The sequence below is a fragment of the Acinetobacter sp. TY2 genome, from assembly GCF_046269225.1.
Lineage (GTDB): Bacteria > Pseudomonadota > Gammaproteobacteria > Pseudomonadales > Moraxellaceae > Acinetobacter.
The window spans coordinates 1-54,648 of the sequence record NZ_JBJZOR010000022.1 but is presented as its reverse complement, the minus strand read 5'-3'; the positions used below and the strand labels follow the sequence as shown (position 1 = coordinate 54,648).

Sequence of the window (54,648 nt, the reverse complement as noted above, 5' to 3'; positions counted from 1 at the left end):
AATGGCCGAAGACTTTTATAAGTTGGCTGCCTAGAATCTCCCAAGGGAAAGTCTCCTGATAATTCAGCGTATATCAAAGTGAATGGTTCACTTTTTATGATGTAATTGAATTTATAATTCAAAATAAAACAGGAACTACATTTTTCGGTAATATAACAGCCTACAGTCAAAGTAATTTAATTCATGCAATAAATAATGCTTTAGAAGCAGAAAACTCTGCATACAGAGTAATAGAACAACAAATTACAGAAATCACTTCCGAACAAGAAATCCAATCCATCGAAAATGCTTTAGCAAATACGAGTCCTTATTCAGGTGTTCAACAACATTTAAATCAATCATTAAAATTGATGTCAGACCGACAAAATCCTGACTATCGAAATTCAATTAAAGAGTCTATTTCAGCCATAGAGGGTATTTGCAAAATTATCGCAAATAAAGAAAATGCTGGATTTCAAGAAACCCTAGCTATTATTCAAAATAAATATGATTTGCATAAAAGCTTAAAAGAAGGGTTTGTCAAATTTTACGGCTATACCTCAAATGGAGATGGTATCCGCCATGCAATGCTCGAAGAGTCCGATTTAAGTTATATAGATGCAAAATTCATGCTTGTTGCTTGTACCAATTTCATCAATTACTTGATTGAAAAGACTAAATAATAATTTAAAGGAGTAATAAAATTTGCTCCTTTTTTAGTTAAAATCTCTAATCCCCTCTGCCAACTTAGCCAACTCTCCATCATCCGCACGTTTAAAATCATGCGAGGAAATATAACCTTCATATTGGTCAAAATACTTATCGACATTTGAACTGACTTGCTTCCAATTTTCATGCATTTGCTTGGTTCCGTGCATTGGAAATAATTTCGCATGAATATGATCCACACCGAACCCCTCAAATACCATCGCTGTACGACCAACATCCTCAAAAAAATAATCTAACTTTTTAGCAATTTGTTTGGTATAAAGCATCAAACCAGTTAAAACATCATCTTCAAGATCAAAGGCATAACTTGGATAATGCTTTTTCGGCATCACAACCGTTGCACCCAAAGTATTCGGAAAAATTGTTAAAAAAGCCATAAAATCTTCGTTTTCATCAACCAAATGGCACGGCATTTCATTTTTAATTATTTTACAAAAAATACATGAATCACTCATTATCATTATCCCTATTCATTCATTTTTATAACTTCAAATCTTCTACTAGACTACATTCTATTTCAATCAACTCAATACTTTATTTTCGCCCTTACACCTTTGCTTTAAACAAAAACTTAATTTGGAAATATCAAACAAAATATGCCTATATTGATCATTAATAAGATTAAAGTAATCAATATTTAAAAAACATATCCGTCTAACGTAATAAAACCCGAGTTCAATTAAAAATTTTATTGAAACTCAGGTTTGGTATTCAAAAATAACTTATCTAATTTATGCCTTAGAAACGAGTTCTTAAAGACAAGGTGACATTACGTGGCTCACCCCAATACACACCATTATAGAAACCCACTTGCTGATAATACTTTTCATCAAACAAATTATTTACTTGTAAGTTTGCACTGAAGTAATCACTAAATGTATATCCAACATTTGCACTTGCTAAGAAGTACGCATCTTGTCGAACATAACCATCGGAATTCTTAGGTGCACTGCTAGATTTACTTTCAACATCACTTTGCCAATTCACACCAAAGCCGACATTCACTTTATTGGCACCTGTCCACAACGTCTCAGGCAATTTAAAATTTGTATACACTTTAACTAGGTTCTGAGGAATTGTTGTTGAAGCCTTAACCTGTTCCGAACTAACACTATTAACATACGTATAGCCTGCTGTGATATTCCAGTCTGGCGTAATACGACCAATCGCTTCAATTTCAAAGCCTTCTATTTTAAGACCTTCACCTGAAGCCTTCATTGGATCACCACCATCATCGGTTTTAATCCCTTCAGCAATTGCCTGTTCATCTCGAACAGCTACATTGGTTTTCTTTGTCCAAAACATAGCAGCTGTTGCCAACAGTTGATCATCTAACAAACTCGCTTTTAAACCCGCCTCGTAGCTTTCACCTGTTTCTGGATCTAAGAAACTATTATTACGATCTTTACTACTGCTCGGATTAAACATATCTGTGTAGCTTGCATATGCTGTTACAATATCATTAATATCATATGTCGCCCCAAAATACGGCGTAAAAGCATCGGTCTCAACATCACTTTTAGTACCATTCGTTGCAGAATAGTCACTATAACGACCACCTAAAATAAGTTTTAATGCTTCCGTCATATTTAACTTTAACGTTGTATAAACGCCGTAATTTCGCTGTTCTGCATCTTTAGTACTCGGTATTACCGTATAACTAGGCTTTGTTGTTGCATTGCCATCCCAAGTACGCCAATCATTAATTACACATGTATCTCCAAGATTATTTGATGGAACTTTCACACCATTAACTGTTTTAGTACATGTAAGCTGATCACTTGCAATACCGTTTATAGTACCCGAAGGGCTATCTGTTGAACGGTCGAAACCATTACCTCCAATTACTAACTCATGCTCACGGTTAAACAGTTTGAACGGACCACTTGCATACAGCTCTAAACTTGTTTTCTTTGATTCTGAAGTAGGATAGGTTGTAGACCAAACTCCTACACCTGTACCATCTTGATTCGGAAAACCAGAACCGCCGTAGGACATCAACCAAAAACTCTTAGATAATGAATATGAGCCTGCAGCTTTTATGATCCAATTATTATCAAATTTATAGGTTAAATCTGCAAAAGCAGTTTTGTCACTTTGGCTAATTGTATTCCAGCGATTCGCCAAACTAAAATTACGAGGTAAGTTTGCTAAAGAACCATCCTGATACCAATATGGGACTGTTCCCCAAGTCGATCCTCTTGGCTGATTATCTTGATATTGGAAGCCAATACTTCCTGTTAAATTTGATGAAAAGTCAGCTTCGACCATCGCCATTGCAGCTGTTGACTCCAATGAATAATAATCCATGTAAGACTCGCCATCTCGATGTGCTGCCATTACACGACTCCGAACACTTCCATCTTTTGTTAATGGAATAGAAACATCCGCTTCTGTTCGAATCGTATCCCATCGACTAAACGATGTAGCTGCAGAACCCGACAACTCTTTTGTTGGTCGCTTTCTAATCATATTAATAGTCGCTGATGGGTTTCCTGTTGCTCCAGTTAAACCTGCTGCTCCTTTAATCACTTCAATTCTATCGAAGAAAAAACTGTCTACTCGTGGGCTATTTTCTCCAATAGGCATTCCATCAATTTGACGATTTGTAATTCCATAGCCTCTAGCCGAGTAGTTAGATCGTTCACTATCATTTTTCGTCACAGTTACGCCAGGAGTAGCGGCAAGGACATCATCAATAATATTGAGATTTCGCTGTTCAATTTGCTCTCGCGTAATCACACTCACCGATTGAGGCGTATCTTTTAAGGAGAGTTTTAATTTAGACGATGTCCTAGATGACTCAGCTTTATAACTTTTACTGCCTTCTGTTACATCCTTATCTGAATTAGCAACAATTGTAATTGTAGGTAAGGAATAATTTTCGGCTTCATTGTCTTGCTCTTGCGCAAAAACACTTTGTGATAAAACACAGCTGATCAAAACTGATTTTATAGCAATATTTAAAGCAGTTTGTTTAAGCTTAATTTCCATAATACTTAAATCTAAATATAAATAAGAATCATTATTATTACTATTTAATAAAGAAAAACAAACAATTTCTACATACTATTTCTATAATTCAAAGGCAGCCAATAAAGCACACCCGTACAAACCATTGATATATATCTATTTTTATAAATATTAAATATAATTAGACAATGAGTCGATTCCGCCCACCTGCCTTGGCTTTAAATAATGATTGATCTGCTTTCATAAACAGAGCTTGCCAACTCTCAGCACCACTCGCAATACCTATACTCACAGATATTTTTAGTTTTTCATTTGATTCAACTTTACTTGGTAAATCAAACTCTAATGCGGAAACATCTGCCAAAATACTTTCTGCAATTTGTATAATCCAATCCGTATGAGTTTTTTCTAATAAAATCAAAAACTCATCACCACCAAAACGAATAATAAGGTCAGAATGTGCAACATTATTTTTTAAACAAGAAGAGATTGCAACGATCACTTCATCACCAAAAAAATGTCCGTAACAATCGTTCACTGCTTTGAAATTATCAATATCAACGACAATTAAATTTAAAGTTTGAAAGCGTTGTGGTTGCATTTCCATGTCTTTCAAATAAGCATCCAAAGCTGTTCTATTAGAAACACCCGTTAAGCGATCCGTATTTGCCATATTTTTGAGTTGTTCTTCAAATGCATCTCTTTGAATCAACATATTTTTTAAACTTTCAATCGCCTCAGATAAACTTTCTTTGCCATCATGCCGAGCTAAATTATTTAACTCTTGACCTAAATCGGCCTGAGAAGATAATGCAACAATACTATTTCGTGCCTGAATTAAGGGTTCAAATAAATTTTTTCGCGTATAAATCATGATAAAAATCGCAACACCCAAAGAGAGTATTGAAATAAATAAAGTTAAAAAGAATTTACGCTGAGCAATATGAATATTATGTCGAGCATTAAGTGCATGTGCTTCTAAAAGATAAGTTTGTAAATCAACCACGCTTGAAAAACGACTTACCATATATTCTGTCAATTGATTTGGCGTTAAAAAATAAGTTTGATTGTGCTGACTTTCTGAAATTAAACGATTTACAGCTGACAATCCCTGCCCCAAAAAATTTGCTTCAACATTTTTATGCAATTCAAGATATTGGGGTGTTTTTAATTGCTCAGGTTGCATTGAATCCATTAGACGCCACAAATATTTTGCTTGCTCTTGTGCCAATAGTGAACTCAGGTGATTTTCTTCAGGAATTTTCTGTTGCGCGCTTAAGGGAGCCATTATAGTTGATGCAACTCGCCCTGCTTGATCACGCAAATCTGCTAATAATAAAACAATCGATGCAAAGTCATTTACAGACGTATTATTTTTCTTAGCCGCTGCAATTAATTGCTGAAAAATATTTCGACAACTATCCCATGCACCAAACATTGAAAAAATTGCTGCATTCATTTGTGTTGTTGTTCTTTGATCAGCATGTATATAACGATCTACTTGATGGCGTGCACTTTGTAAATCTGACCGTAACTCAACATCGACTTGTTGCGCTAACTGATAAAATCCTGATTTTTCAAGCATCGTAACAGTCAAATCCATTTGCTGATCGACTTCAATACGATATTTTTGCAATGCGTTCAAGTTAATCGCTAAGTTACTAATATCACTCGACATTGCTTTATTTGCAGGCGCACGTTCACGTGAAATTTTATTAGATAATTCTGCAAATACTCTTAAATTTTGAATATCAACTAAGGTTTGTTGTGATTGTTGATAATAGCGTTTACTTTCTAAAATTTGAGGTAATGCAATAAAAATAATAGATAAAATAACGACAAGCATCAGAATTAACAATCGGGCTTTTATTTGCTCTGAATGTAATTCGTTCGTCATAATATCTATCCTACTCAAAGCTTTTTTGACATTTACGAATTTTCAATATCAATGAATGATGCTGATTTACTCTATATAGTCATCATCTCTTGAGGACAGCACTACATAAAGCCTAAACAAACGAATGTTTGAATTTTAGCCACATCTATTGCTACACATTCTATTTAAAAAAAGCGAGATGTCTACTTTTATCATTCCCGCTTAAAAAAGTGACAATTATCGTAAGTAAAAAAATATGCCTAACTTATCTAAAACATCTAAAGTCAGTTGCTTACGCTCTGTTGCATCATCCCCTTCTTTCATTTCCATGTTTAAAGTAAAAGCTGTGATTTTGCCATTCGGTTGCTCCACCCAACCTGTATACCAACCGACTTGTGGACTCACATCCGAAGCCCAACCACTTTTAGCATATAATTTGGCATCACCTCGTCTTTCTATATACAGCATCTCTTTCACTTGTTGTTGAACAGCAGTATCAAAAGGCAAAGATTGGGTTGCTAATTGATAAGCAAATTTAGCTTCTTGCTCAGGTGTCACTTTCAAAGGTCCAACAAGCCAAAAATTATCGACTTGATGACCGATGTCAGCATTACCAAAACCAACACGTTTTACTTCGCTACGCATTAAATCTAAACCAATACGACGTGCCAACTCCTGATAAACAGGAACTGCTGAAGCCTGCATTGCTTCAGTTAAAGTCATATCTTTTTCCCAAGCTTTGAAAGATCGCTTTTCGCCCTGCCATTTAAACACTTCATTTGGATCAATCTTATTATGTTGCAAACCAATCAACGCATTTAGCATTTTAAACGTCGACGCTGGTACATAAGCCCTTTGTGCACGTGTTAAATCATTACCATAGCTTTTCAGCTGAATGCCATCATAAGTGACAAAAACCGCTTGAGTTTGCGCTTCATTGAATAATAGTGGAATTTCTTGTACACGAGATGTTTGAGTGGAATACATCATATTTGCCTTAATATCTAAATGATGATTCATCGATACATTTGAACTACATGCGCCAAGCAGAGCCGAAACCATAATTAATATAAAATGACGATACATTGCAAAATTCTCACTTTCTCTTTCAGTCTGAATTTTAATCTATTGTTTTCCGCTAACACTATAAATTTTATTAAAAAATTATTTTTTTTATTCAACTCAGGAAAAATAATATTTACACATGCTACATCATAGTGCATAATGCACCGCATTAGGGCAGTAATAGATATTTCCTCAGCAGGATGTTTATTTCTCCCTCAGATTTTGGCGAGAAAATCCGAATTTTAACGAATTCGGATTTTTTTTATGCTAAATATTACATTTTGAAATAAATCACACCTAATAGCTCACTTATTTGCGCACCATATTGATGCACTTATTTTGTGCATTCTTTACTTATCAAAACTTTATTTTTTAACTAATCTCAAATTTTAGACAAAAAAAAAGCCCAACCTTGGGGAAAGCTGGGCATATAAAAACAAATATGGAGAACATTTATAGAAAATAAATCTATATTTGATATAAATATTATGTGAAAAAAGCATGATTATGTAAAGTTGATTAATTTGATCAGAATTAAATTACTTATCATAATATTCGATTAACATTGATATTGTCACAGTTCAATTGCAAAATTGATTGCGAATAAACATAATCTATTTTTTATGTATTTTAAGATCGTAAATTTTAAAAATTAATGATGTTTATCTTCATTTAATGATCATAATTAACGATTAATAATCGAAATTAAATTTATTTTTACAATAAAAATTATGGTTAAAATAAAATCAACCCTTCATCTTTCAATCTATTTTTTAAGCTTTAGCTTCTTGTTCTTATTTAAGTTTTATGTTCGTTGACAAATCAAATTTTATTTGAACACTTTTTATGCAATACCATAATTAAAGCCAATTACCAAATGTTAAATATTGTTAAACATCATTGATATAATATTTTGTAACAATACAATGGCTCACGTTTAACCCATTTCAACCTTTGGAAATGATCATGAAAAAACTCGGTTTAGCCACTGCTCTATTATTAGCCATGACCGGCGCTCAAGCGTATCAATTTGAAGTACAAGGTCAATCTGAGTACACAGATACAACTGTAAATGACAAAGATTTCACTGGTGGTCTTCAAGGGACTTACTACTTCAAAAATGTTGACGCAACTAAAGGTCCACTTGCTGAAGCTGCTTTTGTAAACCAAGCATCAAATGTATCTTTGGCTTACAACTATGGTGAAATCGGTACTCAAGGTATTGATATTACTGCGCACAACTATGGTGCTAAAGCTGAAGCTTATGTTCCAACTAAATTCGTTCCTGCTTATGCAAGCGCGTCTTATAGCCACACAATCTTAGATAGCAAGAATGACAATGCTAAAGATGATAGTGGCGACCGTTATGCATTAGAACTTGGTGTACTTCCTACTCAGAACTTTTTGGTTGCTGTAGGTTACACAAGTGCTGCAAACCAAGCTGCTGTTGATGCATTCAATGTTATGGGTAACGGCGTAGCGAAAGCTGCTGCTGAAGCTGTAACGATTGGTGATGATCAAGATGCCGTTACTGCTCGTGCTAAATACGTTGGCGGTATTGATAATACAAATATGTCTATCGGCTTTGAATCTGCAATCATTTATGGTGATGACACTGCTTACCAATTCAAAACTGACCTATTCTTAACGCCTAAGTTAAGCGTTGGCGCTTCTTATGCAGAATCAAGCTACGAAGGTACACCTGACTCAGCTTGGGGTGCAAATGTAAATTACTTCATCACTCCTGCTATTGCAGTTGGTGCAAGCTACGTAAATGCAAACTACGAAGCAGCTAAAGGTCAAACTGTTGCTTATGCTGGTGACACTCAATCTGTTGGCGTAAATGCTAAATTCCGTTTCTAATTTTTAAACTTTAGATACTGAAATAAAAAAGGACTCTAATTTAGAGTCCTTTTTTATGCTTTGTGCTACTTAATAAAAATATTAATTCCGAACTACATTTAAGAAATGTAAATGACGCTCATACTGATCAATAATATCTTGCAATAAATCATCTTGCGTCCAATCCATCACATTATAATTTTGACCGCCTTCTCGTAAAAACACTTCAGCTTGATAAAAATTATCCGTTTCTTGATGTTGTTCATTCATCATAAAACTTGGTGCAACTGTTGGGCGTGCAATCACTTTATAAATAAAGTTAAATTCATCATGATGATCTACACTCAGTTGAAGACCATCTTCAACCTCTTTCACTACAACATTTAAATGTCGACGTTTAAATTCGTAACGTACACTTTCAAATGCTTTAATCACCTCTTGATTAATATAACTTTGAACTTCTACATGATGATGAGGATGATGCATAATCAGTCCTAATCGTTGTTGCCAACTCCGAGGATTTTGCACAGCACGTGGCGTAATTCTTGCCACTTGTAAAGCCTGCGTTTTAGTGACATCTAGACGCAATGATTTCAACAATCCCCAACACAGCAACAACATGATGATAGTAAATGGTAAAGCACTCAACATGGTCGCCGATTGTAAAGCACCTAAACCACCAACAACCAACAAAATAATGGATAAAATTGCCATTAATGCTGTCCAAAATAGACGTTGCCAGATTGGAGAGTTTTCAGTTTTTGCAGTTAAATAATCTGTCACTAATGCACCTGAATCTGCCGAAGTCACAAAAAATAAAATAACCAAAACCGTAGCGACTAAACTAGAAATACTCGCAAATGGAAGATAGGTGAGAAACTCAAATAGCGCCACTGAAGAATCCTGTTGTACTGCTGAAATCAGTCCAACGTGCCCTTGCTCCAAAATGCTAAATAAAGCCGCATTACCCATAAAGCCCATCCAAATCAGGGTAAAACCTGTAGGAATAAGCAATACACCGACAATAAATTCACGAATCGTACGTCCTTTGGATACCCTTGCAATGAACATCCCTACAAATGGCGACCATGAAATCCACCACGCCCAATACATGATTGTCCAGCCACCAATCCAATCACCTGGTTGATAAGCATATAAATTAAAGGTCATGCTAAACAAATTGGAAAAATACTGTCCAGCATTTTGAATCGTGCCTTGTAAAATATAGACACTTGAACTTGCGAAAAAAACAAAACCAAGCAATAGCAAGGCTAAGAGCAAATTCAACTCAGATAAACGTTTAATCCCTTTATCTAAGCCTAAAAATACAGATAATGAAGCCAAACTACTGACAAAAATAATCAGTATGATTTGCATGCTAATCGTGCTTTCCCAACCCAACAAATAACTTAAACCTGAGCTAATTTGGGTTACACCAAAACCTAAAGTTGTCGCAACACCAAAAACTGTACCAATAGTTGCAAAAGTATCGACAGCATCACCAATAGGACCATAAATTTTTTGTCCTATCAGTGGGTATAAGCCCGAGCGTACTTTAAGGGGTAGGTTATAACGAAATGCAAAATACGCTAGTGTCAGTCCAACGATGGCATAGATTGCCCATGCATGAAAACCCCAATGGAAAAAGGTAATTCTCATGGCTTGTTGTGCAGATTGAATTGTTTGTGGATCGCCTGTCGGTGGATTGACATAGTGCATCACAGGTTCAGCAATACCAAAGAACATCAGTCCAATACCCATGCCTGCAGTAAATAACATCGCAAACCATGAACCATTGCTGTATTCAGGTTGACTATGATCTGGACCCAATTTAATTTTGCCCATTTCAGACATGGCAATAAAAATGAGTACTATTAAAAAAATCGCAACAGATAATACATAGAACCAACTAAATGAATCTGTGATCCATTGTTTCATTTGCTGTGTAATGAGTTCAAATGCATTTGGTGCAAAGATGACAACCATCAGAAAAATAAAAATAATTCCAACGGTACTTAAGAAAACATTTGGATTGACGTTATCAAACCAAGTTGTTTTTTTGGAAGGCATATTTCCCCCAGGTTTTTATATTTAAAGGACAGACTTTTAAAGTCAAAAAGGCATTCACAGATGTGAAAAAAGACGAACTCTGTAGAAAATCGTTCGAGTTCGGTAAGAATTGTAATTTAAATTGTTGCTTTTAGCAGTTTAGCAAATGTAACCATTTACCATTATTCACTCGAATCTCTTTTATGTACTACATAATGTAGTGATATTAATCTCGATACAATTAATGCCAAATACATCACACCACAAAGCATCTGAATCATGGCAATGACACGAGCGGCAGGTAATATTGGCATTAAATCGGATAGTCCAGTTGCCGATTGAAGACTAAAACTCAAAAAAAGTAAGTCTAACCAACGCTGATAATCCCCTGCGAAATTTGGATTTTGAAAACTTCCTGGAATCAATAACTGACAAATACTATAGAGAAATGCAAAGCCCCAAGCGATAAGAGTAAAAACGGCTCCTGCCGCAAACAATTCATCTTTGGTTAAATACTTGTCTTCAAACATATAACGAATTAAACCATACGCCGCACAAAAATAAGCCGATGCTTCAAAAGCATGTGCAATTACTTGTAAATAATTATTGTTTATTCCAAATAACATCAGCGATGAAAAAATGAATGCTCCTCCAACAAAAATCAGCCCCATCATTGTAAAAGTCGGCGTATTTCGAATCACTTTGGCAATAATCAATAAAGCAAGTACACCCATTGCCCAACTTAAAATCTGGTAAGTTCGGCTTTCTATAGTAAAAATAGACAGAATGAGAATTAACAACTGTACTAATAACAGCCAAGCAGAAGGAAGTAATTTTAAGTCTTGCCAAAAGTGATTGATTATTTTCATCTTTGATCAGATTTTGTTTTATTTGAATGATTTCAACTTAACATATTTAAAATCTCAACGAAAAGAGAAAAATGTATGGTTAAGCAGTTTAAAACCTTTCAATTTTAGACATAAAAAAACACCTCAAATGAGGTGTTTTTTTAGTGAGTCAGATTAGTGATCGGATGCACCTGAGATACCAATACCTGTTTGTGAGCGTACAAACTGTGCATCAAATGCTTTACGTTCAGCTTGTGCACGTGGCGAGTTATCGGTTACAGAGAACAACCAGCAGCAGAAGAACGCTAATGGCATTGCAAAGATTGCAGGACCATTGAATGGGTTTACTGGTGTATCAGAGATCCCCAATGTATCAACCCAAACCGCTTTAGATAGAACAATCAGTGTTACTGCTAGTCCTAGCCCTACAACACCACCAACAACAGCACCACGAGTCGTTAAACCTTTCCAGAACATTGAAAGTACAAGTACTGGGAAGTTTGCACATGCTGCTACAGAGAATGCTAAACCAACCATGAATGCAACGTTTTGCTTCTCGAAGATAATACCAAGAATCATGGCAAAAATCGCAAGACCTAAAGTTGCAATTTTAGACATACGTAGTTCAGATTCAGGCGTTGTTTGACCTTTCTTAAATACGTTTGCATATAAGTCATGAGAAATTGCAGATGCACCAGACAGCGTCAGACCTGCTACAACCGCAAGGATTGTTGCAAATGCTACAGCTGAAATAAAGCCCATGAACAAGTCACCGCCAACCGCATCAGACAAGTGAACCGCAGCCATGTTATTACCACCAACAAGCTCAAGCTTGCCAGTCACAGCCATTTTCGCTACATCAATAAATTGTGGGTTGTTTGATACAAAAAGAATCGCACCGAAACCAATAATGAAAGTTAAAAGATAGAAGTAACCAATGAAACCTGTTGCTACAACCACAGATTTACGTGCTTCTTTTGCATCTTTAACTGTAAAGAAACGCATTAAAATGTGTGGAAGACCTGCTGTACCAAACATTAATGCCAAACCTAAAGACAATGCATCTAGTGGATTAGCCGCAAGTTTACCAGGTCCCATAATGTTAGATGCTTCTGCAACCGTCATATTATGTACTTTCGCAAATACATCAATAGATTGACGGAACATTTCAGAAAAGCTATATCCAACAGAATGCATCACCATAAATGCCATGAACGTTGCACCAGACAGCAACATTACTGCTTTAATGATTTGTACCCAAGTCGTTGCTAACATACCACCAAACATTACATAAGCCATCATTAGAAGACCAACGATAACAACAGCAATATTATAGTTCAAACCAAATAATAGTTTGATCAACTGACCTGCACCAACCATCTGCGCAATTAAGTAAAATGCAACAACAACCAGCGAGCTAATTGCAGCCAAAGTACGAACTGGTTTTTCTTCCAAACGGAATGACACTACATCAGATAAGTTAAATTTACCTAAGTTACGTAAACGTTCAGCGATTAAGAACAATACGATTGGCCAACCCACCATGAAGCCTAAAGAATACAATAGACCGTCAAAACCTGAGCTGAATACAAGTGCAGAAATACCCAAGAACGATGCTGCTGACATATAGTCACCTGCAATCGCCAAGCCATTTTGAAAACCTGAAATACCACCACCAGCGGTATAGAAATCCGCAGTACTTGTCGTTTGTTTTGCAGCCCACTTGGTAATGAATAGTGTAAAACCAACAAAAATAGCAAACATGACAATCGCATGCCAGTTGGTTGCTTGTTGTTGTGCTTCACCTAAATCAGGACCTGCCTGAGCAACGGTAGACAACAATGCAGTTGATGCGAGTGCCGCACACGTTTTAATTGAATTCCATTTCATCTTAATGCTGTCCTTTTTCATGTGCGATCGCTTCCACTTCCTTCATCGCATCTTCATTGAGTTGATCAAGTGTGTTATTAGCGATATATGAATACACGCCGCACAGTACAAAAGACAAAACAATAATACTCAGACCTAATGGCATACCAATAGTCGTTACACCACCACTGACAGAGGTCATTAAAAATTCTTTGTTGTAGCCGACTAAAAGCATAAATCCAACATAAACAACTAGCATAATTGCCGTAAGTGTCCAGCTTAGATTTCTTTTTTTAGCAACCATTTCCTTAAACTTTGGATTTTGAAGAATCGCTTCTACTTGTTTCTCATCCATAACGCTGCTCCTTGATAAGCCATCAGTCCACTGATTGCTTTTTTATTCATCTTTTTTACTGCGCTAAAATTAACAATGTTATAGGGGGGACGTAACTTAGACTTTGGTCGTTAAATTTTTCTCAAAATCAATGTCAATGCTGTCCAATGCGGTATCATTATGACCATCCTTTATACTGTAAAACCTTATGAACAGTTGGTTGATTATTGGGGTTCTAGCCCTTTACATCCTCATTTTATTTGTCTGTGCATTCTTTGGTGAGAAGCATGCAAGCCGATTAAGCACACGTGGACGAATGCTTCTCTTTAGTCTAACACTGGGGGTGTATTGCTCATCTTGGACCTTTTATGGTGCAACAGGAGCAGCTGTTCGTGAGGGGATTATTTTTCTACCCATTTATCTTGGACCTCTCATTTTTGTCGGTTTGGGCTATGACATTTGGCGTAGATTAGGTCGTGTCAGACAGCATCATGCCATCTCATCGATTGCCGATTTTGTCGCAGCACGTTACGGTAAAAGTGGGACGTTAGCATCTTTAGTCACCATTTTGGCTGTAGTTGCCATTATTCCGTATTTGGCTTTACAGTTACGTGCTATTGCACTCAGCGCATCGGTCATGCTCGATCACAACACTCAAGTTGTTTCGACCACAACCAATGGCGTACTGGGACTTACAGCGGTTCTTGCAATACTTGCCATGATGTTTGGTACACGACAAATTGCCAACACAGAACAACATGGCGGTTTGATGCTTGCTGTGGCATTTGAATCATTCGTTAAACTGTTTGCCCTACTCTGTGTTGCTCTATTTTTTATTTTTGAAGCACCTGAAAATATTATTCAAATTTCAAAAGATGTCACACAAACATTTCATCAAGTTCAGCTCTTTGGTGTGCCTGAAACTTTTTGGATTCAAACACTACTTGCCTCTTTAGCGATTATTTGTTTACCGCGTCAATTTCATGTCGCTGTGGTTGAATTACGTGATGAAAAACATATCCGTGGTGCGCGTCGTTGGTTTGCCGCTTATCTGATTTTAACTATTGTTGCCATTATTCCTATTGCAAGTTGGGCATTGCATGCAGCACCTGAATATCTGTCTATTCCCGATGTTGCAGTTTTATCTTTACCACTGAGTTACAACCAAGACTGGCTAACCTTATTGGCATTTTTAGGGGGCTTTTCAGCATCTACAGGCATGCTGTTGGTTTCATCTGTGGCATTATCTATCATGCTGAGTAATGACTTGATCATGCCTGCATTGTGGCGTTTTAATATTATTTCTCGACATGATAAAAGACTGCCTCAGGTACTTAAATTTACCCGTAGAGTCTGTATTCTTGCGGTGATGTTCCTTGGCTTCTTATTTTTCCATTTCTTTAATGATATTGATCAACTTTCAACTTTTGGTTTATTAGCATTTAGTGCTGTCGCACAGTTTTCTCCCGCGCTCATTGGCGGGCTCTATTGGCGTGGTGGGAGTCGTCAAGGAGTTTATGCAGGATTAGTGACTGGGTTTATCTTATGGAGTTATACACTTTTACTACCGACTATTTTACGTAGTTTTCCTTCCGAATATAGCGTCATTGGGCAACAGTTTCTAGCGATGGGTCCATTCGGAATCAATTGGTTACGACCTGAAGCCTTACTTGGTTTTGAATCGTTTGCTCCGCTCACACACGGCGTTATTTGGGCACTTGGGCTCAACATTACATTATATATTTGGGTATCTCGTATCTATCGTCCAAGTATTGCAGAACAAATTCAGGCGGAAAGTTTCTTTTACTACGAAACCAAACCGCTTCCTGCTCAGAGTGCATCAACAGAAATTAGCTATTTACATCATGATGTTGCACGTTTAAAAGTGGGTGATTTAATTGCACTTGCCAAACGTATTACTGGTGAAGGACCAACCATTCATGCCTTTCAACAATTTTGCGCCATGAACAATGTGGTACTAAATGAAAATAGTAGTGCAAATGGCATGTGGTGGCGCTTCACAGAACAATATTTAGCAGGAACCATTGGTGCTGCTTCAGCCCGTACCTTACTGACGACAGCAATGGTGAATAATGGCTTAGCACTTGGTCAAGTCGCCAATATTCTCGATCAGGCTTCACAATGGCAACGTTTTAATCAAAACCTCATCATGACCATGATTGATCACATGACCCAAGGGGTAAGTGTAGTCGATGAAAATATGTGCTTAGTTGCTTGGAACAATCAATACTTAAAACTTTTTGATTATCCAAAAGATTTGGTCTATGTCGGTTGTCCAATTTCAGACCTGATTCGCTATAACGCAGAACGTGGTGAATGTGGACCGGGTTCAATTGAGGAACATGTGCGTAAGCGGATTCATTGGATGAAAGTCGGCAGTGCACATGAATTTGAACGTATTCGTAAAGATGGGCTCGTGATTCAAATGCGAGGTAATCCGATTGAAGGTGGTGGCTTTGTAACAACATTTGCCGATATTACCGCATTCCGTGAAAATGAAGCTTTGCTCGAAGGTCGTGTACACGATCGTACCCAACAATTGGCAAATGCCTTAACTGAACAACAACTTGCACGTGAACAAGCTGACCGTGCCAATATGTCAAAAAGTCGCTTCATTGCCGCAGCAAGCCATGATTTATTACAGCCGATGCATGCAGCACGCTTATTTAGTACCGCACTTGAGCAAAGTATTCAGTCTGATGATGACCGTAAGACATTACAACAATTAGATCGTGCCTTACATGGTGCAGAAAGCATGCTCTCTGCCCTGCTTGATATTGCTCGCCTTGAAGGTGGGACGATTCAACCGAAACGCCAGCCTTATCCGTTACATGACTTGCTCAACGACCTTGAATTACAATTCAAATCAATTGCAGCACAACGTCAAATTCGCTTTCACGTGCATGATGCTCAATTTTGGATAGATACCGACCCACAATGGATTCGTCGTATTATTCAAAATTTTGTCAGCAATGCACTACGTTATACCGCTCGTGGTCGTGTCATCGTTGGCGTATTAAGAGCATCAGATCGTTTCGGCTATATCCGTATCGGTGTTTGGGATACAGGTCCAGGCATTGCAGAGGAACAACGGATTAAACTATTTCAAGAGTTTGAACGCTGTGGGCATACCTCACCATGGGGTGAACAAGGTTTAGGGCTTGGGCTTGCCATTGTGCAACGTATGACAGGACTACTTGATCATCCTGTACATGTTTATTCAGAAATTAGGCGAGGTTCATGCTTCATGATTGAAGTGCCTGTGGTTGCTGCACCTAAAATTATTGCCGCACCTGTACAAGCCGTACCACTGAAAACCAAAGCCTATAAAATTTTATGCTTGGACAATGATGAAACCATTTTAGAAGGTATGAGCACTTTACTGACTAAGTGGGGCTATCAGGTGTTTAAAGCCACCGAACCTGAACAAGCTTTGGAAATTATTCAGCAGGAAAATATTCAAGTTTGGTTAGTCGATCAGCATCTAAATAACCAAAAAATCGGACTCGATTTTATTACTGGAAACCGTCAAGAAAATGTGCCTGTGGCACTCATTACCGCAGATTCTGATCCTGAATTACCACAGCTTTTAAAAGAGCTGAACATCGTTTTATTAAGAAAACCACTCAAGCCCGCATCTTTACGTTCATGGTTATCAGGCTTGAAAATTTCTAAATAACATCTGAAAAAATGTCCAAATATTTGGACATTTCATTCTGTGTTAAAAATATATTTTGATACATTTAAAGCCTCCATAAAATTTCTTTCGGAGGCTTTTTCTGTTCGATCACTCAGAAAAATAGCAATTCATTTTTTTAATTATGCAAAAGTTTTCAAAAATACCCCTAAAGTTCACTCTGTAATTGGCGAAAAATTTCATTGTTTATTTTGATATGGCATTTTTGCTCAAATTATAAATATACAGTTGTATACTTAGTTACAATTTTTATAATTATTTGATTTATATGTTAATTTTTTATGATTTTAGCCAAATTTAGACTTTAGTCGCATATCTCTTGAAATTCGTATAATTCATAAATCAATTAACATCATTGAATCTTTCTTTTCGCGCAAGGACGTTGCGATCAAATTGATTCCATAAATTTGCATTAGGAGTAGACGCATGAATATTACAGAATCAGTTTTACACGGTCAGAATCAAACACAACAATTCCATCGTCAGTATGGTGCAAATGCAATTCTTCCTGAGATTAATTGGAATGAACTGTTTAAATTTAGTAAGCTCAATGATGCACAACGACAAGCATTAGATGTGTTATATCGCAGTTCTGTACCACTTGCCCTCAAAGTATTTGAAGAACTTAACTTTGATGTTTTTAGCCCGATTGCCTACCAACCACAAGGTCTTGGCTTATTCGACAAGCTAGCCCAACAAGAACAATTACTGATTCAAAGCCTACAAAATGAGTGTGACTGTTTAAATGAAGAAACTCGCCATCAAATTTGGAGTATGTTACTTCGTGGCGGTGCAGTACTGGTCTTTAAAGCATGGCTAGGTAAAGTTAAAACAGGTGAAGCTGTGCTTGATATGACTCAATTCGATGAGCTTTCTGATTTACTTTTTATTAAAACACCTCCAAACACTCTTGCAGAACGTTTGGCAGTAGATATGCATGCTGAACTTGATCATATTTTCTTAATGTATGGCAACGATATTTTCCTCGACCGTTTCAACAGCCTACAAACAGCCGCATTATTTGTCGATTTAGGCGTTTATGACGCGGCATTCCTAAGTCTACGTGATGATAGCGTGGCAGAATATCTTAAATCTCAAGGTCAAGTCACCCAAGAACAAATTGAAGATCTAAAGTGTGCCTTAAATCCGCTAGGTTGCCCTGACCTCATTGGCAAGCAAGACTGCATTGCTTAATCTATAAAAACTTAAGCACAAAAAAGACCTCTTATGAGGTCTTTTTAAATCTAAATAAAAGTGCTATGCATAAAATAGCACGATGTTTATTCTCTTAGATTTTTCGCTCTTCAATATTTAAAGCGCCAATAGCAAGTACTGCTTGCGTACGATTTTGCACACCAAGTTTACGGAAAATGGCCGTGACATGCGCTTTAATAGTTGCTTCTGATACTTCCAGTTCATAGGCAATTTGTTTATTTAACAGCCCTTCAGCCACCATCATCAATACACGGAACTGCTGCGGTGTTAAAGACTGAATACGTTCTGCCAATGCAGTTTCATCAGCTGCACGTGGGTCAAAATTCATATTCGCAGGCAAGTTCGGTGGTAACCAAATATCACCTTCGAGTACTTGACGAATCGCTTCCCCAATATGACTTGGATGTGCCGATTTTGGAATATAACCCATCGCACCATGTGCAATTGAGCGCTGAATAATAGACACTTCTTCATGCGCCGATACAACAATAATCGGCAAAGATGGATATTGTGCACGAACGTGAACCAATGCAGAAAAGCCTGAAGCGCCTGGTAAATTTAAATCTAACAGCACTAAATCAGGTTCTGGACCATTCTCTAAACGCTCATAGAACTCATTTACTGCAGCAGTCTCACTAATTTGAGCCTGCGGTAAACTGTATCGTACCGCTTGAATTAAAGCGTGGCGAAACAATGGGTGATCATCAACGATTAAAATATTCATAAGCGAAACGAAAAATTTCCAGCACAGAGTATCATTCTAACCCCACTTTTACTGTTAAGGATATGCAAATATTCATGAATTTCAGGATATTTTCTAAACTTATCCTAAAATATCCTCAATTTCGGCATAATTTACACATTATCTGAAATAGATATCAGCTTTTTATATAACTCAAACCACTGAAAATGAAATACTTATTCTCTATAAATATAATATATTTTATCAATAACTTAATTCGCTTAAATCATTCAAATTCTATACTTTTCACGTATATCTTAAATTCTGATAACCAATCTGTTTTTGCTTATTTTACAGCATAATCCTGAATATTGATTAATAAACCTATTCCGAGATTATCAAGTTTTAGGTTCTATTATGTCTTTTCCAAATCTTCAAAAGCCCCTTAATATTGTTGCTGTTTCAGGTGGATTAAATCACCCATCAAAAACCGAAGCTTTAGTTCAAGCCATTTTAGATGAGCTTGGTGAAGCAACCCCTATTCATGTGCATTTCATCAAATTCAGCGAAATTGGCTCGTTATTAGGTGGTGCAATTTACCGTAACCAACTGCCACAACGTGTACAAGATGACTTAGCTGCAGTAGAAGCTGCCGATGCTTTAATTGTGGGTACCCCTGTTTACCGTGCATCATTTACAGGTCTATTTAAACATTTTTTTGATTTTGTTGAACAAACTGCATTGGTTGACGTACCTGTATTACTTGCAGCTTCAGGTGGTTCAGATCGTCATGCTCTTGTTTTAGAGCATCAACTTCGTCCATTGTTTAGTTTTTTTCAAGCACAAACTTTACCAATTGGCGTATATGCTACAGATCGTGATTTCACCCCTGAATATACCATTCATAGCGAATTCCTTCGTGACCGTATCACTTTAGCTGTTGCACGTGCACTGCCAATTTTAGAATGGGCACCTGCCAAAGGTCAGCGTGCAGAATCCATCAAAACAAAATCTCAACAAGCAAGCCAAAATCTCGGTATTAACAAGCAAATTGAACAAGAAGAAGTCCTACCCTCTGCTGCTGTGCCTAGTTTAGATGCTGCTGAAGCACGTTTACACTCCAAAAAACCAAAATCGAAAGTCGCGTAAAGACACAAAAAAATGAGGGTCGTAAAATGGCACAAGCACAAAATAATATTACTTTTGCTTATTGGGTTCCCAATGTCAGCGGTGGTTTAGTCGTCAGCAATGTTGAACAACGTACCGATTGGAGCTACGAATATAATGTCCGTTTAGCACAAGCAGCGGAGAAAAGTGGCTTTGAATATGCACTGACGCAAATCCGTTTTACTGCAGGTTATAACGCAGATAATCAGCATGAATCGGTGAGTTTTAGCCATGGGATTTTAGCGAAAACTGAAAAGCTTAAAGTGATTGCTGCTATTTTACCGGGCCCTTGGAAGCCTGCGCTTGCGGCGAAACAACTAGCAACCATCGACCATCTCACCCATGGGCGTATTGCCATTAATGTGGTCAGTGGGTGGTTTCGTGGTGAGTTTGATGCCATTGGTGAACCGTGGCCTGAACATGATGAACGCTATGTCCGTTCGGAAGAATTTATTCGCAGTTTAAAAGGGGTATGGACGCAGGATAATTTTAGCTTTGATGGTAAGTATTACCAATTCAAAGACTATACACTCAGTCCAAAACCATTACAAAAACCACATATTGAAATTTTCCAAGGTGGAAGTTCACGTGCGGCACGTGACATGGCTTCTCGTGTTTCAGATTGGTACTTTACTAACGGTAATACCCCTACCGAGTTAAAAAAACAAATTGATGATATTCGTGAAAAAGCCAAAGCGAATGGTCACAGTGTAAAAATTGGTGTCAATGCTTTTATCATTGCCCGTGATACCGAAGAAGAAGCTCAAGCCGTTCTTCAATCAATTATTGATGGTGCAAATGTTGAAGCGGTAAACGCATTTGGTGATGCCACTCGTGAAGCAGGTGCAGCATCTAAAGAAGGTGAAGGTAATTGGGCAAAATCAACTTTTGAAGATTTAGTACAATATAACGATGGTTTTAAAACCAATTTGATTGGTACACCACAACAAATCGCTGAACGTATTATTGAACTCAAAAGTATTGGTGTTGATTTAGTACTTTCAGGCTTTCTACATTTCATTGAAGAAGTTGAATATTTTGGTGAAAAAGTTTTGCCCTTGGTCCGTGAACTGGAAGAAGCACAAAAAAATGGTCATCCACACATTACAGCAAAGTCGGCTTGATGATGATGTATTCAAACAACAATAAATAACTCAAAGTTTTACAACTTTTCCCTCTAAACTCGGTTAGAGGGATTTTTTTATGTATAATTTTAAAAAGAAAATTTTTATCTCATCTATGAATCAAAATACTATTTATAAATTCATTTCTATCACACTTGCTTTTTTATGGTGTTACCAAGGGCTTGTCCCCAAATTGTTGTTTATTCATGCTGATGAAATTGCTATCTGGCAATGGTTTGGTCTTTGCTACTCTCATGCAATATTGGCTGGTCAAATCTCCGGTGTGCTAGAAATTATTTTTGGATTAACCTTTTTAATTTCATCTCATAAATATCTACATTATTTAAATATTATGAGTCTAATTGGCTTATTCATTTTGGTTACACTCCTCCTTCCCCAAAGTCTGATCCAAGCATTCAATCCTGTTATTATGAATTTCTCAATGCTTAGTCTTTCTGTCATTTTTCTAATGCTTAAACAAAACTTTCAAAACAGTTATTCCTGATATTAGAGATCATAATGAACAAAACTAAAACTATTTTGATCACAGGTAGCTCTAAAGGTATCGGTTTTAACCTCGCTAATGCCTTTTTAAAAGAAGGACATACTGTAGTCATATCTGGACGAAATCAAGACATTTTAAACGCAGCCTTTCATACTTTAAGTTCACGTTATTCACCAACTCAACTTCATGCAATCAATTGTGATGTTAGCCAACATGAAGAAGTTCAAAACTTGTGGAATGCCGCTATAGAACGGTTTGGTAAAGTCGATATATGGATTAATAATGCAGGTACTTGCACTGCAGCTTTAGATTTTATTGAGATACCTTCAATTGAAATTCAAAATACAATTCAGACAAATGTTATAGGTAGCCTGCTTTGCTCACAAGTTGCTTTACAAGGTATGCTAAAACAAGGTTTTGGACAAATATTCAATATGGAAGGTTGGGGAAGCAAGGGAGAATGGAGTGCAGGAATGACCGTTTATGCAACAAGCAAACGTGCTGTTGATTATTTCAGCCATGCTCTCCATAAAGAAATCCGAAACACAAATATTCTAACAGGAACACTTAGCCCAGGTATGGTCGTAACCGACCTACTAGTTACATCGTGGGAGAATGGCAAAGTTAAAAATTGGAAAAAAATGAAACGCCTCTTTTTATTTATTATTGATCCACCTGAAGTTGTTTGTCATTTTTTAGCGAAACGCATTTTAGAAAATACCAAATCTAATGTCCGAATCGTTTGGATGACACCGTTACGTCTATTATCACGATTTTTTCTCCCTTACTATTGGAAAAGGAATCCGATCAAAGGTACAGGCTTAGAACACTTGGATTCGGATTCTAAATAGGCACATCTTAATGCTTTAAATCATTCAAAGTTAACTTCCTACTATGATTTATTCATTAAAAGGAACTTAGAACCACGTTAAAATTATTTACATTAACTCTAATTCAATCACAACATTTTATGTTTATATGCATTTTATCAACTTAAAAAACAACAAGATAAAACCAATATAAGATGACCAATTTTTTTTTCTCTTTATAATTAAAATCTTTTAATGACAGATTCTTAACCTGTCATTATTTTTATAATTCTCAGGGGGAAATTGATTATGCTTAAAAATGCATTCGCATTTAAAACACCATTGTTAACACTCACGCTTGCCCTAAGTGTGGTTGCCTGTGGTGGCGGCGGTGGAAGTGGTTCCAATCAACAAGAACAAAATCCTCCCTCAATAATCCCCCCCGTTGTCATTCCTGATAATCGAGTAAAAATGGCATTAAGCACAGGTGATGCATCTCAACTCACTGAGCAAGATCGTAAAACATTATTGCAAATGGCACTCAATACTGCTTTAGAACAACAAAAATGGCAAAAAAGTTTACTCACTGCACTATATACCAATAGCAATAATCAAGTTATACAGCCGTATTTGCAATTTACCCCAAATGCTTCCATCAATATTTACCCGACAGATTTAAGCGTTGCACTACCTATTGCCGTCAGCGATAAAAACTGTAATTGGGCTTTAGATTTACAAAAAGATAAAGGCTGTGGCTTGGGTATCGCAAGTCAAATCGGTCAAGGTCGTGCGCTTGCCTATGGGCAAAATATGTTTACAGCTATCGTAAATAATAATGCCGATTTCACACAATTTACTGAGGTTTTAAACAACAGTTTACGTTGGCTTTTAACAGGCAATACACAGCAAAGTATCAATAAAGCATTAACCGTAAGTGTTCAAGGTATGCCCGCTGATCCTGTTAAAAATTATTTAGAAAAACAACTCGGTACAACGGTCAGTTTCTCACAATGTAATGTACTTGATCCTGCAAACACCTGTTGGCAGGATGTTGATTTGATGGTCATTAGTTCGAATATTGGTGCACAAAATTTTGAAAAAGAGCTCATTGAAAAATACTTAAAAGCGGGTAAATCCATTTATTTCCAAGCCAATACATGGAGTACCAATAGCAATATTGATAAAGTATTGTCGGCAATGAAAATGCAAGCTAACAACAGCTATTATCGGAGTAAAGAAGAACTTTTACTGTCAAATAAACTGAGTACACAGCAACGTTGGGAACAGTTTAACCAAATTGACCGCACGATCAATGTGCTTCAATATTTTATTGATCCTAAGAGTATAACTTTGGGCGAGCTCAACGAAAATAATTCAATTATTCAGGGAATTCGTAGTCTTTCAAGTGCCTTACAAGGTTTAAATCAACAAGGGCTTTCAGTCTTTGATCAAGAAAATAACAATACACTACTGAAATCATTAGTGTTGGTTGCTGATACATGGCGTCCAACAGTGAATTACACCACTTTAAATAAAAATGGTGATGCACAAGCCTTTATGCAAGCCTATGCATCTGATGCTTGGCTTGACTATAAGCGTAAGACAACGACAGCATCTGCAACGGGTGCAGGCGACTACATGCCTGCCGAAGCACAAAATATGTCTGTGAGCAATGATTGGGAAACCGTGACCGTAACCATTCCACAAGGGAGCGGAATTACAGCAATTGGACGTGCAAGTATCCCTGCAAAAGCAGTCAATATTCAGGTGATTGATGCACAAGGTGCAAACCTTTCAGTGCAAACGAGTTATTTACGTGCTTGGGGTAATCCATTTGATGATGCAGGTTATAAACGCCCGCTTCGCCCGCATAGTTATAGTGTAAAACTCACATCTCCAGTGGATAATGCTTTTATCAGTCCATTTGGTGGTCCACTCATGCTGAATTATAATAATGCTCAAGCAGGCAGTACCGTTACTTTAAAAATTAAAGGCAGTGCCAAATATGCACACTATGATTTTACTCAAAGCATGACGCAAGCTGAAAAAAATCAGGCGACACAAGTTCTGCAAAGTAAAACCTTTGGCTGGAATACCTTTAAATTTGTCGGCGGTGAAATTCAGCAAACGAATGCTTATGCATTGAAAGCTATTGGTAATTTAAGCCCTGATACTTATATTGACCGCATTAAAACTGTAATTTTCGACAGTAACCATATTGCCAATGGTTATAATAATATGCCTTTGGACAACAGCACTCAGCAATATTGCAATACTTTAGGTTGGGACTGTACGAGTAATGTGCATCGTGCGCCAAACGTACAACATTTTGTTGGATGGATTGCAACCTGTGGGTTCCTTTGCTCAGGTAATCCATCGGATGGTTATACAGGACTCGATATCGGTTGGGGTTGGGTACATGAGTTGGGACACAACACTGTGCAAGGTGTACTGACCATGACTTTCCCATCGACAGAAAATCAAAGCACGATTGGCTGTGGTACAGAGTGTAATAATAATATTTTAGCGGGCTTGAGCATGCTTCGTAAAAATGAAATTTATGCACTCGACAATAATGGTAATAATTTCAACCATCCTCAACTGTATAGTTATATCCAAGCGAGTCGTATTACAGGTTTAAATGGCGAAGCACTACGTCAAGATATGGAAAAACGTTTATGGGAAGGCAGTGACAATGCGAAACAAGCGTTCCATTTGCAACTTGCACACGTTTATACTCAAGTGCATCAAGGGAAAGCTAAACCTGATTCGCAAGGTGTTTTTGAGTTTATACGTTTACTCAATATTTCTCAGCGTTTGTATAATCAAATTGATTTAAGTAAAGCAACAGAAGCTGAAAAAAATAAATTGGGCTTAGGCGCTTATTCGTCAAAAAATAATATCAGCCGCCCTGACATGATTTATTTACTTAGTTCGAAAATTATGGGTTATGACTTAAAAGATGTATTTAATTTATATGGCTTAGCGACTTCAAGTACTGCACAGTCTTCAATTGCAATGTTGAATTTGCCTACAGCACCATTAAAGTTCTATGCACAACCTGCTAATCGATCAAATTATTTAGCTGAAGGTACTTGGATTAATGTTCCTGCAAATGGTGTGGTTGCAAATTATCCGTATTAAGTTTTATATTTTAACTGAAATAAGATAATCGCTCTTTTCAAAAATGCCCGATAAAATTTATCGGGCATTTAAAATATAAAACTAATTTGATTTATCTCGGCAATACAGTGACTTTTTAGTACGTAAATAAACATCATAAGGAAGAATATGATGCCAACGATAAGTATTGATATTAGAAAAAATATCCGCGTGAAATAGAAATAATGCTAATAAATGCCGTTTATATCGCCTGTAAACATGCATTTAAATTGCCTGACCATGATCGAGATATACGTTTAAATATACATGAACCACATTTATTTCTTTGCCCAACAAATTTAATGCAACCAGAGTACTTTACTTTAATTCAAATCGATTGCTTTTTAGGGCGCTCAGTCGAAGTGAAAAGAACACTATACCAATCAATTATTCAAAACTTATCTGCTTTAAATATTCCTCATGATCATATAAAAATTCTCGTTCGAGAATTACCCACTGAAAATTGGGGAATAAGAGGCGGACAAGCAGCTTGCGATGTAAATTTAGGGTTTAATATCCAAATATAACCTAATCAACATCACATATTATTAATATTAAAATAATTAAGCATAAAAACTCGGATCAGGTACTTTTCCAGTTAACACCCATTCCCCGACTTCCTGATATTTATAATCAATCGGGTCATGCAAAGTCTGCGTGCGTACATTGCGCCAAAAACGATCTAAATTCAGTTTGGCTGTAGTCGCTCTAGCACCCATGACTTGGAAAATATTCTGCGTGACAAAAAGCGAAGTATTGGTCGCTGCAATTTTTGCAGTTGCAATTGCAATCGAGACTTCTCCACGCTGTTCAGCCGTTAGATTTTCACCAATATCCCAGGCCTCTTGCAAAATTTCGACTGCTTTATTTGCCAATAAACGCACACCTTCAAGTTGTACATAAAATTCAGCAAAATGCTTTTGAGTAAATGGATCATTCACCGCATTTTCAACTAACGATTTCGACCATGCTTTTTGACTTTGTACAGTTTTTTTTGCGACTTCAAAAGCCCCTTCTGCAACACCTAAAAATAAATGTACAAAAATCAATTGGGCAATAAGCGGACGTAAACTCGAATATGGCGTACTTAAAGGACCTGGATTTAACAATAATTCATCTTTAGAAATTTTTACTTGTTCAAAATGGCTTGTTCCACTATCGGTTTGGCGCTGTCCCATGTTGTTCCAATCCCCCAAGAAGCTTACGCCTTCACGAGCTGTTGGAATCACACCAATCAATAATTTTCCTGCTTCGTCATAAGCTGAACAAAGTAAAATATCGGAATCAATTGAACCTGAGCAGAAACTTTTATCACCCTGAAAAATAAATTCATTTTCAGAAATTTTCTGTACTGTGGTTCGTTTATCTAAAGGATTTAAAGTATTGCCCCAAAATAAATTTTCTTTGGCAGTTTGTTCAAACCATTTTGCATATTGTTCTGGTTGTGAAAATAACTGAACAGTGGCAATCAGTAAATGATGAAAACCATAAACATGTGCAACAGAACTATCCACTTGTGCAATGGTTTGAATGGTTTTAAAAATTGTTTTCCAATTGGTACCTTGCCCACCATATTGCTTCGGAATGGATAGCCCTAACAAACCACTTTGGCGAATTAAATCACGCTCAGCTTTCGGATTCCCGCCCGCCTTATCTCGTTCACATGCTGTAAGCGCAAACTGATCTGCAAGCTGTTTTGCAACATGAATGGGGTCTGCCAAAGTCTGTTGTGATACGTTCATTATCCTGTCCTTTTTTAACTTCCATGAGCTTAGCAGACTGAAGCAAATACGCTTATCTGAATGCTTGCTGTGCTTATTCTATCAATAAAAATACCGCCTGATTGATCACGGCGGTATTCCACTTTGGATTAGATCACAAAAATAAAAAGTGCTTTTAAATGAAAATCTTCTCCCTAACTCTCTCCTTTAAAAAGAAGAGGTGAGGAATATATTCCACAAGATTGTGAATTAAGTTTATTCAAAATCGAATGATATAAAAAAGATACTTTTCAAAATCAACTATTCGCCTGCACTTCTTTAATCAACTGATCGACCACACTTGGATCAGCTAATGTTGACGTATCGCCTAAGCTGTCCAATTCATTGGCTACAATTTTACGTAAAATACGGCGCATAATTTTACCTGAACGAGTTTTTGGCAAAGCGGGTGCCCAAAATATCGCATCAGGTGTTGCCACAGGTCCTAATACTTTACGTACCCAATTAACTAATTCTTTCCGCAGCTCCTCAGTTTCAGGCTCACCTGCTTGCAAGGTTACATAAGCTGCAACACCTTGCCCTTTTATGTCATGAGGCATACCAACTACAGCAGACTCAGCAACTTTTTCATGCGCCACTAAAGCACTTTCAATTTCTGCTGTGCCTAAACGATGACCTGAAACATTGAGCACATCATCAACACGCCCTGTAATCCAATAATAGCCATCAGCATCACGGCGAGCACCATCACCTGTAAAATAATTTCCAGGATAAGTTGAAAAATAGGCTTCTATAAAACGTTCAGGATCACCCCAAATGGTACGCATCTGACCTGGCCATGAAGCTTTTATAATCAAATTACCTTCAGCTGCACCTTCTATTTCATGACCTTCAGCATCAACTATTGCAGGTTGAATACCAAAAAATGGACGTGTTGCTGAACCTGGTTTCAGCGCAGTTGCTCCTGGTAAAGGTGAAATGAGAATACCGCCTGTTTCCGTTTGCCACCATGTATCGACAATTGGACAACGGCTTTCACCAACAACGGTATAGTACCAATTCCATGCTTCAGGATTGATCGGCTCACCGACTGAACCCAATAAACGTAAGCTACTACGATCACTTTCACGAACAAATGCATCACCCTCACGCATCATCGCGCGAATGGCAGTCGGTGCTGTATAGAGAATGCTGATATTGTGTTTGTCGACAATATGCCCTGTACGAGCCCACGTTGGGTATTGTGGAATTCCTTCTGACATCACGGTGGTCGTACCATTGGACAAGGGTCCATACAGCACATACGAATGCCCTGTAATCCAACCCACATCTGCGGTACACCAAAAAACATCATTTTGTTTGATATCGAAAATTTCGCGAAATGTTGTATTCACATAAGTCAGATAACCACCTGTCGTATGCAACACTCCTTTCGGCTTTCCTGTTGAGCCTGATGTATACAAAATAAAGAGTGGATCTTCGGCATTCATTGGTTCAGCAGGACAAATATCCGTCACGGTCATAATTTCCATGTGATACCACAAATCACGATCTTCTTTCATCGTAATCGGATGACCTGTTCGATGCACAACTATCATCTTTTGAACCGATTCTGTCCCTGCAATCTGTAAGGCTGCATCGACATTTTCTTTCAGGGGAATAGTTTTTCCACCACGCATGCCTTGATCGGCAGTAATGACCAATTTTGCCTGACTGTCTTCAATACGACTTGCCAAGGAATCAGGTGAAAAACCACCAAATACTACGCAGTGCACCGCTCCAATACGAGTACATGCAAGCATAGCAATCGCAGCTTCAGGAATCATCGGCATATACAAAATCACACGATCACCTTTGCCAACACCTTGTTTCTTCAGTACATTGGCAAAACGGCAAACCTCATCGTGTAGTTCAACAAATGAAATAATTTTATGCCGAGATGGATGATCTCCTTCCCAAATAATTGCAGGTTTTAAGGGATGTTCTTTTAAATGACGATCAAGGCAATTTTCACTGACATTCAATTGCCCATCGGCAAACCATTCAATTTTGAAATTATTTGGGTCATAACTTGAGCCATTTACTTTGGTAAAAGGCTTGATCCAATCTAATTTTTTGGCTGCCTCTGCCCAAAAAGCCTCAAGATTAGAAATAGAGTCTTGATAACGCTCAAAATATTGCTGCTCATTGGTTCGAGCTGTTTTCGCAAATGCATCGGGTACAGGATAGAGTTCTTTCATTGTAATCTTCCTTGTCTTATTGCTCTCATCACGAGAGACTTACTGAGTTTATTGATTATTTTTTAAACTATTACTCAAGTATTACGATACTGCAAAGTGGCGAACAATTGTGCTTTGGTCGTAGACCTCGGATTCACATCTTGATTATATTTTGTACCATATAATCTGAAATGATGTGAAGCCTTTGAGGTCATACACTGTTTTTATTTTTCTATTTGATTTTTATTTTATTTTCGATATTGAACAATCAATTTTTATAAGCCAATCTCTTCTAAGGTTTTACCTTTGGTTTCCTCACCCAAAATTAAAATTACGGCAGCAACAGCCAATAGAACAATGGTAAACATCATAAAGACATTACTAAAACCATTTGCCGATACCATCATATGGGTTACCACAAGCGGCGCAACAATGCCACCAACACGCCCGACGGCTGAAGCCCAACCTGAACCAAAGGCACGAATATTGGTTGGGTACTGTTCAGGGGTATAGGTATATAAAACGCCCCATGCACCCAAGTTAAAGAACGACATCAAACAGCCCCACAGCATAATCATTTGTACAGAATCTGCCTGTCCAAAGAAATAAGCTGAAACAGCACACATACCAATAAATCCTGCCAAAGTTGCTTTACGTCCAAGCTTTTCAACCAACCATGCGGCAACGATATAACCCGGAAGTTGTGCCAAAATCATACCCAAAACATATTCAAATGACTGCACAATGGTATAGCCCTCTTTAACCAATAAGCTCGGCAACCATGTGAAAATTCCATAATATGAATACACAATACCGAACCAAATGAGCCATAACATTAGCGTACGTTTAGCAAAAGGATTTGACCAAAGCTGTGAAAATGACACAGTCTGTTTTTCGGCAACAGGCTTCACTTCAATGATTTCAATCACTTCGACACCACATTCACGTTCTAGTCTTTGCACCAAAGCATGTGCTTCTTCTATACGTCCACGATTAATGAGATATGGCACAGATTCAGGCACTTTTTTCAAAATCATAAAGACATAAAGCGCAGGTAAGCCACCAATTAAAAAGGCAATGTGCCATCCATAACTTGGAATGACGAAATAAGAAATCAGTGCTGCAACGAGCCAACCCAAGCCCCAAAAACTTTCAAGTAAAACAATAAACCGCCCACGAACATGTGCAGGAATGTATTCACTTACCAAAGTTACAGCGACAGGAAGTTGCCCACCTAAACCCAAACCGACGATAAAACGGAATACCAAAAGCCACGTTAAATTTGGTGCAAAAGCACAAAGTGCCGTTGCAATACTATAGGTCACTAAAGTAATGGCAAAAACGGTTTTTCGTCCAACTCGATCAGCAAGTCCACCTGAGAACACTGCACCAATCGCCATTCCGACAAAACCAATGGACACCACCCAACCTTTTTCAGTCGGTGTCATTTGCCATTCTTCGGCCATTCTTGCCAAAATGAATGAAATCAGACCTGTATCCATGGCATCGAACATCCAACCAAGTCCAATCACCCACAATAAGGTATAGTGAAATTTGCCAATCGGTAAGCGTTGTACCCGTGATACTAGATCCATAATAACTACTCTGTATGCGCCTGTAGAGGCGAAAAAAGGAGATGCTGTTTTTTCAACAGGGTTATTTTTATCGCTTATTATTGAAAATGGTTAAGCTCAACTTAACCATTCTCTATTTTCATTGACGCAGTATAGCGTAGATATTAGCTTTCATCTTTGGAAGATGCCGATTGTTCATCATCTTCTTTATAAATAAATTTCGGCATTTCTAAACCAAAATAAATGGCGATGCAACGTAATGAAAAACCAAAAACTAAGGTCGAAATAACCGTAAGTTCAAGTGATGCACCCATGTCGATACAAAACCAATAGAAGATCACCGCAACAAATGAAATAGATGCATATAACTCACGGCGGAAGACCAATGGGACATCATTACACAAGATATCTCGTAAAATACCACCCGACACGCCTGTTAGTACGCCTGCAACGGCACAAACCACAAAGCCGTGCCCCATTTGTAATGCCACTTGGCAGCCAATAATGGTAAAGGCGATTAGCCCCATTGCATCCAACAATAAGAAAATTGAATGTAAGTGCTTCATCCATTTGGCAATAATGATAGTGACGAACGCTGCAAAACAGGTTAAAACAAGGTATTCAGGATGTTTAACCCAAGTCAGTGGATAATGTCCAAGTAAAACATCTCGAACTGATCCGCCACCGAGTGCGGTCACACAGGCAATTAAAATGACGCCAAACCAATCCATACTGCGTCGTCCTGCTGACAACGCGCCGGTCATGGCTTCCGTCGTAATTGCAATAATGTAAATAACGGTGAGTAACATTGCCCTTCATCCGCTGATGGGTAAAAGATGCGCGCTAGTTTAAGTCAAATTGAATGAAAAGTTACAAAAATTGTGCACAACATTGCTTAAATTTTTTACCCGAACCACAAATACAGGGTTGTTTCATTGTGATTTGCTGATCTGTAGTCGGATCGAGGAAATACCATTCATTTTCATGGCGTACAAAGTGTGAAATTTCATGGTGTATTTCCACCTGTTGAGTATGACTATTTTGGTCGACATAGTGGGCTTTAAACTCCACTTGAGCATGATTTTTATCCAATTTTTCTTGGGCTTTTACAATTTCGAGTTTTAACCATTGATTGGCTTTACTCCAATCTGCAATAGCTTTGACATCTAAAGCTTGCTGTTGTCCAAGTGCAGTGGTTTTTACAATATAATCAATTTCATATTTTGCAAATGCACTGTAACGTGAACGCATCAATTGTTCGGCACTTTGTGCTTTTGTCTTTCCTATATGTAAAGGCTGACAGCATTGGCTATATAGTACTGAACCGCATGGACAAGAGAGATTTGACATAAACAAAAACCGTATAAATAACCAAACGAATTATAAATAATCTGGATTATAAATAGCAGATACCTATTGAAGTTTGTTATTTTTATTGATGAAAACCTAGCCACTTTGACGAAGACTTACATTCCAATACCACATAAAAAAATTTATATTCAACATGTCGAAAGAAAGACTTTCTATCTAGCATTTTGAGCAAGACCATACCTAAAACCACAAAAAATTTAGTATTAAAATTAATATAATAGATTTACATACTTAGAGTACCGTATTACAGTATTGTTCAAATATTAAACTTTCTTAAATAAGCCTAAAAACTTCTGAAAGGAGTTAAGCATGTATAGTACCCTAACAAAAAAATTGTTGTTGGCAGTTGGTATCCTCGTTATCGCTGAGGTTGCAATAGCATGTACACGTGTTGTTTATCTAGGAGATAATGATGTAATAACAGCACGCTCTATGGACTGGAAAAGCGATGTAGGAACTAATCTTTGGATTCTACCAAGTAATGTCAAACGAACTGGCATGGCTGGACCTAAGTCTATTCAGTGGACATCAAAATATGGCAGTGTTATTGCCACTGGTTACGATATTTCCACCACAGATGGGGTGAACGAAAAAGGTTTAGTAGCAAACTTACTTTGGTTAGTTGAATCTGAATATCCCGATGTTCAGAAAAATAAGAAACCACCGCTGAGTATCTCGCTTTGGGCACAGTATGTATTAGATAATTATGCAACTGTAAATGAAGCAATTCAGGCTTTAGAAAAAGAACCTTTCATGATTGTGACTGATCAAGTTCCTGGTGAAAAGCGTTTAGCAACGTTGCATTTGTCTATTTCTGATTCTACAGGTGATAGTGCTATTATTGAATATATTGCTGGTAAGCAAACGATTCATCATGATAAAAAATATCAAGTAATGACAAACTCTCCAACATTTGATCAGCAACTTGCTTTAAATACATATTGGAAACAAATAGGCGGGACAACCATGTTGCCTGGTACTAACCGAGCAGCAGATCGTTTTGCTAGAGCATCATTTTATATTAATGCAATTCCTAAAAATGCGACACCTGAACACTCATTAGCGAGTGTATTTAGTGTAATTCGCAATACATCCGTTCCCTTTGGGCTTAATACTGAAGAAGAACCAAATATATCGTCTACTCGCTGGCGTAGCGTAATTGATCATAAAAAAGGTTTATATTTTTTTGAATCTGCTGTATCGCCAAATATTTTTTGGGTGGACTTAAAAGAAATTAACTTTAAAGATGGTCAAACTAAAAAGCTTGAATTGGGCCCAGATCAAGCGAAAACATATGCAGGCAAAGCCAATTCTTATTTTAAGATTACTCAACCATTTCTATTTTTAGGTATTCAGTAGGATATTGAACATGATAAAGAATTTTTTTTACATTCCTTTTATTATATTGATGATTACAGGTTGTACTTCAAATCCTAACGATACTAATCCAAACTTAGGCACAAGAGGTTTATTAATTTGTGAGACAAATGAGATTTGTCCAATTGTTACAGTCGTATGGAACGAAACTCATAAAGATATTTTAAAGGTAAATTTGAGCTTAAGTAGTGTATATAAAAAATATAATATTGAAAAAGTTGTATTTAGTAATGATATAAAAAATCTATCATTTAATGTAATTGGACCCACTGAAATTGATTTTATATTTAAAGCTAATCGTTCACGTAATAGTATTATAGTTCCTATCAATATGATGACTGAATTTCAAGGATCTCAAAATGTATTTATGAAAATATATACAGATCAAGGTGTTATTAAACGTTATATTGTGAAAGATAATGTTAAAGCACCTGTATTTGAAGACTTTACGAAATACTATAAATAACATAAATTTAATGAATTTTTAGCGAATTATAGAAATGTTATTTATAAATTCAAACGTTTTTATCCGAATATTTAAAAGTTAGATTTCCCTACACTACCTAAATTTAAGAAGTCATTTGATCGAATAAGTCCACTAGTGATTGAGAGTTACTCATATTTAAATCAGTTACATACTAAAAATAAAAAGCCAATCTTCTGATTGGCTTTTTATTTGAAAATTACTTACTCATCATCAGACTGCTTCAATGCCACAATATGCACTTTCTCAATTTTATGACCATCCATGGTTACTACTTCAAACTCATATCCATCTGCATGAAGTTTCTGACCATTTTCAGGCAAACGACCTAAATGATGTAAAATATAACCAGATAATGTCGAATATTGTTCTGACTCATCAACTAAGTCACGACCAAGTAATAAAGATACATGACGAATATCGGTTGAACCCTCTAAAATCAAGGAACCATCAGCTAGACTTTCAGCCGCAGCATCAAGTTCATCTTCATCAGGAAACTCACCTGCAATCGCTTCAAGAACATCGATTGGCGTTGCAATTCCTTCAATTGAACCATATTCATTGAGGACAATCGCCATTTGAAGTGGAGCTTGGCGAAGTTGTTCCATGACCATAAGAACTTGGGCATTTTCATGCACAATTACAGGTTCACGTAAGTGTTTTTGAAAATCTAAAATACCCGTTTCAATATAATCATTTAAGACTTTATGGGTAAGTACAATCCCTGCAATATTGTCCAATTCACCATGTGCCACAATTAAACGAGAATGTGTCATCGACATTAAACACTCTTTTACAGAAACATGATCATCATCTAAATCAATCCATTCGAGTTCAGGTCGTGGAGTCATCACCGATTTGACAGGACGTTCAGATAAGCCCAATACACCTTGAACCATGACACTGTGATATGCGCCATTTTCATCATCAAATATTTCATCGGCAAGTGCCTGTGTTGCAATCACATCTTCATTTTTACCATTTTGATTGTCTGAGTTTTTCCCCCCCAACATTTTCAAAACCGCAGAAGCAGTACGGAAACGTAAATCTGTAGTTGTCACCATTTTTTCTTGGTTTTTACGCATGACTTGGTTCATAAACTCAACCAATACTGAGAAGCCAATCGCTGCGTACAAGTAACCTTTTGGAATGTGATAACCAAAGCCTTCAATAATCAGAGAGAAACCGATCATCATCAGGAAACCAAGGCATAAAATCACCACTGTCGGATGGTTATTGACAAAATTCATTAGGGCTTTAGATGCCCACAGCATAATGCCAACAGCAATCACTACAGCAATCATCATTACGGACAATTCTTTGACCATACCAACTGCTGTAATCACACTGTCTAAAGAAAATACAGCATCAAGTACCACAATTTGGACAATAACCATCCAAAATACAGCGTGAACAGGATTTTCGTCTTTCACTGCTTGTACACCCTCTAGACGCTCGTGTAGCTCCATCGTTCCTTTAAACAACAGGAATACACCGCCAAAGAGCAAGATCAAATCACGTCCCGAGAAGGCGTGATCAAGCACATGGAATAGTGGTTCGGTAAGTGTAATCACCCATGCAATGGATGCAAGCAACACCATTCGCATACAGAGTGCGAGTAGTAAACCAATAATCCGGGCTTTATCACGTTGTTCAGGTGGCAGTTTTTCTGCCAAAATTGCAATAAAGACTAAATTATCGACACCCAAAACAATTTCAAGGACAACCAATGTCGCAAGACCAACCCATGCAGAAGGATCAGACATCCATTCCAATATCATTGATTGTGCCCCTGCATGTCAGTACTTGGCTTAGTTGAATTTAAGAAATGTAAAATTTTCTTCAGTTTAGACTGAGAATTTATTATGTATGAAGACTGTGTCTTTATTGAGCGACGACAACCACTACTCATGATGATTCATTTGTTGTGAAAATTAGTATTCATTATAGGCAAATATCGGGAAAACTTCATCTGTTTATTTTTTTCAACTGCATTCTTCACTCATGTTGCATGTGCAAAAAATCTCTGAATATCACGCTAAAATGGCTTTGTCATATTTATGTCTTTAAATACAGACTACGCTATGTAGAACATGCTAAGTTAAGATGAAATAAAAATTGATGAACAGTGTATTAAAAAATATGACACATAATGCGTTAAATTCTTCCCATAAAACTACTCAACCTCTCATTGCACTGTACTGCGGTTCTCGTGCGGGTAACCATCCTATTTATCGTGAAAAAGCCATTCATTTAGCACGTGGTATTGCCGAACAAAACTTTGGTATTGTCTATGGTGGTGCAAGTATTGGGTTAATGGGACAAGTGGCCGACACCGTGATTGAGTACGGTGGTGAAGTGGTTGGTGTGATTCCTGAATTTATGCTCGATTATGAAATTGCGCATAATACATTGACTGAATTACATATTGTTCAAAATATGCATGAGCGTAAAGCCATGATGGCAGAACGTGCCAATGCCTTTGTTGCCCTCCCAGGTGGTTTTGGTACTTTTGAAGAGATTTTGGAAATAGCGACTTGGGCCCAACTCAATCAGCACCAAAAACCAATGATGCTCTACAATGTGAATGGGTTTTATGATCATATGATTGCCCAACTTGATCATGCTGTTGCTGAAGGTTTTTTACCGCCACAGCACCGTGCAAAATTAATTGTATGCAACCATTCTGACCAAATTTTTAACGCCATTAAAAATTTGAATAATCCTGAAAAATTTGTAGTTTAATTATTAAACTTTTCAATAAAAAACCGTCTTTTTATGTGGCTCACGCTAGTCAGGAAGAAAATTTATTTGATAGATATTTAAATCTTCCCTTCCCTCTCTTTAAAAAGAGAGGAACTACCTGAAATTTAATGAGATTTAGATCATAAAAATCTCCCTCCTTTTTCAAAGGAGGGTTGGAAATGATTTAAAAACTATGAATTGACGAACATTACTTTCATATAACGGTTTTTATTGTGTCGATCTCAAATAAGATGTTTAAGACTGCAAACCTAAAATCACATATTAATGACGTAAAGATTCAATCCAATGATATAACCATGGCAATGTGGTTGCGAGTAAAATACTCATCAATAAACCAATCAAAAGTTTGAGTGCATCTTTACTTACATTACGTGAAGTACGGTGTTTATTGACTTCGACCAAATGCATAGACATGGCAAATTCACGACCTGCGAGTAAACCTAAGAATACCCAAGTCGTACTCATTGGAATATTACTCATTTCTTTAAAGACAAGTAAAATTAATGCATAAATGAAATCGATAATCGTTGCAGAGCGCACATCTTGCACCCCTGTTTTGGTATCAATAATATTCTGAATTGCACCGCCACGTTGATAAAAAACGATACCTAATAAAACTACAAACACGGTAATCGCAAACAACATAAACCAAAATGGCACAACACGAGGCACATAAACAAAGATATTCGCCAAATCTTGAATCAGCCACTGACTCCACAAAAAACCTGTCGATACCCATTGAATCGCCATCCATGTCTTAGAAGCAGGTTCATCGCGGGTTTGTGAAAAATACAACGTGACTTTTTTAATGACAAAACGATAAATTAAAATTGCCGCAACAAAAGCTACTGCGTAACCGAGCATTGACTTGGTGAGCATTGAACTTAAACTGCTTGGAGAAAAAATTGTAAGTACAAGGAACGTGGTACTGACAGGAATCCCAAAACGAGTTAAAAACAGGAGTAATACAGGCGGTACAATATACAGCCATGTCATACCCTCTTTTGGAAATGGAATAGTGTCTAAACGTCCATAAGATGCATCACCTACACCCGATGTCCACCAACCATACATCAATACAACAGCTAAAATAGTACTCGTATATATCCATAACACCCACCAAGGTCGGTGTGCATTGGATGAAATAAATGTCCCTAGTGTTTGAGGAACGTCATTTCCGACAATTGAATACGCAGCTAAGCAAAAGCCGACGATCATCAACAGTTCAATGCCCATGATTTTTCACCTTGTTGAATGCCATAAAATAGTCTTTCATTTTGAGAAAGTGTGCGAGATTATGCCAATTTTGCAATTTTTTAAACCTTTAGTTTTCACTATTGTATAGCGCATTATAAAAACTGTCCCACAACATATGATCAATATCCTTTGAATTACATGGTATCTATAAGCTTTTGCAACAGCGTGTGAACACATTTTGTTTTACACTCAATAGCCTATATACAACGAACTTGTCCAAACGAAAATATATGACGGATGCTCCTGTACATCAAAAATTACAGCCTCAATTTTTACTGTTGGTGTTCCTTGTATCTATCGGTTTTTTTATGCAAGGTTTGGACACCACCATTATTAATACGGCACTGCCAACTATCGCAAAGGATCTCAATGAAGATCCCTTACGTATGCATGGTTTGATTATCAGTTATGTTTTATCTGTCGCTGTGTGTATTCCTTTAAGCGGTTGGTTGGCAGATCGTTTTGGCATTCGAAATACTTTTTTTGCTGCTATCGTTATTTTTACTTTCGCCTCACTCGGTTGTGCACTGTCTCATAGTTTTTATTCACTAATCAGCTTTCGTGTCATTCAAGGCATTGGTGGTGCTTTACTCATGCCTGTTGGGCGTCTTGCTATGCTTCGACTGATTCCACGAGAACAATTTCTCTCTGCGATGAGCATCATGAGCTTAGCAGGATTATTGGGTCCATTAACTGGACCTATTTTAGGAGGATGGTTAGTTGAATATATGTCTTGGCATTGGATCTTTCTGATCAATTTACCCATGGGGCTACTCGGCATGTTTATGGCTTTTAAAATCATGCCAAACCGCACCGAATCGAATGTGAAAAAGTTTGATTTGAGTGGCTTTATTTTATTGATGATTGCGATGGCAGGCATGGCGCTTGGTATTGAAAATATGGCAAGTCATGAAGTGTCTGGTACATTAAGCATCGGACTATTTATTTCAGGATTTATTGCAGCTTTTCTCTATGCTTGGCATGCCCATCATCATACCAATGCTTTGTTTCAAAGTAAGTTGTTTAAAAATAGAATTTACGCCATTGGTATTGTCGGTAATTTATTTGCACGTTTTGGTGCCAATGCTATTCCCTTTATTGTACCGCTTATGCTTCAAGTTGCGTTCCACATGGAACCTTTGATGACCGGAATCATGATGACCCCTGTCGTCTTAGGATCTCTTTTTTCTAAACCAATTATTCGTCCAATCATTCAGCGGGTAGGTTATCGTCGTTTTTTACTCCTTAATACAATCTTGGTCGGTGCTTGTATTGCAAGCTTTGCCTTAACCACGGCAGATACACCTTTTTGGCTTCGCGCCCTACATTTCTTTATTTTTGGCGTACTCAATTCATTACAGTTTGTCAGCATGAATACCTTAACGCTCAAAGATCTGCCACAACAAGATGCGAGTAGCGGTAATAGTTTCTTGTCAATGATTATGATGTTATCCATGAGTATCGGGATTGCGTTTGCAGGAACTTTACTAAATATCTTTACGGCACATTTTGGACAAGCACACATTACACAAGCCTTTCATACAACGCTGATGATTTTAGGTTCAATTAATATCATTACAGCTTGGATCTTTTATCAACTTCCAAAAGACCAACAAATCTAAGTAAATAGTCACTATGCGCTTAAGCATGCAGTAAAAGATAGTTTTGAAATGTCGTTCACGCTAAACTATGAGTCGTAGATCTTTTCTTTATTTTTAAAATTATGCTTTAAATCATCATGGCAAAAAGTAAAAAATATAAATTTCATCAGCTCAATAGTAAGTTCATCTTATTTACTTTGGTCATGTTGAGTGCCTTTGCCTTGATAATTACATTGATTATCTATAATAAACAAGCTACTGCAGAGCCCTATACCATTAAAGGCTTTGATGTGTCACATCATCAAGGTGAGATCAATTGGAAAAAAATTTCTCCACAGCAATATCAGTTTGTATATTTAAAAGCGACTGAGGGTGGAGATTATCAAGATGATCACTTTCAAAATTATTGGCTAAAAGCTCGTGAACAAGGTTTACATGTCGGGGCATATCATTTTTTCAGGCTTTGCCGTGATGGTGCAATTCAAGCACAGAATTTCATTGCAACTGTCCCAAATAAACCTGATGCCCTCCCGCCTGTAATAGACTTGGAATATGACAACAATTGCATCAATACACACACCAAAGAACAATTGCTCAAACAAATTCAAATCATGCATGACCAATTGCGCTCACACTATGATAAACAACCAATTTTTTATACTTCAAAAGCTTTTTATAACATTGTTCTTTTGGGAGAATTTAAAAATACCCCCATTTGGATTCGTGAATATAAAGAACAGCCTAATCTGAAAGATGGTCGTAAATGGACATTTTGGCAACACAACAATCAGGGTAAAATTTCAGGCATTGAAAAACCTGTCGATTTAAATGTGTTTTATGCTGATGCCCAAGCATGGCAACAATTTCTAAAGAAAAGCCAAATCATTCAACAGTAAAAAGGCGTGAAAAAAAAATTCTGTATAATAAATGTGCTCATTGATCATGCCGAAAAACAAATCTTTAGTTTATTTTGCCGACACAAGCTGTCGTTTATTCTCTTGATGATGCATCTAAATCAATTTATTCAGGTTAAAATTGATTTTACCTACTCATATCACCTCAGCATGAAGACATATGTATGAGAAAAATCATTCATATTGATATGGACGCATTCTATGCATCCGTTGAACTCCTTGACCGACCTGAACTGAAACATTTGCCTGTGGTGATTTCTTCACATCACCCACGTGCAGTGATTGCAGCAGCGTCCTACCCTGCTCGTGAGTTTGGTCTACGTTCGGCAATGTCGATGTCACAAGCCAAAAAACGCTGTCCTCAAGTCATTGTGATTGAACCTAATTTTGAAAAATACCGTGATATTTCTGTAAAAATTCATCAGATTTTTCAAAATTATACGGGACTAATTGAACCTCTTTCACTCGATGAAGCTTATTTGGATGTCACCGAAAATTTAAAAAATATTCCAAGTGCGACAGAAGTTGCAGAATGCATTCGTGCTGATATTTTTCAAACGACAGGACTGACTGCTTCGGCAGGTGTTGCACCAAATAAATTTCTCGCCAAAATTGCCTCAGATTGGCATAAACCAAATGGTATCTGCATTATTAAACCGAATCAGGTTCAGCATTTTATTCAACATTTAGCACTGAAAAAAATTCCTGGTGTAGGTAAAGTCACGCAAGAAAAATTAAAAAGTCTCAATTTAGAAACGCTTGGTGATTTACAGCGAGTCGATGAAAATTTTCTGATTCATCATTTTGGAAAGTATGGCAAACAACTATTTTTATATGCGCAAGGTATTGATGATCGTCCTGTGCAAGCTGAACGCCAACGTCAACAAATTTCTAAAGAAACTACCTTTGATGATGATTTGAATATTCACCAATGTCAGTCCTATTGGGGCAATTTGATTGAACGAGTTTGGATCAGTTTAGGAAAACGTCAAATGCAAGCACGAGGCGTTACTGTCAAATTAAAACTTAAAAATTTTCAGGTTTTACAACACAGTAAAAGTTTTAAACAGCCTCTTAACTCACAGCAAGAAATGATTCAAGTGATTCAGATTTTACTGAAAGAAATGAATATTCCTGAACATTTTCAATTCCGTTTAATTGGTGTTGGACTTTACCAACTCTCTGAACAGCAAGAAGAATATCAGTTATCTTTATGGCAATAAAAAGTTGAAGCTCAACTTTTTATTGGGTCTGAATCACAAAAATATTTGTTATCTTTATACTAATGATTCATACAGACTATCATTTTTGATGAATTATTAAACAACACATCAATATTCGACTAAATATTTATCCCCAATGATCAAAAAATAGCGTACTCTGTTCCCCGCAATACATTACCCATGTTGTTGCCGAGATATCGAAGTCATCAATACTTACGATATATTGTCCTGTGATTGGCGTGACGATCAAATCCGAATATTACAGGGCGCTCAGAATTTCACATGGGGAAAAACCCTCAAAATTCTATTCTTATAGATTTTTTGCACTTCAAATACTCAATTTCAAATATTAAAAATATCATCTATTACAAAGTTCACTTAAACTTCACCTAAATCACATCGCCATTCTGCTTCATTTTCAGTACACTGAAATTGTTGTCACTTATGTTTTAAGCCCATGAATAATAAAAAACAAATCTTATGTGTAGAAGATGATGCTGCCATTATTATGCCTCTACGTTATGCACTTGAACGCGAAGATTGGTTGGTGACTTGGGCAAATACAGGCATGTCTGCTATTCAACAAATTGAGCAAAACCACTTTGATTTTATTATTCTAGATGTTGGCTTACCTGATTTAAACGGTTTCGAAGTCTGTAAAAAAATTCGAACTTTTAATCATACACCTTTACTCTTTTTAACTGCTCGAGATGATGAAATAGATCGTATTGTTGGGCTTGAAATTGGCGCAGATGATTATTGTGCAAAGCCTTTTAGCTCAAGGGAAATTGTATCTCGCATCAAAGCCATTTGGCGTAGAATGGAAATTCAACAACAGCTTCTTGCTGAAAAACAGCAATCCATTTCGTCACAACAGCCTTCTAATATTTGGCAATGTCAGGATGAAACCTTGCAAATTCATTACTATGCCATTGCCTTACAACTCACCCGTTATGAATATCGTTTACTAAAATTACTTATCCAGCACCCCGAACAGGTTTTTAGCCGTCAACAATTGATGGATCATGTATGGGAACATCCTGAGCATAGTTTAGAGCGCACAGTCGATACCCATATTAAAAGTATTCGTAATAAACTCAAACAGATCTCACCTGAACATGAACCCATTGAAACGCATCGTGGTTTTGGCTATAGCTTGAAGCGGATGAGCTAAAGCATGTCTATATTTATCCGTATTTGGTTTTTCTTCGGGTTAATTATTTTGCTCGGTTTATGCTTTATGTCATATACCTTTAATCAGCAAGTCAAACCCAATGTCCGTCAAGTGGTAGAAGATACCCTTGCAGAAAATGCCAATATTATCGCCATGTTAGTGGCTGAAGATGTTCATGATGGCAGAGTCGATACAGCGCAGTTCGATCAAAAAATTCAAAATGCGCTCAATCGCAAACTTAATGCCAATATTTGGCAACACAATAAAAATGAGATCAATCAACAAATTTATATTACCGATGCCAAAGGCAAAGTGATTTACGATTCTCAAGGTATTGCCACAGGGCAAGATTATTCAAAATGGAATGATGTTTATCTAACTTTACAGGGCAAATATGGTGTGCGTTCAACTCGAAGTTATGACCTTAAAGGCAATGACAGTGGTGCTTATAGCAGTACTATGTTTATTGCAGCACCCATTTTTTATCAGGTGAATGGAAAAGCCCAACTAATTGGCGTGGTTAGTATTGGTAAACCGAATATTTCAGTACAACCCTATATTCAACGTGCCGAAGATCAATTGCTACGTCAGGCGGGTTGGATTGGTTTGATTAGCCTGTTTTTGGCAAGTTTAGTTGCCTATTGGCTCAAACATAGTATTGATCGCGTTCGTAAATATGCACAGGCACTTGCACCCGTTAATCAAACTCCCTATTTCCGTTCTGCTAAAGAACTCAATCAAGTAGCTCAAGCCGTTGAAAATATGCGGGAAAAACTTGAAGATCGTGCTTATGTCGAACATTATGTCAATACACTAACCCATGAATTAAAAAGCCCACTCACGGCGATTCAAGCAAGTGCTGAATTGCTCAAAGAAGATCTCCCCTTAGAAGATCAGCAACAATTTGCAACCCATATACATGAGCAAAGCCACCGACTCAAAACATTAATTGATCGTATGTTGTTATTGACACGACTTGAAAAATCTCAGCATCAAGTTGAACCACAATATTTCAACTTATCTGAGCTAATTCAACAAGTTTTAGATCAACATGCGAGTCAGATTCAGCAACAGCAGATACAATGCTTACTCGATATTGAACCCAATTGTATGATTAGTGCCGATCGTTTTTGGATTCAGCAAACCCTTGCCAATGTCCTTGATAATGCTTTGGACTTTACCCCATCTACAGATAAAATTTTTTTTAAACTCATTCATTTAGATAATAAAAAAATTCAAATTAGCCTGTTCAACGAAGGTGCTTCAATTCCTAATTATGCATTACCTCAAATCTTTGATACTTATTTTTCTTTACCCCGTCCCAGCAATCAACAACGCAGTTCAGGCATTGGTCTGAGCATCGTTAAGCAAGTGATTGAACAACATCATGGACAAATTAAAATTGAAAATATTCAAGCCAATCACATCACTAAATTGATACCCCATACATCAGGCGTCTTAGTCAGTATTGAATTGCCGTTGTAATAAATGTTGTCATGAACCCTCCAAAAAATTTGGGTATGGCATCTGACGTACTTCACCTAAACTTCACATTGAAATCAATTTACACTCAAATAAAACACATATAGCACTCGCAAACTGTCCTCATCGAAAGAACAACAAGGAACTGCGATGCGATCAAATTTTTTAACCCTCAAAATCATTGCTATTATTATTTTAATGGCAATATTTTGGGTCGGACTCAATTTCATTTCAGCCTTGGTTTCAGAGCGACAACAATATCAACAAGACTTCTTACAAGATATTGCTCAGAACCATATCCGCCCTCAAAGCATTGTTTCACCGTATATTCGTGTACCTTATCAAGAAAATAGAATCTGTCAAAATGAGAAAAAAGAACCCTATAAGTGTATCGAAACTCATTGGACACTGATTGGCGCAGATCAAACGCACTGGACATCACAATTTGATGTCTCTGATAACCAATATAAGCGTACCATTTACCGAGCAATCAGCTATCAAGCACTTCTCACAGCACAAGGTAGTTTTCAAAAACCACTTTTAGAACAACACCCTTATCAATGGAATCAAGCGGAAATTGTATTGCCCATGTCTGATCCACGCGGTTTAAATCAGAATCCAACGATCAAGATTTTAAATCAAAATTATCAGTTTGAAATTACCCCACAAGATACTACCAATTCAGGACTAAATTTTATGCGAATTGGCGTAAAACAACGACCTGAACTGCTCAATGCCATTCAAAATGGTTTTCAATTTAAACTGCAAGTAAATACCGCAGGACTGAATAAATTTACCCTTATTCCCACTAGTAATGTGATTACCTACGCTGCAAAAGGCAATTGGGCAGATGCTAAATATGATGGTCAAAGCCTACCTTATAAAAAGAATAGTGCTGAAAAACAATTCTCTGCACAGTGGAAAAATATTGCACTTGGGCAACAAAATCTTAATGTTTTGACAAACTGTACTGCCAATAATGGAAATAATCAAAATTGCTTAAATCCATTGAAATCATCGCAATACTCAGACAATGAAGGAAGTTATACTGCTGAAAATACTCATGAAAAAATCGGGCTTTCTACCGAATTTTTAGAATCCGTCAATGTCTATACTCAAACTGACCGTGCCATTAAATACGGTATTGTGATTATCCTCATTACCTTTGGCTGTTTTTTCCTATTTGAAGTACTGAAAAGTTTACGCATTCACCCAATTCAATACGCATTAGTGGCAATGGCGCAAGGCATTTTCTTTGTCCTTTTACTCGCAATCAGTGAATATTATGCTTTTGCATGGGCATACATAGTAGCTGCTATTGCCTGTATCAGCCTGATGACATGGTATTTATTCTTTGTCATGAAAGGCTTCAAAGCTGCTGCCTTATTTGGCGTTATTCTCAGTATCCTGTACGGCATCATGTATATGTTATTGCAATCGTCAGGAAAAACATTCTTGATGGGTTCGGTGATCGCTTTCATTATCCTGAGCATTGTGATGTTCATTACCCGAAATATCGATTGGTATCAATTGAATGGGCGGACTGAACGTGAATTAAAAATTTACACTCCACCACAATAATTCACCCTTGAGTGGATGGCACACTACCATCCACTTTTTAAGTATCTTTAAAATAAAATGATTTTGATCCATAGGTCTAAAAATGAATATTTCTACACAGAAAAAATATCCAAAACAGCAAAACACAACACAAATTCAACAACTCTGCCCCCTAGAATGTTCGATTGCATTCTGCTTAAATCAATTACGTTCAGCCAAAATTCAATTTCTCAATTTGGGAAATCTCGTGATTTGTCCAAAACAAAACTGCCTGATTATTTTTAAATACAAAATGTTGATTCGAATCGATACACTCACCAACAAGCAACACACGGCACAAAATCTGAAAATCAGATGTGCAGATGGCTCATGATCACGTAAACTTTAAGCTAAGAGAAAATTTGAGAATGACCATGACTGTACAACGTCTGCACGTTGCAAAACGCTTTTCTGAAATTGCAATTTCAGGCAATTTAGTTCATTTAGCAGGACAATTGGCTAGTGATTTCAGCTTAGATATTAAAGGACAAACACAGCAGACACTCGATATTATTGATCAGTTTCTTGCAGATGCAGGTACCGATAAAAGCCATATCATGTCTGTGACCATTTATTTAAAAAATATTGATAAAGATTACGATGCATTTAATGAAATTTGGGATGCTTGGGTATCAAATATTGAAGCACTGCCACGTGCGTGTGTAGAAGCGAAAATGTATCATCCTGATGTTCTTGTAGAAATGACAGTTGTTGCTGTTAAACCTGAATAAAATATAGAGTCAAATAAAAATGCATGGTTTAGACCATGCATTTTTTTAACCAAAAATACGAATACGATTTACTGTATTTAAATACAGATCAGACTTCCCCATACTCATCGTATACTCCTGTTCAGGCTGATGCATCCCTGTAAACTCCATCAGAAAGTCTTCACGTAATTGCTGATATTCCGGAGCACCGTTATAGCGAACCATTCGATACCCTGCCGATTCCAGTAAAGCATCTTGATGTGCCTGTTGTTTCATGCGCTTCAACGCATGGATGTCATCTAAAGCCACTATTGCAATCACTTTACAATTTTTATCAAGTACCACGAAGTCTGCAAACATCTTTTGATATTTACGGCGAGTGTGTAAATATTTAGTAGTCAACAAAGCATCAAATGAAACATGAGCCAATACATTTGCTTCAGGAAGCACTTCTTTTAAGCGGGTAAATGTCATCATCTCAATTGAATTAAAAACAGCTCTACGACGTAATGCACTGTCATTTTTTTTGTCATTTTTCAAGTTATTGAAAAAAACAACACTGAATAGACTCAGTATGATAAGGCTTACGATAACGATCAAATCCATGATTTATTATCCTTTCATTTTTTATAATATTCGGCTTATGACCGATTCTTCTTGGTTCTAAGTTCTATTATATAACTGATTATTGCTATAGCTTAGTTTTGTAAAAAAACAATATGAATCATTACACGATTATCTCAAACATTAACAATTCGTTGCGAGACAATTTTTAAAATCTAAATGGTATTCATGAATCAACGATCATTTATACAATTATAATTTGAACTAAACTATATTTTATTCACGTAATATGACATTTTTATGAAAATACAACAACTATATATTTATAGCGGTATTTTCTATAAAGTACAAATATTTCCGATAAAATTATTAATATAGAACCGTTTATTTTAAATTACCTATTCAAAATTTTACTCTTATTTTCGGCACTTGTTCTCAACATTAAAAAAGGATGCCGAAGCATCCTTTAATTTATTCAAAAATAAAGTCGTATATTTAAAATATTTTATGCTTTAGCTTTACCTTTATTTTTAGGCTTAGACCCACCAAATGGCTTTTTACTGTCACCTGTTTCACGTGGAGGCAACCCTGTATGTTGCGTTAAAATTTGACCACGCTCAGGACGTTTTTTGGTATTTGAAGGGCGTGACTGACCTTGTGATGCCTTAGTACGATTGCCTTGCTCACCATTACGTTTTTGCGAATCACCATCTACCGTAGAGTTTTTCTTACGCGCAGATTGGTAATTACCCTCTGCCGAACCCGCAGGCTGATAGGTCGGAATCAAATGATGCTTCGAATTACCAATCAAATCCTGACGACCCATTTCTTTCAAGGCTTCACGGAGCAACGGCCAGTTATTTGAATCATGGTAACGCAAGAATGCTTTATGCAAACGACGACGTTTGTCACCTTTTACAATATCGACATTTTCAGTATAACGTGCCACTTTTGCGAGTGGGTTTTTACCTGTGTAATACATAGTTGTCGCTGTTGCCATTGGCGATGGATAGAAGGTCTGTACCTGATCGGCACGGAAATCATTCTTCTTCAACCAAATAGCAAGGTTCATCATGTCATAGTCAGTTGTACCCGGATGCGCTGCGATAAAGTACGGAATTAAATACTGTTCTTTGCCTGCTTCCTTACTGAAACGCTCGAACATCTGCTTGAAACGGTCATAGGTACCTATGCCCGGTTTCATCATCTTGTTCAATGGACCTTTTTCAGTATGTTCAGGGGCAATTTTTAAATAACCACCCACATGATGGGTCACCAATTCTTTCACATATTCAGGGTTCAAAACTGCAAGGTCATAACGTAGACCTGAACCAATCAGAATTTTTTTCACGCCTTTAATAGCACGTGCTTTACGATATAACTGAGTCAGCGGTGCATGATCGGTATGTAAGTTTTGGCATACACCTGGGAATACACATGATGGCTTACGACAGTTCTTTTCAATCTCAGGATCTTTACACTGCAAACGATACATGTTTGCTGTTGGACCACCTAAATCAGAGATAATGCCTGTAAAGCCAGGAGCTGTATCACGAATTTTTTCAACTTCACGTAAAATCGATTCTTCAGAACGATTCTGAATAATACGACCCTCATGCTCTGTGATTGAACAGAAAGTACAACCACCAAAACAACCACGCATGATATTCACAGAGAATTTAATCATGTCAAATGCAGGGAAACGTGCTTCACCATAAGATGGATGTGGCAGACGCGCATAAGGCAAATCAAACACATAATCCATTTCTTCGGTGGTTAATGGAATTGGTGGTGCATTCAACCACACATCACGTTCACCATGCTTTTGTACCATTGCACGGGCATTGCCGGGATTGGTTTCCAAATGCAAAATACGGTTAGCATGCGCATATAAAACAGGATCTTCTGCAACTTCTTCAAATGCAGGTAAGCGAATGACCGCTAATTCACGGGGTGGTAATTTATGCTTAATGGCCTTAGATACAGGTTGTAATTGAACAATCTGTGTATCTGCATCCAAATGATCGCCTTCACGAATAATTGGATTAGCAACAAGTTCTTTTTGGAAATTTTGATATTGAGTTAAAGAGTTACCTTTATCTTTCTCAATCTCACAGCCATCTAAATCTTCTGTCATCACATAAGGGTTGATGATTGGATCAACACGACCAATTGCATCGACATCATTCGATGCAATTTCAACAAACTTAGATTTAGAGGCACGATTATGTTTATTGACAATAAATGCCGTACCACGAACATCCGTAATGTCTGTAATTTTTTCACCACGCGCCAAACGGTGCATGACTTCAGTAATTGAACGCTCGCCATTGCCGTACATGAGTAAATCGGCTTTCGAATCCATCAACACCGAGCGGCGGACTTTGTCTGACCAATAATCATAATGAGCAATACGACGCAGTGATGCTTCAATCCCACCCAATAATATAGGAACATCAGGATAAGCTTCACGGACACGCTGACAGTACACAGTCGCTGCACGGTCAGGACGTTTATTTGGAACGTTATCAGGAGAATAGGCATCATCCGAGCGGATTTTACGGTCAGCCGTATAACGGTTGATCATCGAATCCATGTTCCCTGCGGTTACGCCCCAAGCGAGATTAGGCTTACCCAATACTTTAAATGCTTCGGCAGACGTCCAATCAGGCTGTGCGATAATACCAACACGAAAACCTTGTGCTTCTAAAACACGCCCAATAATGCCTGAACAAAAAGATGCATGATCGATGTAAGCATCGCCACAGACCAAAATAAAATCACAACTGTCCCAACCAAGTTGATCCATTTCCTCACGTGACATCGGCAAAAATGGGGCAGGCTCAAAGCACGAAGCCCAATATTTGTCGTAATCAAACAACGCTGTAGGCGCAGTTTGAGCAGTATAAGCAGTAGACATGATGAGTAATCTCGATTGGCAGTTGGCGATCGGGAGATGATCTAAGATGAAAGCCGATCATTTTACCATGAATTCTGCTCATGTTGCTTGATTAAAAAACAAACATTTTTACTTTATGAGTGTCAAACATCATATAAACACCGATCCATTTAATTGAATAAATAAATATGATGAATGGAAACTCAAATAAATATGCTAAATCAGTTGATTATGAAATACTCTATCTAAAATCAACTTAAAAATGAGTTTACATGTCAACTATGTCAATTTTTTCGCGGCATTTCATTCTAAGGTTGAGTATAAAAATAAAAGGGGCAAGCCGAAGCTCTTGAACAATTCAAACGAAGTAGCATTCAATTTATTCAGCAAAATATTAGCAACTAAGAAAAAATCATTTCAATTCATCTTCAATTTTTCCTGAATTTGGATCTGCTTCAATTTAAATGCAATGAATACCCCAATGATCAGAACAAGTGTAATGGCTATAGTTAAACCAAACCAACCTCCTTGCTCCCAAACCAATCCACCACTGCTCCCCAAGAAACTTGAGCCTAAGTAATAACAAAATAAGTAAAGTGATGAACCTACTGCACGATATTGCAAGGATTGTACCGACACCCAACTACTTGACGTTGAATGTGCTGCAAAAAATGAAAAAGTAAAAATAAGTAATCCCGCTAAAATAGCCCATAAAGTAGGAATGAGCATAATCCAGAGACCGAAGATCATCATGCTCAACATTGCAATGAGGACGTTATCTCTCCCGAATTTATGACTCCAACTTGCTGCACGAGGTGAACTATAAATTCCCGATAAATATGCAATTGAAATGAGACCAATCCACATCTGTGAAAGCTCAAAAGGCTTTTCAAGCAAGTGATAACTCATATAGTTAAACACGGTCACGAAGCAACCCATCAAAATAAAGCCTTCAGCAAAAAGTAGTCTAAGTTTGATATCTGCCAAATTCTTTTTAAAAGATTCTATAAAACGATTCAAATTAATTGGATAAGCTTTAAAATGTTTCGATGCAGGCAATGCCATATAAAACGTAATGGCAATTAATAAATTAAGTGCACCAATAATGCTAGTCGCAGTCTGCCAAGAGATATAATCGAGTAATACACCTGCGATCAATCTCCCTCCCATTCCCCCAATGGCTGTCCCTGAAATATATAAACCCATGGCAAATCCAACATCTTTTTGCGCAATTTCTTCCCCTATATATGTCATCGCAACAGATGCAACACCACTGACAGCAAGTCCAACCATCATGCGAGTCGCAAGAAATATTTCCCAATAGGGCAAAATTGAACTAATTAATAATAAAATAGAGGTCGAAAATAAGGAGATGACCATAATCTTTTTACGACCAAAACGATCTGAAATTAAGCCTGCAAATAACAGTCCTAAAGCGAGTGCAATGGTCGAAAATGAAAGTGGAAAGCTGCTATGTGTGGGTGTCACCTGAAAGAATTTTGCTAAAAATGGCATCATCGGTTGCACGCAGTACAATGATGAAAAAACAGCAAAACCAGCTAAAAATAGCGAAAAGAGAATAGCAAGAAAGGGACGAGTACCATACTCAATATAATCAGTGGATGTGGACGTTGTAGACATAATCACTCCTCATGTCTAACTCAGTATACGCTTGTTTATGATGATGCAAAAATTAAAACCTAAACGACCCTATTCACCCATTTCAATTTATATTTACCCATAAAAAAACCCTCAACAATGTGAGGGTTTTTCATTATCTTAAATTATTAAGCTTTTGCTGTCACACCTGAACCGATTTTCTCAGATTCATTGCTATTCATAATCAACGAAACTGCAATTGCGGTAATTAACACAGGTAAGCCAACCGCCATAAAATTGAAATGTGCAGGTAAATTCATACCTAACAAACCACCAATTAAAATTGGACCAATAATCGCCCCCATACGACCAATCGCAGATGACCAACCAATCCCTGTCGAACGTACCGCCAATGGATAAAACTGTGCAACATAGCTATACAGCAACATTTGCGAGCCAATTGATGCTGCACCTGCCAAGAAGACTAAAATATAGAGTAGGAATTCATTCGACTGAAAGCCCATTAAACTCATGACTACTGCGCCAATTATACCAAGACACATTAAAACAGGTTTTAAATGGAAACGATCCGCTAAAATTCCGCCACCAATAATACCAATCACAGCACCAATATTCATCACCATCATAAACATTAAGCTGTTATCCATTGAATAACCCGCTGCCATCATTAGTTTTGGCAACCAACTGCTTAATGCATACATCGTGAGTAAACAAGTGAAGAAAGCTATCCAAAACAATACTGTATTCATCGCACGACCACGACGGAACAAACTCATTACACTTGCAGACTCAGGAACATCGACTTTATCTAATTCAAATGTCGTTGTTTCTTTTACTGTGATTGTTGGTTCTAAACGACTTACGATTTTTCGTGCTTCTGCTTGACGATCTTGTTGAACAATAAAAGTTAAAGATTCAGGTAAAAACTTCCAAATTACTGGCAATAAAAATAACGGAATACCTGCAATAAAGAACATGATTTGCCAACCAAAATCTGGGGTGAACCATGAGCCAAGCAAAGCGGCCATCACACCACCTACGGCATAACCACTGAACATACCTGTTACAAGCGTACTACGCATACGAATTGGTGCATACTCTGAGGTTAAGGCTACAAGGTTCGGCATTACACCACCAATACCTAAACCTGCAAGAAAACGTAAAATGGCAAATTCTGTTGGATTAGATGCAAAACCACCTGCAAATGTTAAACCACTGAATAGCACAATACAGATCATAATGACTTTCTTACGACCAATTTTATCTGCGAGCGAACCAAAAATCATCGCACCAAACATCATACCTGCTAAAGCTGTACTTGCAAGCATACCTGCCTGCATTGCTGTCAAACCCCACTCAGCCATCAAAAGTGGCAACACTACACCATTGATGGCTAAGTCGTAACCATCAAATAAAATAATCAATAAACACCACACCAAAACATTAAAGTGAAATGGTCTAAATTTTGCGTGATCAATAATATGATTAACGTTGACTGCTTTATCCGTCATCATTCAATTCCTGTGAAACTATATTTCAAAAAACGCTCTTCCAAATCATTAGTTTCAATATAATTTTTAGAATAAAACCAACGTCGCTCATCAAAGCAATTGAGACTATATTCACATAATTTATACCACTATAGGAATAGCACATTAGTCTTATTGTTCATTTATTTTTGCGACAAAATTCACACTTTATGTAAATTAAACAATACAGTTTATTTAATTTTTCTTAAGTGATTATTTTTAATACTTTATGAAATGAAATTTACAAAATCATTTTTTGGTAATGCAATCGCGCAAACATCATGCTCTTCATTCAAGGTGATCTATACAATCTAATTCGTTGATAATTCAGTTCTGCTTATTGACCAAAAAGGGTCGTAATTTCAGTGCTAAAATCATTTTTATGAATGATAAATTTTTCCATGATGCCCTTGTGTTTATTTTAGATTCATTACACGCCCTTAATAATTCATTCTTATTTGAAAATGGTGATTTTTTTATAAATATTTATCGACTTTTCACCTATTATTTTCTTAAATTTCGTCTATTTTTCAATTTTCCTCCTGACAATAAAAAACACCCTCTGTCTTATGACAGAGGGTGTTTTAGATTTAAAAGCTGGCGATGACTTACTCTCAC

39 protein-coding genes and 2 pseudogenes are annotated in these 54,648 nt (G+C 37.1%); 21 read left to right on the top strand and 20 right to left on the bottom strand.

The features are described 5' to 3' along the window. Positions 1-80: 80 nt before the first annotated feature. Positions 81-662 (top strand): annotated as a pseudogene (locus ACK1JC_RS13115) (AbiJ-NTD4 domain-containing protein); the annotation flags it as partial. A gap of 33 nt (positions 663-695) precedes the next feature. On the opposite strand, the gene ACK1JC_RS13110 reads toward ACK1JC_RS13115, so the two are convergent. From ACK1JC_RS13110 to blaOXA, 4 genes are all read right to left on the bottom strand, one after another. Next, positions 696-1,163 carry an HIT family protein gene (locus ACK1JC_RS13110; RefSeq protein WP_409512318.1) on the bottom strand — a complete coding sequence of 156 codons (468 nt, stop codon included), beginning with the start codon at positions 1,161-1,163 and terminating at the stop codon, positions 696-698. A gap of 283 nt (positions 1,164-1,446) precedes the next feature. Beyond that, on the bottom strand, positions 1,447-3,702 hold the full coding sequence (locus ACK1JC_RS13105; protein WP_409512317.1) for a TonB-dependent siderophore receptor: 2,256 nt from the start codon (positions 3,700-3,702) through the stop codon (positions 1,447-1,449). A 160-nt stretch (positions 3,703-3,862) separates the two neighbouring features. After that, a complete protein-coding gene (locus ACK1JC_RS13100) occupies positions 3,863-5,578 on the bottom strand; it encodes a GGDEF domain-containing protein (RefSeq protein WP_409512316.1) in 1,716 nt (571 codons plus the stop codon). Positions 5,579-5,794: 216 nt separating this feature from the next. Further along, positions 5,795-6,577: a class D beta-lactamase gene (blaOXA, locus tag ACK1JC_RS13095; protein ID WP_409512321.1), complete on the bottom strand. Its 783-nt coding sequence runs from the start codon at positions 6,575-6,577 to the stop codon at positions 5,795-5,797. A gap of 1,011 nt (positions 6,578-7,588) precedes the next feature. Between blaOXA and omp33-36 the strand changes: the two genes are divergently transcribed. Continuing rightward, on the top strand, positions 7,589-8,485 hold the full coding sequence (gene omp33-36, locus ACK1JC_RS13090; protein WP_409512315.1) for a porin Omp33-36: 897 nt from the start codon (positions 7,589-7,591) through the stop codon (positions 8,483-8,485). 81 nt (positions 8,486-8,566) lie between these two features. Here the strand turns inward: omp33-36 and ACK1JC_RS13085 are convergent, their stop codons facing one another. The 4 genes from ACK1JC_RS13085 to ACK1JC_RS13070 form a co-directional block, all read right to left on the bottom strand. Continuing rightward, the gene (locus tag ACK1JC_RS13085) at positions 8,567-10,534 is read right to left on the bottom strand and encodes a BCCT family transporter (protein WP_409512314.1); all 1,968 of its coding nucleotides are present in this window, start codon (positions 10,532-10,534) and stop codon (positions 8,567-8,569) included. Positions 10,535-10,695: 161 nt separating this feature from the next. After that, complete coding sequence (locus ACK1JC_RS13080) at positions 10,696-11,382, bottom strand: ion channel (RefSeq protein WP_409512313.1); 687 nt, start codon at positions 11,380-11,382, stop codon at positions 10,696-10,698. A 153-nt stretch (positions 11,383-11,535) separates the two neighbouring features. Beyond that, positions 11,536-13,251 carry a cation acetate symporter gene (locus ACK1JC_RS13075; protein WP_409512312.1) on the bottom strand — a complete coding sequence of 572 codons (1,716 nt, stop codon included), beginning with the start codon at positions 13,249-13,251 and terminating at the stop codon, positions 11,536-11,538. A 1-nt stretch (position 13,252) separates the two neighbouring features. Then, positions 13,253-13,585 (bottom strand): DUF485 domain-containing protein, encoded by a 333-nt coding sequence (locus ACK1JC_RS13070; RefSeq protein WP_409512311.1) that lies wholly within the window; start codon positions 13,583-13,585, stop codon positions 13,253-13,255. Positions 13,586-13,772: 187 nt separating this feature from the next. Between ACK1JC_RS13070 and ACK1JC_RS13065 the strand changes: the two genes are divergently transcribed. Both ACK1JC_RS13065 and ACK1JC_RS13060 read left to right on the top strand, forming a co-directional pair. Next, the gene (locus tag ACK1JC_RS13065) at positions 13,773-17,264 is read left to right on the top strand and encodes a PAS-domain containing protein (RefSeq protein WP_409512310.1); all 3,492 of its coding nucleotides are present in this window, start codon (positions 13,773-13,775) and stop codon (positions 17,262-17,264) included. Between the two features lie 444 nt (positions 17,265-17,708). Continuing rightward, on the top strand, positions 17,709-18,476 hold the full coding sequence (locus tag ACK1JC_RS13060; protein WP_409512309.1) for a hypothetical protein: 768 nt from the start codon (positions 17,709-17,711) through the stop codon (positions 18,474-18,476). Between the two features lie 94 nt (positions 18,477-18,570). Here ACK1JC_RS13060 and ACK1JC_RS13055 read toward each other — a convergent pair whose 3' ends face one another. Next, complete coding sequence (locus ACK1JC_RS13055) at positions 18,571-19,221, bottom strand: response regulator (RefSeq protein ID WP_409512308.1); 651 nt, start codon at positions 19,219-19,221, stop codon at positions 18,571-18,573. Positions 19,222-19,596: 375 nt separating this feature from the next. Here ACK1JC_RS13055 and msuE point away from each other — a divergent pair, with 375 nt between their 5' ends. The 6 genes and pseudogenes from msuE to ACK1JC_RS13025 all read left to right on the top strand — a co-directional run bounded on the left by msuE (position 19,597) and on the right by ACK1JC_RS13025 (position 26,473). After that, positions 19,597-20,328: an FMN reductase gene (msuE, locus tag ACK1JC_RS13050; protein WP_409512307.1), complete on the top strand. Its 732-nt coding sequence runs from the start codon at positions 19,597-19,599 to the stop codon at positions 20,326-20,328. 26 nt (positions 20,329-20,354) lie between these two features. Further along, positions 20,355-21,470, top strand: a complete 1,116-nt coding sequence (gene sfnG, locus ACK1JC_RS13045; RefSeq protein ID WP_409512306.1) for a dimethylsulfone monooxygenase SfnG — start codon at positions 20,355-20,357, stop codon at positions 21,468-21,470. Positions 21,471-21,585: 115 nt separating this feature from the next. Further along, complete coding sequence (locus ACK1JC_RS13040) at positions 21,586-21,975, top strand: DoxX-like family protein (RefSeq protein WP_409512320.1); 390 nt, start codon at positions 21,586-21,588, stop codon at positions 21,973-21,975. A 14-nt stretch (positions 21,976-21,989) separates the two neighbouring features. Then, the gene (locus ACK1JC_RS13035) at positions 21,990-22,826 is read left to right on the top strand and encodes an SDR family NAD(P)-dependent oxidoreductase (protein WP_409512305.1); all 837 of its coding nucleotides are present in this window, start codon (positions 21,990-21,992) and stop codon (positions 22,824-22,826) included. 267 nt (positions 22,827-23,093) lie between these two features. Then, positions 23,094-25,928: an ImpA family metalloprotease gene (locus tag ACK1JC_RS13030; protein WP_409512304.1), complete on the top strand. Its 2,835-nt coding sequence runs from the start codon at positions 23,094-23,096 to the stop codon at positions 25,926-25,928. A gap of 150 nt (positions 25,929-26,078) precedes the next feature. Continuing rightward, positions 26,079-26,473, top strand: a pseudogene (locus tag ACK1JC_RS13025) (tautomerase family protein). Positions 26,474-26,509: 36 nt separating this feature from the next. On the opposite strand, the gene ACK1JC_RS13020 reads toward ACK1JC_RS13025, so the two are convergent. The 5 genes from ACK1JC_RS13020 to ACK1JC_RS13000 form a co-directional block, all read right to left on the bottom strand. Then, the gene (locus tag ACK1JC_RS13020) at positions 26,510-27,688 is read right to left on the bottom strand and encodes an acyl-CoA dehydrogenase family protein (protein WP_409512303.1); all 1,179 of its coding nucleotides are present in this window, start codon (positions 27,686-27,688) and stop codon (positions 26,510-26,512) included. Positions 27,689-27,963: 275 nt separating this feature from the next. Next, positions 27,964-29,907 (bottom strand): acetate--CoA ligase, encoded by a 1,944-nt coding sequence (gene acs / locus ACK1JC_RS13015; protein WP_409512302.1) that lies wholly within the window; start codon positions 29,905-29,907, stop codon positions 27,964-27,966. Positions 29,908-30,161: 254 nt separating this feature from the next. Next, positions 30,162-31,481 (bottom strand): MFS transporter, encoded by a 1,320-nt coding sequence (locus tag ACK1JC_RS13010; RefSeq protein ID WP_409512301.1) that lies wholly within the window; start codon positions 31,479-31,481, stop codon positions 30,162-30,164. A gap of 143 nt (positions 31,482-31,624) precedes the next feature. After that, complete coding sequence (locus tag ACK1JC_RS13005) at positions 31,625-32,269, bottom strand: trimeric intracellular cation channel family protein (RefSeq protein WP_409512300.1); 645 nt, start codon at positions 32,267-32,269, stop codon at positions 31,625-31,627. A gap of 61 nt (positions 32,270-32,330) precedes the next feature. After that, a complete protein-coding gene (locus ACK1JC_RS13000; RefSeq protein WP_409512299.1) occupies positions 32,331-32,810 on the bottom strand; it encodes a YchJ family protein in 480 nt (159 codons plus the stop codon). A gap of 330 nt (positions 32,811-33,140) precedes the next feature. Here ACK1JC_RS13000 and ACK1JC_RS12995 point away from each other — a divergent pair, with 330 nt between their 5' ends. Continuing rightward, positions 33,141-34,190: a linear amide C-N hydrolase gene (locus tag ACK1JC_RS12995; protein WP_409512298.1), complete on the top strand. Its 1,050-nt coding sequence runs from the start codon at positions 33,141-33,143 to the stop codon at positions 34,188-34,190. Positions 34,191-34,200: 10 nt separating this feature from the next. Then, positions 34,201-34,674 carry a hypothetical protein gene (locus ACK1JC_RS12990; protein WP_409512297.1) on the top strand — a complete coding sequence of 158 codons (474 nt, stop codon included), beginning with the start codon at positions 34,201-34,203 and terminating at the stop codon, positions 34,672-34,674. A gap of 221 nt (positions 34,675-34,895) precedes the next feature. Here ACK1JC_RS12990 and ACK1JC_RS12985 read toward each other — a convergent pair whose 3' ends face one another. Further along, entirely contained in the window at positions 34,896-36,473 is a 1,578-nt protein-coding gene (locus ACK1JC_RS12985; protein ID WP_409512296.1) for a TerC family protein, read from the bottom strand. 340 nt (positions 36,474-36,813) lie between these two features. On the opposite strand from ACK1JC_RS12985, the gene ACK1JC_RS12980 reads away from it, so the two are divergent. Further along, entirely contained in the window at positions 36,814-37,437 is a 624-nt protein-coding gene (locus ACK1JC_RS12980) for a TIGR00730 family Rossman fold protein (protein WP_409512295.1), read from the top strand. Between the two features lie 282 nt (positions 37,438-37,719). Here the strand turns inward: ACK1JC_RS12980 and ACK1JC_RS12975 are convergent, their stop codons facing one another. After that, on the bottom strand, positions 37,720-38,694 hold the full coding sequence (locus ACK1JC_RS12975; RefSeq protein WP_409512294.1) for a hypothetical protein: 975 nt from the start codon (positions 38,692-38,694) through the stop codon (positions 37,720-37,722). Positions 38,695-38,945: 251 nt separating this feature from the next. Here ACK1JC_RS12975 and mdtD point away from each other — a divergent pair, with 251 nt between their 5' ends. From mdtD to ACK1JC_RS12935, 8 genes are all read left to right on the top strand, one after another. Further along, the gene (gene mdtD, locus ACK1JC_RS12970; RefSeq protein ID WP_409512293.1) at positions 38,946-40,337 is read left to right on the top strand and encodes a multidrug transporter subunit MdtD; all 1,392 of its coding nucleotides are present in this window, start codon (positions 38,946-38,948) and stop codon (positions 40,335-40,337) included. Positions 40,338-40,519: 182 nt separating this feature from the next. After that, positions 40,520-41,212 (top strand): GH25 family lysozyme, encoded by a 693-nt coding sequence (locus tag ACK1JC_RS12965; protein ID WP_409512319.1) that lies wholly within the window; start codon positions 40,520-40,522, stop codon positions 41,210-41,212. Between the two features lie 182 nt (positions 41,213-41,394). Continuing rightward, complete coding sequence (gene dinB / locus ACK1JC_RS12960; RefSeq protein ID WP_409512292.1) at positions 41,395-42,453, top strand: DNA polymerase IV; 1,059 nt, start codon at positions 41,395-41,397, stop codon at positions 42,451-42,453. Positions 42,454-42,910: 457 nt separating this feature from the next. Then, on the top strand, positions 42,911-43,627 hold the full coding sequence (gene creB, locus ACK1JC_RS12955; RefSeq protein WP_409512291.1) for a two-component system response regulator CreB: 717 nt from the start codon (positions 42,911-42,913) through the stop codon (positions 43,625-43,627). Positions 43,628-43,630: 3 nt separating this feature from the next. Continuing rightward, complete coding sequence (gene creC / locus ACK1JC_RS12950) at positions 43,631-45,112, top strand: two-component system sensor histidine kinase CreC (RefSeq protein ID WP_409512290.1); 1,482 nt, start codon at positions 43,631-43,633, stop codon at positions 45,110-45,112. 147 nt (positions 45,113-45,259) lie between these two features. After that, on the top strand, positions 45,260-46,690 hold the full coding sequence (gene creD, locus ACK1JC_RS12945) for a cell envelope integrity protein CreD (RefSeq protein ID WP_409512289.1): 1,431 nt from the start codon (positions 45,260-45,262) through the stop codon (positions 46,688-46,690). Between the two features lie 82 nt (positions 46,691-46,772). Further along, the gene (locus tag ACK1JC_RS12940) at positions 46,773-47,042 is read left to right on the top strand and encodes a hypothetical protein (protein WP_409512288.1); all 270 of its coding nucleotides are present in this window, start codon (positions 46,773-46,775) and stop codon (positions 47,040-47,042) included. Between the two features lie 40 nt (positions 47,043-47,082). Then, the gene (locus ACK1JC_RS12935) at positions 47,083-47,439 is read left to right on the top strand and encodes a RidA family protein (protein WP_409512287.1); all 357 of its coding nucleotides are present in this window, start codon (positions 47,083-47,085) and stop codon (positions 47,437-47,439) included. A gap of 45 nt (positions 47,440-47,484) precedes the next feature. Here the strand turns inward: ACK1JC_RS12935 and ACK1JC_RS12930 are convergent, their stop codons facing one another. From ACK1JC_RS12930 to ACK1JC_RS12915, 4 genes are all read right to left on the bottom strand, one after another. Further along, entirely contained in the window at positions 47,485-48,024 is a 540-nt protein-coding gene (locus tag ACK1JC_RS12930; protein WP_409512286.1) for a DUF2726 domain-containing protein, read from the bottom strand. Positions 48,025-48,487: 463 nt separating this feature from the next. Further along, positions 48,488-50,902, bottom strand: a complete 2,415-nt coding sequence (locus tag ACK1JC_RS12925; protein ID WP_409512285.1) for a YgiQ family radical SAM protein — start codon at positions 50,900-50,902, stop codon at positions 48,488-48,490. 396 nt (positions 50,903-51,298) lie between these two features. After that, the gene (locus ACK1JC_RS12920; protein ID WP_409512284.1) at positions 51,299-52,522 is read right to left on the bottom strand and encodes an MFS transporter; all 1,224 of its coding nucleotides are present in this window, start codon (positions 52,520-52,522) and stop codon (positions 51,299-51,301) included. Between the two features lie 146 nt (positions 52,523-52,668). Continuing rightward, positions 52,669-54,012 carry an aromatic acid/H+ symport family MFS transporter gene (locus ACK1JC_RS12915; protein WP_409512283.1) on the bottom strand — a complete coding sequence of 448 codons (1,344 nt, stop codon included), beginning with the start codon at positions 54,010-54,012 and terminating at the stop codon, positions 52,669-52,671. Positions 54,013-54,648 lie beyond the last annotated feature (636 nt).

What these genes read in the sequence shown, in the direction of transcription:
- ACK1JC_RS13110 (WP_409512318.1), bottom strand. Translation starts at nt 1,163, where the DNA reads ATGAGTGATTCATGTATTTTTTGTAAAATAATTAAAAATGAAATGCCG.
- ACK1JC_RS13105 (WP_409512317.1), bottom strand. Translation starts at nt 3,702, where the DNA reads ATGGAAATTAAGCTTAAACAAACTGCTTTAAATATTGCTATAAAATCA.
- ACK1JC_RS13100 (WP_409512316.1), bottom strand. Translation starts at nt 5,578, where the DNA reads ATGACGAACGAATTACATTCAGAGCAAATAAAAGCCCGATTGTTAATT.
- blaOXA (WP_409512321.1), bottom strand. Translation starts at nt 6,577, where the DNA reads ATGAATCATCATTTAGATATTAAGGCAAATATGATGTATTCCACTCAA.
- omp33-36 (WP_409512315.1), top strand. Translation starts at nt 7,589, where the DNA reads ATGAAAAAACTCGGTTTAGCCACTGCTCTATTATTAGCCATGACCGGC.
- ACK1JC_RS13085 (WP_409512314.1), bottom strand. Translation starts at nt 10,534, where the DNA reads ATGCCTTCCAAAAAAACAACTTGGTTTGATAACGTCAATCCAAATGTT.
- ACK1JC_RS13080 (WP_409512313.1), bottom strand. Translation starts at nt 11,382, where the DNA reads ATGAAAATAATCAATCACTTTTGGCAAGACTTAAAATTACTTCCTTCT.
- ACK1JC_RS13075 (WP_409512312.1), bottom strand. Translation starts at nt 13,251, where the DNA reads ATGAAATGGAATTCAATTAAAACGTGTGCGGCACTCGCATCAACTGCA.
- ACK1JC_RS13070 (WP_409512311.1), bottom strand. Translation starts at nt 13,585, where the DNA reads ATGGATGAGAAACAAGTAGAAGCGATTCTTCAAAATCCAAAGTTTAAG.
- ACK1JC_RS13065 (WP_409512310.1), top strand. Translation starts at nt 13,773, where the DNA reads ATGAACAGTTGGTTGATTATTGGGGTTCTAGCCCTTTACATCCTCATT.
- ACK1JC_RS13060 (WP_409512309.1), top strand. Translation starts at nt 17,709, where the DNA reads ATGAATATTACAGAATCAGTTTTACACGGTCAGAATCAAACACAACAA.
- ACK1JC_RS13055 (WP_409512308.1), bottom strand. Translation starts at nt 19,221, where the DNA reads ATGAATATTTTAATCGTTGATGATCACCCATTGTTTCGCCACGCTTTA.
- msuE (WP_409512307.1), top strand. Translation starts at nt 19,597, where the DNA reads ATGTCTTTTCCAAATCTTCAAAAGCCCCTTAATATTGTTGCTGTTTCA.
- sfnG (WP_409512306.1), top strand. Translation starts at nt 20,355, where the DNA reads ATGGCACAAGCACAAAATAATATTACTTTTGCTTATTGGGTTCCCAAT.
- ACK1JC_RS13040 (WP_409512320.1), top strand. Translation starts at nt 21,586, where the DNA reads ATGAATCAAAATACTATTTATAAATTCATTTCTATCACACTTGCTTTT.
- ACK1JC_RS13035 (WP_409512305.1), top strand. Translation starts at nt 21,990, where the DNA reads ATGAACAAAACTAAAACTATTTTGATCACAGGTAGCTCTAAAGGTATC.
- ACK1JC_RS13030 (WP_409512304.1), top strand. Translation starts at nt 23,094, where the DNA reads ATGCTTAAAAATGCATTCGCATTTAAAACACCATTGTTAACACTCACG.
- ACK1JC_RS13020 (WP_409512303.1), bottom strand. Translation starts at nt 27,688, where the DNA reads ATGAACGTATCACAACAGACTTTGGCAGACCCCATTCATGTTGCAAAA.
- acs (WP_409512302.1), bottom strand. Translation starts at nt 29,907, where the DNA reads ATGAAAGAACTCTATCCTGTACCCGATGCATTTGCGAAAACAGCTCGA.
- ACK1JC_RS13010 (WP_409512301.1), bottom strand. Translation starts at nt 31,481, where the DNA reads ATGGATCTAGTATCACGGGTACAACGCTTACCGATTGGCAAATTTCAC.
- ACK1JC_RS13005 (WP_409512300.1), bottom strand. Translation starts at nt 32,269, where the DNA reads ATGTTACTCACCGTTATTTACATTATTGCAATTACGACGGAAGCCATG.
- ACK1JC_RS13000 (WP_409512299.1), bottom strand. Translation starts at nt 32,810, where the DNA reads ATGTCAAATCTCTCTTGTCCATGCGGTTCAGTACTATATAGCCAATGC.
- ACK1JC_RS12995 (WP_409512298.1), top strand. Translation starts at nt 33,141, where the DNA reads ATGTATAGTACCCTAACAAAAAAATTGTTGTTGGCAGTTGGTATCCTC.
- ACK1JC_RS12990 (WP_409512297.1), top strand. Translation starts at nt 34,201, where the DNA reads ATGATAAAGAATTTTTTTTACATTCCTTTTATTATATTGATGATTACA.
- ACK1JC_RS12985 (WP_409512296.1), bottom strand. Translation starts at nt 36,473, where the DNA reads ATGATATTGGAATGGATGTCTGATCCTTCTGCATGGGTTGGTCTTGCG.
- ACK1JC_RS12980 (WP_409512295.1), top strand. Translation starts at nt 36,814, where the DNA reads ATGAACAGTGTATTAAAAAATATGACACATAATGCGTTAAATTCTTCC.
- ACK1JC_RS12975 (WP_409512294.1), bottom strand. Translation starts at nt 38,694, where the DNA reads ATGGGCATTGAACTGTTGATGATCGTCGGCTTTTGCTTAGCTGCGTAT.
- mdtD (WP_409512293.1), top strand. Translation starts at nt 38,946, where the DNA reads ATGACGGATGCTCCTGTACATCAAAAATTACAGCCTCAATTTTTACTG.
- ACK1JC_RS12965 (WP_409512319.1), top strand. Translation starts at nt 40,520, where the DNA reads ATGTTGAGTGCCTTTGCCTTGATAATTACATTGATTATCTATAATAAA.
- dinB (WP_409512292.1), top strand. Translation starts at nt 41,395, where the DNA reads ATGAGAAAAATCATTCATATTGATATGGACGCATTCTATGCATCCGTT.
- creB (WP_409512291.1), top strand. Translation starts at nt 42,911, where the DNA reads ATGAATAATAAAAAACAAATCTTATGTGTAGAAGATGATGCTGCCATT.
- creC (WP_409512290.1), top strand. Translation starts at nt 43,631, where the DNA reads ATGTCTATATTTATCCGTATTTGGTTTTTCTTCGGGTTAATTATTTTG.
- creD (WP_409512289.1), top strand. Translation starts at nt 45,260, where the DNA reads ATGCGATCAAATTTTTTAACCCTCAAAATCATTGCTATTATTATTTTA.
- ACK1JC_RS12940 (WP_409512288.1), top strand. Translation starts at nt 46,773, where the DNA reads ATGAATATTTCTACACAGAAAAAATATCCAAAACAGCAAAACACAACA.
- ACK1JC_RS12935 (WP_409512287.1), top strand. Translation starts at nt 47,083, where the DNA reads ATGACTGTACAACGTCTGCACGTTGCAAAACGCTTTTCTGAAATTGCA.
- ACK1JC_RS12930 (WP_409512286.1), bottom strand. Translation starts at nt 48,024, where the DNA reads ATGGATTTGATCGTTATCGTAAGCCTTATCATACTGAGTCTATTCAGT.
- ACK1JC_RS12925 (WP_409512285.1), bottom strand. Translation starts at nt 50,902, where the DNA reads ATGTCTACTGCTTATACTGCTCAAACTGCGCCTACAGCGTTGTTTGAT.
- ACK1JC_RS12920 (WP_409512284.1), bottom strand. Translation starts at nt 52,522, where the DNA reads ATGTCTACAACGTCCACATCCACTGATTATATTGAGTATGGTACTCGT.
- ACK1JC_RS12915 (WP_409512283.1), bottom strand. Translation starts at nt 54,012, where the DNA reads ATGACGGATAAAGCAGTCAACGTTAATCATATTATTGATCACGCAAAA.